The organism is Chryseobacterium herbae (assembly GCF_025154075.1).
In the GTDB taxonomy this organism is placed as follows: Bacteria; Bacteroidota; Bacteroidia; order Flavobacteriales; family Weeksellaceae; genus Chryseobacterium; species Chryseobacterium herbae.
The window spans coordinates 115,343-173,013 of the sequence record NZ_JAOAMU010000009.1; the positions used below are offsets into that span (position 1 = coordinate 115,343).

Genomic DNA, 57,671 nt, shown 5'->3' on the forward strand with positions numbered 1-57,671 from the left:
TTTGCATCATCGCTCAACAATTCTTCATATAACTTTTCTCCTGGCCGTAGACCAGTATATATGATTTTTATATCAATATTAGGTTCAAAACCGGATAGCTTTATCATTCTTCTTGCCAAGTCTAAGATCTTTACAGGCTCTCCCATATCGAAAACAAAGATTTCTCCACCTTGCCCCATTGTTCCCGCCTGAAGAACAAGTTCACAGGCTTCTGGAATTGTCATGAAATATCTTACAATATCAGGATGGGTGATCGTAACAGGACCACCTGCCTCAATTTGTTTTTTGAAATGAGGAATAACAGAACCGTTCGATCCTAATACATTTCCAAATCTAGTCGTAATAAATTTTGTTGTATTTCCATCAACATGCTGTAAAGACTGAACAAATAATTCTGCTGCTCTTTTTGAAGCCCCCATCACGTTGGTAGGATTTACAGCCTTATCTGTGGAGATCATTACAAATCTATTCACTTTATAACGGCTGGATAAAACAGCTATATTTTTTGATCCCAAAACATTGACACGAATGGCCTCATTTGGATTTTCTTCCACCAATGGAACGTGCTTATAGGCCGCAGCATGGTAAACCATTGAAAAATTATAGGTTTGAAACAATGGCTCAACCCTGTGTATATTGGAAACGTCTGCTAAAACAAATTTAAATCTGATATGAGGAAACTTCTCTTTAACTTCAAGTTCAATATCATATAGCGGTGTTTCGGCCTGATCCAAAACAACGATCAGTGAAGGATTAAACTGTGCTACCTGTCTTACGATTTCACTTCCTATAGAACCTGCACCACCAGTTACCAGTATATATTTATTAAAGTGTCTGCTTTTAACTTCTTCACTTTCAATTTTAATAGGCTTTCTGTTGAGAAGATCCTCGATTTGAAGGTTTCGTATTGCACCCCCTAAATCACTGTCTCTTAATTTTTGTACAGAAGGAGCTTTGAATATGTTTAAATCTTTTTCCAAGAATAAATTCACCCACGAATTCATCTCATCCTTAGACATCATTTCTTTAACGATAATAACACCATCAATGATAAGGTCTTCTTTTGTAGCCTCCTCTATTCTTCTTTTTTCATAAATAGGTTTTCCTAATAACGACGCCCTTTTGGAATCGGTTCTTTGAGTAAGAAATCCTACTACCTGATAAGGCAGACTGGGATTATCCAAAATGGCACGAGCTATAGCAATAGACTGCTCATCGATACCAAGTACTAATATTCTCTTTTTTAAAGTACTTCTCCTGTATTCTCTCACAATATGAAAAAACTCTTTAACATATAGTCTAAAGAGAAACAGCCCCATGAAGGATATTATAAAATATAGTATAAGAAAAGGAGTTAATATGAACTTTCCTCCTGTAAACCAGAAATAAATAAGATTAACGAGGCCTACTACTGTCATAGTACAAAAGCAGGAGATCAGAAGCTTGAAAAGGTCAATAAAGGTAGAGTGCCTTATAATCCCTGCATAGGTCTTAAAAAAATACATAAACATAGTGTTTATCAGTATAATAAAAGCAAAAACAACACTTTTATCTTCATGATAAATAAACTCTTTCTGAGTAATTTTTTCAATGGTGTAGGTAGATAGAAATAAAGACATTACCAGAATAATAATATCTATTACAAGTATTATCCATCTGGGAAGATATCTTACATCTGAGAGATTGACAACATTATCACCTCCAAATATTTTTTTTCTAAGAGAGCTGTACATTGTCTGTATTTGTGTTCATATTTAAATGGGACTAAACCCGATTTTTATTAATAATAATTTTAAAGTACGATGCAAAATTAAAATAAAATCTCATCTATTACTTAAATTTAAAAAAACAAATTTAGTGAATTTCATTTTCTAAAACTTCAGAAATTCTGGCTCTATTTTCATCCGTTAAATTGGTCCCTGACGGTAAACAAAGTCCTGCGTCAAAAAGTGTACCAGATAAATTATCTCCGAAAAACTTATATCCTTTATATAGGGGTTGCAAGTGCATTGGCTTCCATAGATATCTGGTTTCTATATTATTCCGTGAAAACTCACTCTTTATTTTTTCTTTTGATAAATTATTTTTCAGGATAATAGTATTGAGCCAATAATTAGAATAAAAGTCACTATTTGGTGCAGAAAAAAGTTCAACACTATCATTATTCTTCACCATACCTTGATAAAAATCATGATTTTTTCTCCGTTGATTGATCTTTTCTTCCAATGTTTCCAACTGCCCTCTTCCGATTCCTGCCGCAATATTATCGATCCTGTAGTTATATCCTACCTCAGAATGACTATAGAATTCTTCCTTGTCTTTAGCCTGGGTAGCTAGAAAAAGCGCTCTGTTTTTAACTGAAATATTTTTTGATATTAAAATTCCTCCTCCTCCGGTAGTAATAATTTTGTTTCCGTTAAAACTTATTACAGATATATCCCCAAAAGTTCCGCACAGCTGGCCTTTATACTTACTTCCAAGAGCTTCCGCACTGTCTTCAATGATAGGGATTTCATATTCTCTTGAGATCCGAAATATCTCTTCTACTTTGAAAGGCATTCCATATAAAGATACAGTGATAATCGCTTTTGGCTTTTTCCCTTGCTGAATACAGTATTTTATGGCCTCTTCCAATGCATCCGGGCACATATTCCAGGTCTCGTTTTCGCTATCAACAAATACAGGAATAGCTTTAAGATAGAGAATTGGGTTGGCTGTAGCTACAAAAGTGAAAGACTGGCAAATAACAAAATCACCTTCTTCAACATCAAGTAGTCGCAATGCCAGATGAATGGCTGCAGTTCCGGAGGACAAGGCTGTAACATGAGAATTGTTTCCTAAATAGTTTTCAAGGCTATTCTCAAATTCATCTATATTGGCGCCGTATTGAGAGATCCAGTTGGTATCGAATGCGTTCTGTATATATTTAAGCTCATTTCCGCCCATATGCGGAGGTGACAGCCAAATCTTTTCTTTTTTCAATTATCTGCTGATGTTTCTTCAAAAGTATCATTTATTTTCTCATATTCAAAACCCCGGCTCATTAAATATTTTATCGTTTTGGATTTTTTCTGATATTCCTGCAAACCTTTCTGTTTTGAGGAATAGTCTTCAAATATTTTTCTAATCATTTTTTCGTAATCGTCTTCGTGTATTTCATCAAAACAGCTATTGATGAGCTTTTCGGTGATCTGTTTCTGCTTCAGGTGCATTTTGATCTTATTCCTGCCCCAGTGCTTGATGTAAAATTTGCCTCTGATATAGCTTCTTGTAAATCGTTCCTCATTCAGATAATTTTCCTTCAGAAGGTACAGGATGATCTCATCTTTAGCCTCCTCGATCAGCAGGAATTCCCGCATTTTCTGTTCAACTTCTGCGTGACAACGGTCCTGATAAACACAATAGTTCACCAGTTTCAGTTTTATTTCATCAAAAGTGAAAGACTTTTTCTCCATAATAGATATGAAAAAGAATGGACAAGATGCCCATTCTTTATTATAATGTTACATTAAATTAATAGTTGAACAGAGCCCTGCCTTCCATCAGTTCATTTACTTTCTTTCTTACAGAACCGATAACTTCTTCATTTTTGATATTGTCTACAACATCAGAAATAAGTCCTGCAATCGTATCCATATCATTTTCTTTAAGCCCTCTTGTAGTGATCGCTGCAGTTCCCAGTCTGATACCGGAAGTCGTGAACGGCGATTTATCATCAAAAGGAACCATGTTTTTGTTACATGTAATATCTGCAAGTACTAACGCTTTTTCCGTTTCTTTTCCGTTTACATTCTTATTTCTAAGATCTACCAGCATTAAGTGATTGTCTGTACCTCCACTTACAATATCGAAACCTCTGTCGATCATCGCTTTTGATAATGCTTTTGCATTAGCTTGAACCTGCTTGGCATACGTTTCAAACTGACCGTCGATAGCTTCAGCGAAAGCAACTGCTTTACCAGCAATAACGTGCTCTAATGGACCACCCTGAATTCCTGGAAATACAGCGCCGTCCAATACCTGGCTCATCATCTTCGTTTCTCCTTTCGGGGTTTTGTGCCCGTATGTATTTTCGAAGTCTTTGCCCATCATGATCATTCCTCCTCTCGGACCTCTTAAAGTCTTGTGCGTAGTGGTAGTTACTACATGGCAATGCTCGAATGGAGAGTTTAATAATCCTTTAGCTACTAAACCGGCCGGGTGAGCAATATCTGCCCAAAGCGTTGCTCCGATTTCGTCTGCAACCTCTCTGAATTTAGCATAATCCAAATCTCTTGAATAGGCAGAGAAACCTGCGATCAGCATTTTTGGTCTTTCTCTTAAAGCCACTTCTCTCATCTGATCGTAATCGATAAGTCCGGTTTCTTTCTGAACCCCATAAGAAACCACCTGATACTGAATTCCGGAGAAGTTCACTCCTGAACCGTGAGTAAGGTGTCCTCCCATTGAAAGGTCCATTCCCATGATTTTATCTCCTGCTTTCAAAACTGCAAGATAAACGGCAGCATTAGCCTGAGATCCGGAATGCGGCTGTACGTTGACATAGTCTACACCGAAAAGTTCCTTTGCTCTGTTGATGGCTAATGTTTCAACCTCATCTACTACTTCACAACCTCCGTAATATCTTTTTCCGGGATATCCTTCAGCATATTTGTTGGTCAGTACACTTCCCATTGCTTTCATCACGTTCTCAGAAACAAAGTTTTCTGACGCAATAAGCTCTAATCCATGGGCTTGTCTTTGTCTTTCTTTTTCAATCAGGTCGAAAATAATGTCCATTTTACTTTTAGTTTTTGAAATTTTTCACCCCAAATGTACGGAATTTCCCTTAAGATTTCTGTATCAGAAAGTATGATTTTAGACCAAAATTTTGGGTTTTAAGTTTGAATCTGCTATTATTCGTAATTCCCTTTACTTCAGTTGGTATTTCTTTTTCAGGTATAAACTCGCCTTAACCAAGACAATCAATACAGGAACTTCCACAAGAGGACCAATAACCCCGACAAACGCCTGCGAGGAATGAATTCCAAAAACAGCAATACTCACCGCAATAGCCAATTCAAAATTATTTCCCGTCGCCGTAAACGCAATGGCAGCGTTTTTATCATAAGGTACTTTAATCAATCTGTTAATCGAAAAGCTAATGAAAAACATCAGTACAAAATAGATGATCAGCGGAATGGCAACTTTGACAACATCCATGGGCAGCTCCAGTATTTTATCTCCTTTCAGGCTAAACATTAAGACAATTGTAAACAGTAAAGCATATAAAGTAACAGGCGAGATCATTGGAATAAATTTCCGGCTGTACCATTCTTTTCCTTTCCATTTTGTGAGAAAATAGCGGCTTAAAAAACCTGCTAAAAAAGGAATTCCCAGATAAATCAAAACACTTTCCGTAACATCCCGGATGGGTACTGAAACATTAAAATTACCGAGTCCTAATTTCTGCGGAAGCACATTAATAAACAGCCATACCAGAAAACTATAGGAAACAATCTGAAAAACACTGTTCAAAGCAATCAGCATAGCGGCATATTCCCGGTTTCCCTGAGCCAGATCATTCCAGACAATCACCATCGCAATACATCTTGCCAACCCTATCAGAATTAGCCCTATCATAAAGTCCGGCTCATTTTTAAGAAAAATAACCGCCAATACAAACATTAAAACAGGTCCTACGATCCAATTTAACAGTAACGAAACGGATATTACTTTTTTATCCCTGAATACTTGAGGTAATAAGGCATAATCCACTTTCGCCAACGGCGGATACATCATCAGGATCAGTCCGGCCGCTAAAGGTATATTGGTAGTACCCGAAGAAAATGAATTGGTTATCACAGAAACGCCGGGAAAAAAATATCCCAAACCAATGCCCGTCAGCATGGCCAGAAAGATCCAAAGGGTCAGATATCTGTCGAGAAGTTTTAATTTAGACTTCATTCTGCATTATTTATTTTTGAAAAAACATAAAACATTTCTGCACCAATCTGCCTGCTTCTTTCTTTGTACGTCTCGGTTTGTGTGGGGTGTCCATCTGAAATTTTCGGATCTTCAAATGTAATGGGAATCCGTTTTTCTGCCCCTGAAATAAAGGGACAGCCTCCATCTGCCTGAGAACAGGTCATCACTGCTGCAAAACCGCTGTCCGTATTAAAAATATCATCATACTTTTTAGAAAATCCAATAAGCGGCAAAGCATTTTCGGAATATTTTATTGCATACACAGGATTTTCACTTTCACTTAGTTTCCAGATATGAAAACCGGTTTCTACTAATGTTTCGGCAATTTTAGGAAATAAAGCCGTGGTTTCCGTCCCTCCGGAATAACAGTGTACATCGGAAATGTTAAAATAAGCAGAGGCAGTTTGCGCCCAGATCTGTGCAAGATGGCTTCTCCGTGAATTGTGAGTACAGATAAAATTAATATCTATTGATTCCCGGTTTCTTTTTTTCTTTTCTATAAAATCGATTAGGGGTTGCAATACCGCTTTTCTTTCGTCAGTGATCTCTAGCAAAAGAATTTCTTCTATCTGTTGTAGCAATTTAGGATACATTTCAACTGTAATTAGATTAATATTAGCAACAACCCGAATCTGGTGTACAGCAGGAGTTTTGATCAGCTTTCAACTCGCTCAGGTTTATCTTTTGTTTTTCCTGAGGAATTCCACATGCATCTTTAGCTAAACACGCAGTCAGTTTATTTTTTAACACGAAGTTTTTACCGTTAAATTCCAGATCATATTTTCCAATGGTCTGGTCCTGATATTCCACTTCAATTTCAAAATCTCCGATCCCTAGCTTTTCTTGGGACAGATTGATGATATGAAGCAGTTTTCCAGGTTTCAGACGGTGTTCAAAATCATCTGCGTCCCACAACTGGAAATTCACTCTTTCTTCTTTTCTGATGGTTCCTCCACAGTCGATAAAGTTTTTAATTACCATCCCTACTTCCGTTACATGGAAATGTTCCGGGACTAATTTTCCGTTCTCCAGCTGGAATTCTACATTGTCCAATGCCGGTAAAATGTTTTTAATGTCTGATAATTTCATAGATTTTTGTTTAAATTGTTATAATGCAATATTACGATAATGAAAGTCAAAAAATTTTTAGCAACAGTTCTGCTTTTTCACCGTGGAAATAATGTTTGAAAAGAAAGCATTTAAAATTTCAAAAGCTTTTTCATCAATACAATAACATACGGAATTTCCTTCAATATTTCCTTTGATCAGACCTGCGTTTTTAAGTTCTTTAAGGTGCTGGGAAACGGTAGGCTGTGCAAGAGGAAGTTCATTCACGATATCCCCGCAGATGCATTCATTGACTTTAAGAAGGTATTCAATGATGGCAATTCTCGCCGGATGCCCTAAAGCTTTTGCAATGACCGCTATTTTGTTCTGCTCGTCCGTAAAGAAATCTGTTTTTGTAGCTCCCATAAGATTTAATTATATCGCAATATTACGATAATAAATTTTTACTGCAAAATATTTTAGTCATTTTTATCAGGTCAGGAGGTTTGAAGATCAATGACTAAGCTTGTTTTCATCAAATTTTAAGGTAACTGTTAAAAATGAATGTCTAATAGTAACTTCCAGCCTCCCTCTTCCAACTTCCAACCTGAACCCAGTTCAGACAAACAAAATCCCTGCAGAAAATTTCTACAGGGACCGCACCAATTTATAATATATGAATATGAAATTCCGAAGATGATAAGAAAGGAAGCCAGAGGATGGAAGAAGGAAGTCACTATACTCTAAAAAAACAACTAAGTCCTTTAGTTTGTCAGAAAATTATCCGTCTAAACAAAACTTCCAACCTCTCTTCCCAACTGGATAAATTAAAATATTTCTTCTGTAAGTTCTTTATTGACTACTGCTCCGGCGAAATTTCCCTGCGCTATAGCATTAGCGACAGATCTCATCATGGTTACATTATCTCCGCATGCAAAAACACCCGGAATATTTGTTTTCTGCATCATGTCAACTTTGATAAAACCCTGTTCTGTAAGTTCACAGCCGAGATCTCCGGAAGCATTGATATTCTGCTCAAATGGTATTTTGGCATATAAAGCCTTTAAAGAAATTTCTTTTCCGGTCTTAAAAATAATTTTCCGGATTTGCCCACCTTCATGTTCAATTTTTTCAACTTCATCTTCTACCAGGATGATATTATTCTCGGCCAGTTTATGTTTTTGCTCTTTGGAAAGAACCGATGGGCCATTCGTCAATAAATAAAGATCTTTCGTTAAGTTGTACACCAGTTTTGAAAAGTCATAAGCCATATCACCATCTGAAAGTATTCCGGTTACTTCATTTCTCACTTCATACCCATGGCAGTAAGGGCAATGCAGCACTGAAATTCCCCAACATTCTGCAAATCCGGGAATATTGGGCATGAGATCTTTCACCCCTGAAGCCAGGATTAGTTTTTTAGCATTGAACTTTTCACCACCATGCGTTTCTGCTTCGAAGCCTTCGTCCGTTTTTTTTACTTTAACTACGGAATCTTCATGAAACTCTATGGTATCATATGCGGCAACCTGTTCGCGGGCAAGATCAGAAATTTCCTTTGGTGTTTTTCCGTCGTGGGTAATAAAATTATGTGAATGCGGAGTTTGTCTGTTGCAGGGTTTTCCACTGTCGATGATCAGAACATTTCTTAATGACCTTCCCAAAGACATTCCGGCCGATAATCCGGCATAACTTCCTCCTATGATGATAACGTCGTAGTTTTTCATGAATGATGAATGATGAATGATGATTGCTGTGAGAAGGTTTACCATAAGCCTGTCTCAACTTCTTTGTTTTTCTCTTTTGCTTTGACAAAGTTAATACAAAATTTAATTAAAGTAACAATGTTGCATTAATATTTTCTATCATGATCATTTGATGAAAGAAAGGATAAAGAAAAACAGCTGATTTTAAACCTGTAAAGAATTTAAAATCAGCTGTCAGTTGATATATGATGGAAAAGTTTTGCTTAAAGAAAGGAAGTTTGAGAATGAAAGAAGGAAGTTATGGAAAACCCGAAAAGAGATTTATATTTTTTATCAAATTTAATTTAACTATCAGAGCTAACATGACGGATAGTAACTTCCAGCCTCCCTCTTCCATCTTCCAGCCATATTCTTTAACACGCTCGAATAGTTTAATTCTTAAACAGTTTAATGGTATAGTCTAAAAGTTCCTGCCCTCCTATTTCTCCATGTCCCGGCATTACGATCTTCACGTCGGGATATTGGGCTTTTATTTTTTCAACGGTTTGAGACCAGGCCTGAACATTAGCATCACCCAGATAGCCTTTCGTAGCATCTACTTCTTTGATCAAACAACCTCCGAACATGGCTTTTTCATCAGGAATATAAGCAACAACATTGTCTTTTGTATGTCCTTCTCCAAAGTATTTCAATACAATTTTATGTTTTCCAGCATTCAGAGTTAAGGTGTCATTGAATCCGTGACCGGGAACGTTGGCGCCCGTTTGTTTTGCCAGCTCTATGGTTTTATTATTGGCATAAGACGGAATATTATTTTTATCAAATTCTTTCAGTCCGCCCAGACAGTCATCATGAAAATGGGTCGCAACAACGGCATTCACCTTTGAATGAAGGTTATTTTTGATCCATGAAATCAATTCTTCAGAGCTTTTATCGTTGGTTGGTGTATCCAGAATTACGGTTTCATTACCATCTTTTACAATCATTCCATTGCATTCCACTTTTCCAAATGAATCCGTATTTAAATAGGATATATGCTGATAAATACCATCCGACAGTTGAATGATAGACAAATTATCAGTTTTGTACATCACTTTAGCTTTCTCCTGTTTTTTCTGAGAAGTACAGCTAAAAGCAAACAGCGCTGAGGATAACAGCAAAATTTTAGACAGTGATTTCATAGGTGTATTACATTACAGCTAAATTAGAAAATATTTCTCCCTCTAAGGGGATAAGCCATAGTTAATTAAGTGTTAATATCACCATTTCGCTGTATCAATTTCACTTTGAATTTTCTTCCTGATATCAATTTTAGCTCCTTCAAAACTAAAGATGGTAGTTCCCTTTTCCCTGGCAAACTTATTGACAATGGAATCAGCCGCTTTACCGCTGTTAAAATAATGACCTGTTTCTTTGAGTTCATCTTCATCTTTGGAAAATTCTTTCACGCGAATCAGATTAGCATACTTTTTACTCAGATCAAACCAATTGATGTAATCTGCATTAAAGGAAACCGCTTTTATATCATTTTTTGAATAATAATTGATGGCTCCTGCCTGTCCGTAATTATCACAGAGAACTAGTGTATTTCCGGATTTTGACAGGTGGGCATATTCTTTATCTACTTTTTCAGCAAGCTCTTTCCAGCCCTGCATATCTGCAAAATCCTGAGGTAGCGGATGATCTTCCCCATCTTCCCAACGGAGCAGTCCCATTTTTTTGTACGGTTCGGGATGACTGATAATGTATTCCGTACTTTTATTGGGAAAAGCGACCTGATACAACGGTAGAAATAGCAAAATAGGAAGTACAATAAAGACCGGTTTAAGAAATTTCTTCCAGCCATTCTCAAAAATAGGAGCCAGAAAAACAGCCCCGAATCCTATTAATACAGGATAAAGACCAATGGCATAATAATCTTTAGCCTTAAAAAATACAAACAGGACGATCGTCACGATATACATCCAAAAGAAAGACCTGAATTTCTCAAACGGCTTATAAAACAGCAAGGCATACAATCCTGCTATGATTACTAAAAATGAGCCTATAAAAAACAAAATCTGGGATTTAAAAAAGTCAAATCTATCGACATGTACCAGCTGTCTTTCTGCGAGTTCTTTCATATGGTGGATCACAGGAAAACCGTTACTATATTGCCACAGCAGATTGGGCAGCATAATCATAAGGGCTAATAATCCGGCACCATAAAGATGGGGCTGGAGAAAGATCTTCCTCTGCTTTGTCAGTAGAACAGCGGGGATAATTCCCAATACGGAAAAGACAATATTGTATTTATTCAGGAAACCTATTCCGAAGATCACAGCGGCTATGTAGAGCCATTTTATTTTTTCGGAATTAAAATACCTGGTCAGTACATAATACATAAGTGTCCAAAGAAGAACTTCCAGAGAAGTCGGCTGAAAAAGCATATTGAGCCGGAGCAGTACTGAAAGCAGAATTCCCGTTGAGGCCAGAATTTTGGCATATAAATTACCCTGAAGTTCTTCAATTATTTTCCAAACCACAACAATCGTCAATGCTCCGAAGAGGGCCGGAAAAAATTTAACCCAAAAGACTGAACCTCCGGCTATTTTAACCAGCCAAGCCAGCCATGAATTAACGGGCGGCACAGAAAGGTATCCCCACGCAAGATGCCTGCCCTGATCAAGGTGTAAGTATTCATCCCGGTGCAGTTCATATTCAGGGCTGATGAGGGAATACTGGAGAATGAATTTTGCGATGATAAAGAAAAAGAGAATCAGGTAGTTTTTCTTCATGGGAGGATGATTTTAAGCTGTTTCAAATTTCTGACGGATTATTTCTGCTTTGACATCGGATACTTTTCGTGTCCAAAATTGAATATATTCACGTTTTTCAGGAAATTCCCGGTCCGTTTTATTTTGGCCGCTGAGGACGTTGTCTTTGTACTCTTCCAAAGTATTTTTTAAGTACTCTTCATAGTCTTTAGAGTTTTGGGGAATGTAACCAATCCCGTCACACCCGCAGCTGTGAAAACACCTTCCAATGATAAAGAGGCCTTCTACAATTTTCCATTCTTTAACAGCGGTTTTTTTTGGGGCTTTAAAATCCCATCCCAGGTCTGCCATCAGATTTCCACATTCGGGACATTTGATTTGCCTTGCGTTGATCTCTTCTACCAGTGCATCCAGTTCTTCTTTTTTAGCTTTTGTAAAAACATCGCCCACTTTTCTTATCGTTCCATCCGGCTGGTGATAGACTTTTTCTTTTTCAATTCTTGAAAGGATATCATACGTATCGGTCTGCTTAAATGATTTTCTGCATTTAAAACAGGTGTAATGGGATTTATATGTTTTTCGGGCATACCTGCACATGTCTTTATTTTAGTATCAAATTTACCAATTCCATTTCAGAGATGAACAGACCTTATCCATAAAAAAATCCTGAGAAAAATTTCCCAGGATTTTACAGTTTAAATATATAGTGATTGTTTACTATTTTTTCTTTTCTTTAAGCTCTTCCTTGTCTTTATCGGAAGGGTTCCATACTTTCACTTCAGAGTCTTTGCTGATTCCTGAAAGGATCTGTACATTGATTCCATCGCTGGCCCCTAATTTCACATATACTTTCTTGAACTTTCCATCCTTCTGCTTTACTTCTACGAAAGGTGTGTCTTTACCGTTTTTCTTTTCGTACTGAACCAGTGATTCATCCAACAGCAATGCGTTTTTCTCAGATTTAAGTACAATTTCTCCGTTGGCAGAGAAACCGGCTCTGATATATTCATTGTTAGGATTCGTTACATCTCCTTCTACCGGAAATTTGATGGTTCCCAAGTTGTCTTTTCCTTTAGGCGCGATCATCGTCAGTTTTCCCGGGAATGTTTTGTTCTGAAGGGCACCGATCACGATTTTCATATCCATTCCCTGCTTCAGCTTTCCAGCCTGAGCTTCATCTATTTCTCCCTGAAAGATCAAATAATTAAGGTCTGCAATAGAACAGATCGTTGTACCTGCATTGAACGAGTTGGCCTCGATTACCTGGCTTCCTACTTTCACAGGAACTTCAAGAACGGTACCTGATGCTTTGGAACGGATCTGTGTTGTGGCCAGCCCCTGAAGTTCAGGAGTCGCTCCGGTTTTTACAATCAGTAATCTTTTTTGAGCCGTCGCCAACTGTTGGTTAGCATTTCTAAGACTCTGCTGTTGTGAAAACAATTGCTGCTGTGAGTTTAAATACTCCTGCTTAGAAATTACACCCTGCTTAAACAGTTTTTCCTGCATAGCATACTGCTTCTGCATATTTTCAACATTCATTTGGGCATTACTGATCTGCAGCTGAGAGTTTACCACTTCCTGCTGAGCGTTGTTCACATCAGCAATGTTAGGAATAATTCTCACGGTAGCGATCAGCTGTCCTGCTACCACTTTATCGCCTTCATCTACCAAAATTTTATCAATGATTCCCGCAATGTTCGGCTTGATCTCAATTTCTTCTTTCGGAACAATTTTTCCTGTCGCCATCACCTTATCTTCCATGTTCTGGTACGATGGTTTTCTGGTCAGGAAAGCTTCACTCTCTTTAGAATTTGATTTCACGAGATACCCGATCCCGAAGAACAATGCCACTGCAAATAAAAGCCCCAGTACAATATAAATGGCTTTTTTCCAAGTGAATTTCTTTTTCATATTTCTAGTTTATTTTTTACTATTAAAAGGAGGAAATTGATTGAAAAGATTTAAATATTTAACGATTTAAACATTAAAAAAATCCGTCCCTATTTTCAAATTTCCAAATTATTTCATTTTCAAATTAACACATCAGCATTACTCCGATCTCAATGCTTCAATAGGTCTGATTTTTACGGCTCTCTGTGCCGGGATCATTCCGATAATAAGGCCCAGGATCACCATTACAGCCATAGCTCCGAATACGTTTCCGTAATTGACCGTCGGATTATAGAAAGGGAATTCATCCTGGTTCTGCGTCACTGCATTTAAAATAATGAGGACAAAGATTCCGCACATGAATCCGAGAATCCCCGAGGACAGCGTAATCACTACACTTTCCAACAGAATCTGGTTTCTTACTTCGGCAGGTTTTGCGCCTAAAGCTCTCCGAATACCGATTTCTTTGGTTCTTTCTTTTACGGTGATCAGAAGGATATTCGAGATGGCGATAACTCCTGCAAGAATGGTCAGCGTTCCTACGATAATGGTGAGAAGCTGCATTCCGGTAAGGAATCCCGTCAGTTTTTTAAATTCTTTTCCTAAGTTGAAACTTCCAAAAGCATTGGTGTCTTCGGGAGATACTTTATTTTGAGTTTTCAGTACCTGCTTTACATCTTCCTCTACTCCGTTTACATTGGCATTGGGCTTACTTACAATCGCAAACATGTCAATCTGTTCTCCGGCATTATACATTTTGGTATACGTGGAAAGGGGAATAAATGCAGTCTGGTCATTTTCAAATCCACCCCCTTTTTTCACCCTGAAAACTCCGATCACGTTAAAAAATATTCCTTTTATATTGACCTGTTTTCCTACCGGATTTTCTTTTTTCTTGGCATCAAAGAAGTTCTTGTAGATCTCTTCTCCAATCACCACTACATTTTTATTTCCCATCACATCGGCATCATTGATATAACGTCCGAAAATAAGTTTCTTCTCTGAAATTTTATTTCCCACCGAGTAATCCCCCGTAAGCGAATAAGTCCCGTTTTTTCCGTTTCTGGACATCGATTCGCCAGGTGTTCCGGTAAAGCTTCCTCTTGCATTTTGGGGTGAGATATAATCGATAGCACTTACTTTTCTTTTCAGCATATCCATATCGGATAAGTTGAGATGAACCTGTCTGCCTTTGGGAAATCCATCATAAGGAATGGAAGTTTTCTGAGCCCAAAGAAAAATAGAATTGGTAGCAAATCCGGAAAATAGTTTATCAAAACCATTCTCCATCCCTTTTGCTGCTCCAAGAAGACTCACATACAAAAACATTCCCCAGCCTACACCAATCATGGTAAGGAACGTACGAAGCTTATTATTCCTCAGTGAATAATAAATTTCCTGCCAAGTATCTTTTTTAAATAATATGTTCACTTCTTTGAGTTATAAGTTTAAAATATAATTGATGATTGATAAATGATAATTGATCATCACATCACTATTCGGTTCTTAACGCCTCTATCGGTTTGATTCTCGAAGCTCTGTACGCCGGAACAAATCCTGCAATAAGCCCTGAAAATACCAAAGCAATAAATGCCATAAAGATGGTCACCCAGCCTACGCTAGGACTTTTGATAAAATATTCTTCGAGACTGTCTCCGATTAAGCTGAGTGCCAGAACGCCTATTCCCACTCCAACAATACCTGAAACTACCGTTATTACGACACTTTCCTGCACAATCAGCGCTACAATACTTCTTGGTTTGGCACCGATAGCCTTACGGACACCGATCTCTTTGGTTCTTTCTTTAACGATATACACCATGATGTTACTGATCCCGATGATCCCCGCCAATAATGTTCCCATCCCGATAAAACCTACAATAATGGTCAGTACGGCCATAAACTGGAAGGTTTCATTCATATTCTTGGCATTATTCCAGACACGGACTCCGTTTTCATCGTCTGGAGCAACATTCTTTCTTGATTTTAATCTGTCTTTAAGTTCGTCACCATATTTAATGGCTTGTTCGGGACTCAACTTTTCATTATAGGCGATATATACCGTCGATACCGTATCAGAGCCTTTTTTCATTTGCTGAAGTGTCGTGATAGGAACTGCAATATGTCTTTCGTCCCAGTCTCCTCCGTCATCAGAAAATACGCCTACCACTTTGAACATGGTTCCATTGATGTTCAGGTCTTTTCCTACCGGACTTCCGTTCTTAATCAGGTCACGCTGAACCATTCTTCCGATTACGGCAACGTTTTGCTTTCTCTGAAGATCCATATCCGTCAGATAACGTCCGTCCAGCATTTTTCTGTTCTCAATGACCTTTTCTCCCGGTTCTGCACCATTTACCTGGTAAGTACCGCTTTCTTTGCCGTATTTCACCATTAAACTTGTGGTGTATCTCGGGCTGGCATCGCCTACTTTGTCTTTATCTGCATTGATCAGGAAGTCGTAGTCGTCATTATTCATGGTGACTGTTCTGTCAGACTGAAGCCCTTTATAAGCCATGGTGGTTTTACCCGTATAGATCGTGATCAGATTCTGTGCATCTCTTGCAAAACCTTCGGTAAAAGCATTCTGAAGCCCCTTTCCTATTCCGAAAAGAACCACAAAAATAAACAGCCCCAAAGCCACTGTAAACCCCGAAAGCACCGTCCGCAATACATTACTGCGAATAGAACTGAATATTTCCTGCCAACGATCTAGGTCAAACATAGTTTTATTTTTTACTTTGTAAAAAGTCAATTAACTGCGTTGTAAATTTTCTTCGAAGTCAATTAACCTTGTTGTCAATGATAGAATTGTTTCTAAAATAAATTTTTATCCTCTATTGACAATTCACAATTATTTTTTACACTTTTTTTCAACATCCCACTTAACAAGATAAATGTTGTTTTTATTAAGTTTCCAATTTTTATTAATTCTTCTTTTTTGATATAATTACAATCTATAACGATATCAAAACACGAATCTAGTTCTATCACCGAACCTCTGGCTATTTCAAAATATCTTTTTCTTTCAATTTCCGACTTTCTGGAACACCCTTCTGTTATATTCAATACAACCGAAGTTGAAGCTCTGCGTATCTGATCTGTAAGATTAAATCTCTCACTATCCGGAATCACAGATAAAATTTATAACATTCAATTCTTAACTGTCTGGCCGATTGATAAACATCAAGTTTATAATGGTTCAGATTCAAAAACATGATTACTTTTTTTCATTTGTATTTGTGTGTTCTTTATTACTTAATTAAAATTGATAATTCACCATTCACCATTGTTTACAAAACAACCTGCTTAATAAACTCATCACTTTCAATGATGCCGTCTTTCAGGATAACGTTTCTTTTCGTTTGTGCAGCTACATCCGGTTCGTGGGTGACAACGATAATGGTTCTCCCTTCGTTATTGATGTCCTGAAGAAGTTTCATAATATCATGCGTTGTTTTGGAATCCAATGCTCCGGTTGGCTCATCTGCCAGAACTACCTTAGGATCTGTGATCAGCGCTCTTGCGATAGCTACCCTCTGTTTCTGTCCACCGGAAAGTTCGTTGGGTAAGTGATCTGCCCATTGAGCAAGACCTACTTTCTCCAGATATTCCATTGCTTTTTTGTTACGTTCTTTTCTGGGAACATTCTGATAGTATAAAGGAAGCGCTACATTTTCCAGAGCCGTTTTATAGCTGATCAGGTTGAAAGACTGAAATATAAAGCCCAGAAACTTACTTCTGTACTCTGCCGCTTTCACCTCAGAAAGATGTTCGATAGGAACGTTGTCCAGCTCATAAGTCCCTGAATCTTTTTCATCCAGAATACCGATGATATTAAGAAGCGTGGACTTTCCGGACCCGGAACTTCCCATAATAGAAACAAACTCGCCTTCGGAAATATTAAGATTAATACCCTTAAGAACGTGCAGCTTGCTTTTCCCCGTATCGTATGATTTATGTAAATCCTGAATTACTAACATTAAGTGATGCTTGTTTTATACCCATATAAGTAGACGATACTTTCAATTTGTTACAAGAACAATAATTTATTCGAATATTTTATTGTTTAATTAATTTCACCTTTGTTTATAGTACATTACATTAAACTGTTTAACTGTAAGTGTGTTTTTTCATTTATTTTTTCTTCACAACCCCTTCTAAGCCATTATTCGTGCTGGTTTCATGTAAATGTGGAAAACTTTTAGAGTTAAAACTCAGCCAATTAGTATTTACCCCTTTCAAAATCAGTTCTTTTTTTCGAACTTTGTCATTAGTTCTTTACAAGAAACCTCCAGTCACCAATGTGAATATGTTTCTCACGTAAATACCAAACATACAAGAAGTTAAGCATTACTTCCACGTTATCCACAGTGATGCTGATTATTTAATTTTAAAGATATTTTAATATGGGAATTTTCGATAAGAGAGTAAGTTACAAGCCATTTGAATACCCTGAGGTTCTTCAGTTTGTAGAGGCGATCAACAAATCGTTCTGGGTGCATTCGGAAGTGGATTTTACTGCAGATGTTCAGGATTTTCATTCGCAGTTAGAGCCGAACGAAAAACACGCTGTGAAAAATGCATTGCTTGCCATTGCACAGATCGAGGTGTCTGTAAAGACATTCTGGGGAAACCTATACAACCACTTACCAAAACCTGAACTGAATGGCCTTGGAGCTACTTTTGCAGAATGTGAATTTCGCCATTCCGAAGCCTATTCCCGTTTGGTAGAGGTATTGGGATATAATGAAGAGTTTACCAACGTCATAGAAATTCCTGCCGTAAAAAAGAGAATCGATTTCCTTTCAAACGTCTTGAAACATGCCAATTCCACTACACCGAAAGAATACGTATCTTCCCTTTTATTATTCAGTATCCTGATCGAAAACGTATCGCTTTTCTCACAATTCGCGATCATCCTTTCTTTCACAAGATTCAAAGGATATATGAAGAACGTTTCCAATATCATCGCATGGACTTCTATCGACGAGCAAATTCACGCTAACGCCGGAATCTACCTGATCAACAAAATCCGTGAGGAACAACCTGATCTGTTAACAGATTCTGACATCGAAGACATCTACACCCTGGTAGATCAGTCTATCGAGTTGGAAGGTGAAATTTTAGACTGGATCTTTGAACTGGGAGAATTAACCGTTTTCTCAAAAGAAGATCTTCTGAACTTCATGAAATACCGTGTAGACGACAGCTTGAAGAAAATCGACATGGAAACCCGTTACAACGTTACTCCTGAGCAATACCGTCCAATGAAATGGTTTGAAGAGGAAGTTTTCGCGAACTCTATGGATGACTTCTTTGCAAAAAGACCGGTGGATTATACAAAACACGATAAGAGTATTACGGCGAACGATTTGTTTTAATATCAATGTGGGTGGGCGCGAGTGAAGCGAGCGTCAAAGCAGATAGTATTAGCAATAATATTCAATTTGCATCATCTTAATAAGTTTTCGTTCCCTGGAATAACACGATAATTCAAAGCACAAAAAATGATTAATGTAATCGTAACCTACACCGTAAACCCTGAATACGTTTCAGAAAACAAAATCCATATTCAAAAGTTTCTGGATGATTTTAAAAATCTGGATCAGGAGGCATTTGAGTATAAGGTTTATGTAAAAGAAGACGGTGTTACTTTTTTACATTATTCAAACTATATCAATGAAGAGGTTCAGCATGAGGTTTTAAATGTACCGTCTTTTAAAGAGTTTCAACGATTAAGAGACGAAAGCGGACTGAACGGCACGCACAAAGTGGAAATTTTACAATCAATATAAAAAGCAACAAAATTCCGAAGCATAAAAACTGCCCCGGAATTCGAAAATATAACATCTATGGAAGAGCAAAATTCAAATATATGGTGGCTCAATGAAGAGTCTGAGCAGATGCTGAACAGAGGATATCTCCTAAAGGGAGAAACTGTGGACGGAGCCATCGACAGAATTACAACGGCAGCTGCAAAAAAATTATACAAACCTGAATTACAGGCTGCTTTCAAAGAAATGATCACCAAAGGATGGATCAGTTTCTCATCTCCCGTATGGGCGAATATGGGAACACAGAGAGGTCTTCCTATTTCTTGTTTCAACGTACACATTCCAGATAGCATTGAAGGCATTACCCACAAAATGGGTGAAGTAATCATGCAGACGAAGATCGGAGGTGGAACCTCAGGATATTTCGGGGAATTGAGAAACAGAGGTACTGCCGTAACAGATAACGGAAAATCTTCAGGAGCGGTTTCGTTCATGAAATTATTCGATACCGCAATGGATGTCGTTTCTCAGGGAGGTGTAAGAAGAGGTGCTTTTGCTGCTTATCTGGATATTGACCATGGTGATATTGAAGAATTCTTATCCATCAAAGATATCGGAAGCCCGATCCAGAACTTATTTACAGGAATTTGTGTTCCTGATTACTGGATGCAGGATATGATCGATGGTGATATGGATAAGCGAAAAATCTGGGCAAGAGTTCTTGAAAGCCGCCAGCAGAAAGGTCTTCCATACATTTTCTTTACCGATAACGTTAACAGAAACAAGCCGCAGGTTTATAAAGATCTTGGAATGCCTGTCAATGCTAGTAACCTTTGCTCTGAAATCATGCTTCCTTCTACCAGAGAAGAATCTTTCATCTGCTGTCTGTCTTCCATGAACCTGGAACTGTATGACGAGTGGAAAGATACAGACGCTGTAAAACTGGCTGTTTACTTCCTCGATGCAGTCTTAACTGAATTCATCGAAAAAACAGAAGGAAACTATTATCTACAAGGAGCCAGAAACTTCGCATTACGCCACAGAGCGCTTGGATTGGGAGTTTTAGGATACCACTCTTATTTACAGAAAAATATGATTCCGTTTGAAAGTTTTGAAGCGACTCAGTTCAATGCAAGAGCTTTCAGACACATCAAAGAGCAGGCAGAAACTGCTTCAAGAGAATTAGCAAACATATACGGTGAACCAGAATTATTGAAAGGATACGGATTGAGAAATACCACAACAATGGCTATTGCTCCTACGACTTCAAGTTCTGCGATCCTGGGACAGACTTCTCCGGGAATCGAGCCGTTTGCGTCCAACTATTACAAAGCAGGTCTTGCGAAAGGAAACTTTATGCGTAAGAACAAATATCTGGCTAAATTACTGGAAGAAAAAGGTTTGGACAACGAAGAAACATGGAGAACGATCATGCTGAACCACGGTTCTGTACAGCATTTGAAAGAGCTTACCGATGAGGAGAAAGCAGTATTCAAAACGTTCAAAGAGATCTCTCCGATGGAAATTATCTCTCAGGCTGCCCAAAGACAGCAGTATATCGACCAGGCTCAGTCTCTGAACTTACAGATCCCATCTACAATGCCGGTAAAAGACGTCAACTATCTTTACATCGAAGCATGGAAAAAAGGAGTAAAAACACTTTATTATCAAAGAAGTTCTTCAGTTTCTAAGGAAATGATGGTTAATTTCGTGAGCTGTTCTGCTTGTGAGGCATAAGACTTAATAAATAATAAACATCAGCATATAGTAAAGCACGCTTTTCAGCGTGCTTTTTTTATTTCAAAAAATTTAACATCAGGAATAAATAACACATATTCTGGGAAATGCTAGCTATAAAGTACTATAAAAAAGCTCATAAACAGATGAATATGAATTTTAACAAAAATTTAACATTTACATTTTAAAAAGTTATTTTCCGTTAATCATTCATGAACATTGAAAATATCAGCCTTCCACTCCCCGACCAGTGAATCAAGTCCCTCTACTAAAGGCTTTCCGTTATTAATATCAATCAATTTTATATACATTTGTTTAAAATCTACTAAACAAATTAACTTTTTAATGAAAATATTATTTTAAAATCAGACTTTTCTTGATATTAAATAATAACAGAAACACAATTGAGACTTCTATTTAATACAGGTAATCTGCTATGATTTTTTAGTGAATATCCTATGTTATTAAAATTAAACATTTACAAGCAAAATAGACCCATAAGTGAAAATAATGCATTTTTTAATTATACTGAGAAATTAAACTTTCTTCACTATACAAAATAAAAAGGGAGAATATAGAAATGTATTAAAATAAACAAAAACACACAAAACACTTGTATACAATTCACTAAATGATGAATTTAAACACAACACAAATTTAGAAATTAAAATTAATCATAAACAAATATCAGTTACAATATAAAATACACAAAAACTTCATATTAAACATTTAATTTTCTATTGGCAAGAAGTTTGTTAATAGTACAAAACACACAAAAAAAATTATTTCGAACATGTACAAAATTATTACTTTAGTTTTGGTAATGGCTTTTTGCTCCATTACTGCACAGGTGGGTATCAACACTTCTTCACCTAATCCAAGCTCCGTTTTAGACGTCACAAGTACTTCCAAAGGAGTTTTACTACCAAGAATCAGCAATCTTTCATTAGTCACCAATCCGGCAACAGGCCTCGTTATTTTTGACACAAACAAAAAATGTATCAGTCAGAATGTAGGTACTCCTGCAGCTCCGGACTGGGTATGTCTTTCTCCGTATGTAGCTAAATTTTTCTACATGCCAAGCGTAGTTTTTGATACTACCACTACCGGAACCGGACAAACGAAAGATCTGTACACCATGTATAAAAACCAGTTTTCGAACGTACCGACTAATGCAAGAAGTGCATCAGCGCCTGCTTCGATTCCGTTTTTTCCCAATGCAACAGATCTGTACTATTATGTAACGGGCTATGATACTTCTGTTTTCAAAATCAACAGCATCAGCAGCACGGGCGTATTGAATTACGATGTTTTATCAAATGCTACTTCAGCGTCTTTCATCAACATCGTATTTGTTGTAAAATAAGCAGCTATGAAAAAGAATTATAAAGGGCTGTCCCTGATGAGCCTGGTTTTCGTACTGCTTACCCATTTCGTGTATGCGCAGACAGATAGTACTGAAGTAGCCAGTATTTACGGGTTTTATTCCTATTCGAGTTCGCTGATGAATGCTTCTTCGGCCTCAGAACTTTCAATACAGGGAAATGCCTCACATACGGCTACCGGAGTACAGCTTACGCCCGCCAGTTCGGGGCAGTTTGGAGGATTGTTTATCAACGGAAGAACTTTCACTTCGGTTAACGGACTTCATGTTGAATTTGAATATGAGATGAAAAATGGAACTGCCTTAGGGGGTACTTTTGGAGATGGTTTATCATTCTTCCTTTATGACGGAGCCGTCACCAGCCCTACCATAGGATCACCTGGTGCCGGAATCGGATATTCTTACAACAGAACAAAGGATACTTATGCCAGCCAGAGAAAAGCAGGTTTATCAGGAGCTTATCTGGGTATTGCACTGGATGAGTTCGGGAATTTTAAATCCAAACGTTTTCAGGGCGACTCCAGAGTGAATGGTATTTCAGGCGTAACATGGAGCCAAGCGGCCAGTCATGTCACTTTAAGAGGGGCAAGAGGGGCTGCGATCAATACAACAGGTCTCGGAGCCGGATTTACAGGATATCCTGTTTTGGTAACCCGTTCTACCTTAAGCAACACGGGAGCTGTGGGTAGAATCCTACAGGCTGACAGAAGCTACTTAGCGACTTCCAATACGCTGGCCTCCGTTTTTGACCTCAGAAACAATGCCGGAGAATTCAGAAAAGTCTATCTTGACCTGATTCCGCATTTTACCAGCCCGACAACAACGGATGGATTTGATATCAAAGTGGATATTCAGACCACTCAAAACGGAACTCCTACAAATATTATCAACTATTATCATTATAAAACTTCAGTGCCTTACACTGAAAATGCGAATCCGCAGACTTCTGATTTTAATACTTCAGATACGGAAGGAACCGCCACTTCTCAAACACTGGACGCAACAGTTCCGGCTGTTCTGAAGTTAGGTTTTGCAGCCGCTACAGGAGCCGCGTTTCAGCAGCATATCATCAGAAATGTGAAATTAACGCTTCCTTATGCAGCCGTGACGAACGATGATGTGACTTCTACCTGTAAGTTTCAGCCTGTGAATATTCCGGTTTTCGCTAATGATATAGCCTATAAGGGAGCTATCAGCATTACAACTCCGCCTACGGCAAGCAATACAAATATCGATTATTCAACCTTCAGTTTTACAAAAAGCAGTGATACAGATCTTACGCTGTACCGCAAAAAAGTAACTCCACAGGGAACATGGACTTATAATAAATCGACTGGTATTGTGACTTTCAATCCTTCAAGCGGATTTACGGGAACAGCTACAATGACGTACACCGCAAAAGGAAGAACGGTAAAAGATTCAAACGGAAAGATCATTGAACCTTATGGTGACACCGCTTACCGCTCGGTTCCGGCAACCATCACTGTCAATCTAAAAACCACAGGATGTATCTATTCCGTGATTTCCAACAGAATGGTAACACAGGGTGTAAAATAAGACACAGAAGAAAACACAAATACCATTATAAAAAAGCAGCAAAAAACCATAGACTTTTCTATGGTTTTTGTTTTATAATACCTGGGTTATCAGATTGTTTGAAGATATTCTGTTTGTGTATATTATTTTTAATGTGATGCAAAAAAACTCTATTGATGCTGTTATTTCTTCGATCGCAAAGCGCGCAAGGTTTTTAAACTATATGAATATTTAAGGCGCAAGAAAATCAGAGGTTTTCAGCAAGGGGAATGATGAGATTGCTTCGTCGCTACGCTCCTCGCAATGACGATGTGATCAATTCTGTTACAATTATAAAAAAAACGACCCGGAAAGAAAATCCGGATCGTTGAAAAAATTATAAGTAAAAAAATGAAAGACTAATGATTAAAAATTATATCTCACTCCCAACTGCGCCTGGAATCTCGATGCAAACTGATCAATGGTATAAGGCAGCCCCGGTGTTTTGAAATTATAGGTAGGATCACCTGCAGAAGGCTGACCGGCCGCTACATTTCCAACTTTCGTAAGCCCTACACTGGCGGTAGAGTTAAAGGTATTGGGTACAAAATATACTTTACCCCAATCTTTATTCAGCAAATTGGTAAGATTGATAATGCTTATTGAAATCTGGATATTATTTTTAGATTTTTCGCTGAGTCTGATCTCATCCATAATTTTGAAATCGGCCTGAATATTCCATGGCGTAACATCACCGTTTCTTTCTGTGAATTTTCCTCTTCTGGAGTTCAGATATTTATTTCCACCCACAAAATTCTCATAATCTGCGATTTGCTGTTGGGCAGTTACCAGGACATTTCCTGCTGCATCTTTTATAGGAACGATATATTTGGCGGCTTCTGCAGCATCTTTAAACACATAAGAAAGTCCTGCGGCCTGACCTGTATTCGCAATCGTGCTGTTTACAAATCCCCAGCTGAAAGGGTTTCCGGATTGAGCGTTAAAGTATACGTTAGCAGATAATCTGTTGGATTTTGAAAGTTCAAGACTGTATCCCAGATTGGCTACTACTCTGTTTTTGATGGCAAAATTGGAGGTTGTAAGCTTAGGATCATTCGGAGTCAGAGACTGATTCATCTGCCAGTTGCTCTCCATTGAATTTCTGATTCCGTTGGTAATGTCTTTTGCATCACCATACGTATAGGCTACGAAGAAATTAAACCCGAAATTATAAGATTTGGAAATCTGCGCCGTCAGGTTGTAACGGTATCCTTCCTTGGTGTTGGACAAAAGATAGGCATTCGAGAAATTGCTGTTGATATTGGTTGTATACACCGGCATTTCGTGATTGGTATCATAGCTGAAATACGTCACATTATCCGTTTTATTCACCTGCTGGAATTTCAGGTCATAAAGTACCTTTGTGTAAATCCCTTCCAGCGTAAGTTTGTATCCCGCCAATGTATAATCAAAGGCTAAAGAGCTTCTCCATACTCGCGGCATTTTAAAATTGTTGTCTATAAGGTCTACCTGAACCTTTGAAGAGTTCTGCCATTTCGGGAAATTACCGCTTACCAGAGGATCTCCATTAGCAGACAGCTGAGCAGCAGTCGGAGCATTATAATCGTAGCTTCCGAAACCTACACCATCATTATAATAAGCATACCCTAACCATGCAAAAGGAATTCTGCCCACAAAAATACCCGAACCTCCTCTTAAAACCATAGACCTGTCTTCCGTAAGATCGAGATTAAATCCTAATCTCGGAGAAATTGTAGGTTTATTGAGATAATCATTCGAAAGTTGGCCTAGCGGCGTATAGGTGTAGGTATTTCCAAAATTCGGATCCTGAGGTGAGTTCTGTACCTTCGTACTTAAATTAGGCTTATTAGGAAGATCTGTGTAATCTACTCTTACGCCCGGTGATAATCTTAACCTCCCCCAATTGATCTCATCCTGAAAATACACGGAGAAAAGATTGACTTTATATTGTGCATAAGGATTGTCAAAGAGTGTTTCTCTGCTTTCTCCGTTAAAAGGATATGTCCCTCTGATTCTTGATGGGTTAGAATTATAGAAATCGGTCAGGTTTTTATAGGAGATCCTTCCGTTCAGGGCATTAACAAAGCCGTAATTGATGTTGTACAGCTCATTATGGGTTCCCAGTAAGAACGTGTGGTGTCCGGCTTTATAGGTAAGATTGTCTGTGATCTCAAAGGTTTTCTGTCTCATATTGAAAACAGTGGCTTCCCGATCATTCCCCAGGAGAAGAGTTCCTCCGTTATAGGAAATTTCCACCTGCGGAAACATGGCATTCCCGGAAGTAGGATCTCTGTAATCATGGATGGAAGAATATCCAACGACTAAATTATTATTCCATTTATCATTAAAACGGCTTTTCAACTCCAATGTTGTGGTGGACGCATTATTTTTCTGAATAAAATCCATGCTCGAAAATCTGAAGTTTGCTCCATCTCGTTCAAGATTCGAGGCCTGTGAAAACACCGTATTGTTTTTAATGGATAAGGTGTGTTTGTCATTGATTTTCCAGTCTAATTTATTAAAAAGCTTGGCACTTTCTGAAAAGTTGTTGTAGCTGTCGAAGCTTCCTACATTAAAGCCGTATTTATTTTTTACAAAATCAGAGATCTGTTGAGCTACAGCGTCATTCACTAAAGCATTGGGATCATTGGCGTTATAAAATACAGGATCTGTTCTTTTGGTATATTCAAGATTTGTGAACAGGAAAACTTTGTCTTTTACCACTGGTAGTCCTACTCTTCCTCCATAAATCATATCCTGAAAAGCGCTCGGCATCTTTGAATTGTCTCCCACTCTGTTGTTTCCGGTAATGGAAGCATTTCTTCCGTATCCATAAATAGATCCTGTCACTTCATTGCTTCCGCTTCGGGTTACTGCGTTAATACTTCCCCCCAGGAAATTCCCAAGTTTTACATCATAAGGTGCAATATACACCTGCACATCCTGAATAGCATCCAGACTTATCGAATTCGAACGGGTGCTGCTTCCCGGCATTCCGGAAGTTCCTGTCTGACCTCCCAAAGACGGACTGAAGCCGATTGCATCGTTATTGATAGATCCGTCGATCGTAACGTTGTTGTATCTGAAATTGGTTCCGTTGAAAGAATTATTGGCACTCTGCGGAATAAGTTTGGTCACATCCTGAATTCCCCTGTTGATATTGGGAAGTCCAGAAATCTGAGCCTGGCTGATTCCAACACCATATTTCGCACCGGTCTTTTTAGAAGTGATCTTCACTTCATCAATCGTTTTTTCACCCCTATTGACTTCAACTACCGGCAAATCATTGTTTCCCAGTGAAAGCTGCACATTGGTATTAGAATAAATAATCTGTTTCCCATCCGATATTTCAATGGAATATGGGCCTCCCGGCTGAAGATTGTCTAAACTGAACTGCCCCTTGCTGTTACTTTTGGTTTCGAAAGCACTGTTTGTAGGAATGTGTACGACCTTCACTGTAACCTCGGAAGAGATTCCTTTGAGCCTTCCAAAAATTTTAGAGCTGGTTTCCTGTGAAAATGCAAAGCCAAAGGATAATAGAGCAAAAGCACAGATTATTTTTTTCTTCATGATTTTATTGTTACAAATTCGGGAGTAAAATTAGACCTCAGAAATATCAAGTGTGGTAACATAGAATTAACATTATGTAAATGAATGTTTAATATTTCCTTAAAAAAAACTTAATACAGCCCTCCTCAAAGTGTGAAGAATTTAGACTCTATTCCTGCACAGATCGGCAAAAAATGCTTAATTTTAAAAAAATAAAATCATTTAATATGAAATTCGGACAAGTAGAAGACCCGTCAAAAATAGATTTTACACTTCCTAAAGACCACGCCAGAACCAAGGAAATTTTAAATCAAAATAAAAAAGGACTGGAAAATATTTCCATAGGATGTGCTAAATGGAATAAAACCGACCTTAAAGGATTTTACCCTAAAGGAACCAAAGACGAATTGACATATTACGCGAAGCAGTTTAATTCTATTGAACTGAACGCTACTTTTTATGGCATGCCCACGCCTGAGCAGGTGGAAGTCTGGAAAGAAAAAACACCGGAAAATTTTAAATTCTTCCCAAAAATCACCAATACGGTCTCCCACTTCAGAAGACTGATTGATGTGACTGAACCGGTAACCAACTTTGCATCAGCAGTGATGAATTTTGATAATAAACTGGGAATGGCTTTCCTTCAACTTCATGATAATTTTAAACCTAAAGATTATGACAGACTGGAGAAATTTGTCAAAGACTGGCCTAAAGAAGTTCCATTAGCCATTGAGCTCCGCAACACCGAATGGTTCACCGATGAGGAAATTTTCAATACGACTTGTGAGCTTTTTGAAGCCAACAATATCACCAACATCATCGTAGATACTGCCGGAAGAAGAGATATGCTTCATATGCGTCTTACCACTCCCAATGCATTCATCCGCTATGTAGGTGCCAATGCAGAAAGTGATTATGAAAGACTGGATGACTGGATGAAACACCTGACCAAGTGGAAAAAAGAAGGACTACAAAATGTGTATTTTTTTGTTCATCAGAATATTGAAAAAGCATCCCCACTTCTTTCTGCCTATTTCATTAAAAAGATGAATGAGGACTGGAAAACGGATCTTCCTATTCCACAAATGGCGACTGATAATAATGGAACGTTGTTTTAGATGTTAGATTTCAGATTTCAGACTTCAGACATCAGATTTTAGATATTAGTACTGGTGGCTTCGGGAGCCTCAGCCACCAGGTATTTGTCGTTCTTTTAATATTTCCGGATTTACAATTTCCAACTCTCCAACCCGTATCCCGTACCGCGTACCACGAAATTCCCAACTCTAAAACCCTCAAACCCTCCGACTCTAAAACCCTTACCACGACACTCTAAAACACTCTGACTCCTGAATGCGTATCCCGCAACTTTTCAGCCGGACCTGCAAAAAGATGCTCAAAAATCTGTTTTTGTGGAAAAAAAATAGTAATTTAGGATGTACTGCTGTTCATATAGGGCACAGTATTTTTAAAATACAAAATGTCATGGAAAAAGAAATTTGCACGATAAGCATCACGAGCACCTGGCTCGGCGATGACTATACGTTTTACGAAGATCATAGAATAAAAAGAGTCTACGATAACCACAGCCTGAGCGCCCACCGCACCGAATGGCTCGAACCGCCTCAGATCAGCAAGCAGAATAAAGACAAGCTGGTTAAAAACTGTCCTGAAGAATTTAAGGAACAGGTGATGCAGATTCTGGACTACCCTTAATACAATTCATGGGCAATGAGTAATAAGCAATGAGTAATATTATCAATTGTTTTATATATTACTCATTGCCCATTATTTATTGCTTATTTTTTCTCAATAGAAGTACGAGGTTTAGAAACAGAAGTAAGAAATCTAAGGATACCCAGATTCCCAGCTTTGCATTTTCATAATTGTATGCGTCTACCTCTTTTTTTGCTGCTTCGGAAAGTTTTACACTTTGATTGATGTAATTCTGTACTTCTACAATCTGGTCAATATTTTTGTTGGGAACGGCATGCTGAGAAAAATAGACCATATTCTTTTTTCCTAAATAACCTATGATCCAATATTCATCAGACTTATCCATTTTAAGGTATTCGATTCTGTAATATTCCGGACGTATTTTTCCGATATGCTTCGGTTCCAGATTTCCGTTTTTAGCGCTGTCTACTTTGATGAGATAAAAGTCCAGTGTCTGAGGAAGTTTATTCACTACCTGCAAGCCTACTGAATTGTCTACAAAACTGACTGCACTCTTTTTAATGAACCAGTACGTAAAAGTTGAGATTGAAAAAACCAAAGTGAGGATTCGGAACAATTTTGCCCATTTTGCCACCCTTCCTGATTTTACTTTATACAAAATCAAAGAAAGCACACTGGCCCAGAAGATAACAAAAATGATAAATACCATACTGCAAAGATACTGATTTAAGATTTTTCGGGAGGAAGGTTAATCAACATTCCATTCTTTGAAAAACTGATCAAGAAATCCAAGCATATAATCATGTCTTTGCTGAGCAATCTCCTTCCCTTTCTCAGTATTCATCAGATCCTTCAAAAGCAGAAGTTTTTCGTAGAAATGATTGATGGTGGTACCGTTGGATTTTTTATACTCGTCTTTAGACATATTCAGGCTGGGCTGGATTTCCGGATCATACATCGGATTGTTTTTAAAACCTCCGAAATTAAATGTTCTCCCGATTCCTATAGCTCCTATGGCATCGATACGATCGGCATCCTGTACAATTTTAAGCTCAATCGGCAGTTCAGCCGGAGCCTCGCCTCTGTTTTTAAACGAAATATTTTTAATGATAAATAAAACCTTTTCTATCACCTCTTCCGAAACCTGCTGTCCTTCCAGGAATTCTCTTGCTATTTTGGGAGCAATGGTTTCGTCCCCGTTATGGAACTTTGGATCTGCAATATCATGCAGCAAAGCGGAAAGTTCTACCACTTCCTGATTACAGTTTTCTGTTTCTGCTATTTTTTTGGAAAGCTTCCATACTCTTTCGATGTGGTACCAGTCATGTCCTGCTTCAGCGCCTTCTAATTTTTCTTTTACAAATGCTACGGTGTTTTCGATCGTACTTTTCATTAAGCTTTCAATTCGTTTAAAATAATATTCCAGAGTTTTTTATTATAACTTCTAAAAAAATTGACGTGTCCGATTTCTTTTTTGTCGGATTCAGATGTTTTTACCAGCCTGTAAGAAGGCTTAAGGTTGGGATATGTATTATTCAAAAGACTTAATACTCCTTTTTCAGTCAGCCACACATCATCCTCTGCCCGGATTACAAATACTTTTTGCGTCAGATTTTTAGAATAGTCATCAATTTTCTCCAACAGTCTGTTGGTTGATTTCTTGTTTAAAATTAAGGTTCTCCAGTCATATGCGCAATTTTTTGGAAGACTTTCTCCAAGCCCAAACCAATTGGCGGGAAAATATCCTAATAATCCGGTAGTTAAAGGCTGAACAATTCCAAACCCAAGATAAGCTTCTATTTTTGTCTTGAGTTTCAGGTTTCCGACGAATGCATTCTGGGTTCCCACGAAAATGAATTCGTCAAACATTTCAGAATCTTCATTCATTCCCAGAATCAATGCGCCGACAGAATGTCCCAGACAGTACTTCTTATAGTCTGAAAATTCATTTTTTATATATTCCGTGAGGGTTTTGTAGTCTTCGGAACCCCAGATCCTCATAGAAGCCTTAAAACCCTTCATGTTCTCAGGTTTTGAAAGACCGATTCCTCTGTAATCATAAGTGATGACCGTGAACCCCTGTTCTGAAAAGTACTGGGCAAATGAGAAATACACCTGCTGCTTCACTCCCGTCGCCGAGTTGATCAGCAGCAGTTTTCCATTGCTTTTTTCAGGTCTGAAAAGATGAACTGCCAGCGATGCATGATCTTTTGTAATGAGTTCCAGTTTTTCCATAGGGTAAAAAGAAAAAATCCACTATAAAAGTGGAGATTTTACTTATATTTTTATGTTAAGTTTCAGACTTTCGATATGTGGTAAATAGCTTTAGGAGTAGAAATCGGACATTCTCGGAAGACCGGTCTGTGAACCTTTCCCTCCGGAAACCCTTGAAGAAACTTCATTCCCGAATTTCACACACTCCTCTACAGAGTTTCCATGGCAGAGTGCTACGGCAAATCCTGAAGTAAAAGCATCTCCCATTCCCATTTTATAAACCGTCTCATCTTTGTCATTTCTAAAGTACTTCATTTCCGTACCGTCAAAATAGATGGTAGAATTGGTATCGTCTCTTACAAATACTTTGTTGAAATATTTCTTAAGAATCTCTTCTCTTTTATCCTCTCCGAAAACCGTGTGAAGCTCGCTGCTTTTTGCTACAATGAAGTCTACGTTTTCAATAATTCCTTCACTGATTCTCATAGCCGGTGAGGCATAAAGCCCTACTTTTTTACCGTATTTCTTGGCTTTTCTGATTGTATATTCCACCACTTCCATGGCGACTTCAAGCTGAACCAAAATAAGGTCTACAGTCTGGAAATACCGGTCTGCTTCTTCTATATGCTGTATGCTGAGACGTTTATTGGCCGCCGGAACCACAACAATTGCTGCATTTCCGTGGCTGGTAGTGACATAAGCAGTACCCGTAGATTCGGCATCCGTTTCATGAACGAAACCTACATTCACGTTTTCACCTACCAGATTTCTCATGATCTGCTGTCCCAAAGGATCCATTCCCACACATCCGATAAAATAAACGCTGGCTCCCAATCTTGCAGTTCCTACCGCCTGATTGGCTCCTTTTCCTCCAAAATAGCTATCTGAATTCACGGCTAAAACCGTTTCATTCGGCTGTGGAATTTTTTCGGTCTCTAAAACGAGATCGATGGAAGAGCTGCCTACAACAATAATTTTGGGTTGTTCTGATGAGAATTTCATTGGTGTTTTATGTTAGCTTAATATACTATATTCAGAAAACTAAGTTTCAAAAATAACTAATTTAATTAACTTATCTCAATAAATTCTGTAATTATCTTCACAGGCTTTTGATCTTTATCATATGCAATATAACTTGCATAAAAACCTTCACCGTATCCTGTTTCAAAGGCGAAAATAGTTCCGGGATGTTCATCCGCCGGTTTCAGGAATGCATACTGATCTATAGCTCCTTTTTCGTCAAAGAAATATTCATGGAAAAATTCTTCATAGATTCCCATGAAATCTGCTCCTTTGCTGTGGTAAAGTCTCTTTTCCAGTTCGTTCAGACTGCTTTGGGTATCTACATCCATAAGACATCCCATCCCGCTTTCTACAGGATAGCCGAAAATTTCTTCTTCTCCAAGATCTTTCACGTCCTGTCCTGCAGTCACCGCCATTTTCCATTCTGCAATTTCCGCAGTGCTGAAAATAACTTCTGCATACGCGACACAGTTGCTTTCTCTTTCTTTATGCAGTAAAACAGAAAAATCTCCTTTCGGAAATTCTGTAGTGAAAGCCTGCATATCATTCGTGATCAAAGGATCACAAGCCACGAGCTTTCCACTTGAAAGATAGAGTTTCCCCACTTCGAAGCTTTCCAGTAAAGGGCTTTCTACGAAGTTTTTTGAGAATAGTTTTTTTATGTTGTCTATGTGTGTCATTTAATTTTCGTTGTTTAAACTGTCAGGCTGAGCGGAGTCGAAGCCTTTTTTATCTTGCTCAAAATTATCAGAATGACTTTTATTTTGACAGACCGATAATTCTTTCAACTTCTCCCAATTATCATTAATAATGGCTTCTTTTTTCTTTCGACTCCAGCCTTTTACCTGTTTTTCAAATAAAATAGCCTGAATAATGTCATTAAATTCACAAAAGAAGACTAGTTGAACCGGTCTTCTTTTGTGAGTATAGCTTTCAGGAAATTTTCCAGACTGATGCTGAGCCAATCTAGCTTCAATATCACTGGTAACTCCTGTATAATAAGAGCCGTCGGAACATTTTAAAATATACACAAAATATTGTTTCATTCTAAGATATCAGGCTTCGACTCCGCTCAGCCTGACATTCCGACAAACTTACTGTCTATCTTTTAAATTTACAAACTTTTCAGCTTCTCTTCTAAAATAGCAATTTTATCCTGAGCATCTTTCTGTTTCTGACGCTCTACTTCTACAACTTCAGGCTTGGCGTTGGCTACAAATTTTTCATTGGAAAGCTTTTTGTCCACAGAGATCAGGAATCCTTTTAAATAAGCGACTTCTTCTTCTGTCTTCTTTTTCTCTTCTCCTAAATCTAAATTTTCGCTTAAAGGAATAGAAACCTCAGTTGCACCTACCAGAAATGTAAAACTTGGCTTGTCTGTTTTTTCTCCGAAGTGAATTGCAGTCACGTTAGCCAGTTTTCTAACCACTGCTTCATTTTCAAACTTTGAAGCACTTGTATAAACCTCAACTGCTTCTCTAGGAGAAATTCCTTTGGTCTGACGGTAGTTTCTGATTCCGGAAATGATTTCTTCAGCCGTTTCGAAGTTTTTAATGATTTCCTCATTAAATGCTCCGACTTTCTTCTGCTGAGCGACAATTAATGCTTCTTCAATGCTTCTCTCAGAGATCAATTGCCAGATTTCTTCAGACTGGAACGGCATGAACGGATGCAGGAGTTTCATCAATTCTTCAAAGAAATATATTGTCTTGTTATAAACTTCTTTAGAAATTCCTTCACCATAATTCGGCTTAATTGCTTCCAGATATAAACCACAAAAATCGTCTTTAACTAATTTTTGAAGTAAATGTAAAGCATCAGAAATTCTGAATTTTTCAAACTGCTGCTCAATCTCACCGATTGTTTTATTTAATTTATGCTCAAACCACTCGATTGCATTTTTATCTGAATCATTCAATGGTTTATCTTCTTTGTTCCAACCCTGAGTTAAACGGAATGCACTCCAGATTTTCGTCATAAAGTTTCTTCCCTGAAGCATCAGATCTTCATCAAAAAGAAGGTCATTTCCTGCTGCAGAACTCAATAAGATTCCTACACGAACTCCGTCTGCACCATATTTATCCATCAATTCAAGCGGATCCGGAGAGTTTCCTAAAGATTTTGACATCTTTCTTCTCTGCTTGTCTCTTACAATACCTGTAAAATACACATTTTTGAACGGAACTTCTTTTCTGTATTCCAATCCGGCCATGACCATTCTGGCTACCCAGAAGAAAATAATATCGGGACCTGTTACCAGATCAGATGTTGGATAATAATAGTTAATATCTTTATTTTCAGGATCAAGCAGACCATCAAATACAGACATTGGCCATAACCATGCTGAGAACCAGGTATCAAGAGCATCTTCGTCTTGTTTCAAGTTGTCAGTTGTCAGTTGCTCATTGCCGGTTTTTTGCTTCGCCAATACTAAAGCGTCTTCGATGTTTTCTGCAACTACAAAATCATTTTCTCCATCTCCATAGTAGAATGCCGGAATCTGCTGTCCCCACCAAAGCTGACGGGAAATATTCCAGTCACGGATGTTTTCCATCCAGTGCTTATAGGTATTTTTGAATTTCTCAGGGTAAAATTTAACCTCATCATTCATAACAACCTCCAATGCAGGCTTAGCCATTTCAGACATTTTCAGGAACCACTGAACTGAAACTTTAGGCTCAATAACAGCCCCTGTTCTTTCTGAAGTTCCTACTTTATTTACATAATCTTCTGCTTTCAGTAAAAGATCTTTTTCCTGTAATTCTTTTGCGATCTGCTTTCTTACCTCAAATCTGTTCTGACCTGCATAATGCAGACCATGCTCATTAAGGTTTCCGTCATCATCCAAAGCATCGATCATTTTCAACTGATGCTTCTGTCCGATCTCGTAGTCATTAGTATCATGAGCAGGCGTAATTTTCAACGCTCCGGTTCCGAATTCAATGTCTACATATTCGTCTTCAATGATAGGAATTACTCTGTTAACGATCGGTACGATAACATTTTTACCTTTCAGATGAGCATATCTTTCGTCGTTAGGGTTGATACATACGGCAGTATCCCCAAAAATAGTCTCGGGACGTGTAGTAGCGACAGAAAGAAATTCTTCTGTCCCTTCTATTTTATATTTAAGGAAATATAATTTTCCGTTTTGTTCTTTAAATATGACCTCTTCATCAGAGATATTGGTCTTTGCTTCAGGGTCCCAGTTAACCATTCTGTAGCCTCTGTAGATGAGTCCTTTATTATATAGGTCTACGAAACTCTTGATTACCTGCTGAGACAATTTTTCTTCCAGAGTGAAACGGGTTCTGTCCCAGTCGCATGAACATCCCAGTTTTTTCAGCTGCTCAAGGATAGTTCCTCCATATTTGTCGGTCCATTCCCATGCATGTTTTAAGAATTCTTCACGGGTAATATCTGATTTATTGACCCCTTCAGACTTCAGTTTAGCAACAACTTTGGCTTCAGTGGCAATTGAAGCATGATCTGTGCCCGGAATCCAGCAGGCATTAAAGCCCTGCATCCTTGCACGGCGGACGAGAACATCTTGAATGGTATTGTTCAGCATATGTCCCATGTGTAATATCCCCGTTACGTTTGGCGGAGGAATTACCACGGTATATGGTGGTTTCTCATTAGGCTCCGAATGGAAAAATTTGTTCTCCATCCAGAAGTTGTACCATTTCTGTTCAGTTTCCTGTGGATTGTACTTTTCTGAAATCTGCATAAAATTCTATTTCTTTTGCTTACAATTTGCAAAAATAGTCTAAAGAAAAAAAATTTTAAGTATGAATTAAAATAATTTTTAACTTTGTTTCTCAAAATTTATCTAACAAACATATTAACATTCAAGAATATGAAAAAATTAATTGCAGGAATTGCATTATTTGGGACATTTGCATTAGCTTCTGCACAGACTATTACATTTGATAAAACTACTTTTGACTACGGTACTATCAAACCAAGTGCGGACGGTACAAGATTCTTTACAGTAACGAACACAGGTGACAAGCCTTTGATCCTTTCCAACGTAAAGCCTTCTTGCGGATGTACAACTCCGGAATTCAGCCAGGATCCGATCATGCCAGGGAAATCTGCTAAGATCAAAGTGGGATATAACACGACTCTTAACGGACCTTTCAACAAAATGATCGAGGTTTTCTCTAACGACCCTGCTAACAGCAGAAGTGTAATCTACATCAAAGGTAACGTAGATGCTACCGCTCCTGAACCGAAGCCATTGACAGCTGAAGAACAGAAAGCAGCCGCTAAAGCTGAAAAGAAAGCAGCTAAACTTGCTAAAAAAGCAGCAGCAAAGTAAATCTCTACTAAAAAATAAAGGAACCGTCTCCATTGGAGGCGGTTTTTTTATTACATTTAAATAAGATATTAGAAACTAGAGGTTAGAAGTTAGATGTCAGACATCAGACGTCAGATTTAGAAGCTTGAAATTAGATGTTAATTAGAAGCTCCCCCTTAATTTTTAAATCTTTAAATTTTTCAATCATTAAATATTAAATAAAAAAATATGGACACCAATTTCTCAGATGATTTCCTGGTAAAAGGAAAATTTTCAATAAAAAAAAGCTCAACAGAATATAAAGGAAAGCTGACCAAAGAAGAAGGCGGACAGCTTTTAATCAAGGAAAAAGAAAAACTCCGTGAGCTGCAGGAGAAGCTATATGCAGATGGGAGTAAATCTCTGCTTGTCATCCTTCAGGCTATGGATGCTGCGGGAAAAGACAGTCTGATAGAGCACGTTTTCGGGGGAGTAAATCCGCAGGGTTGTAATGTGACCAGCTTTAAAACACCCAGTTCAAAAGAATATTCCCATGACTTTTTGTGGCGACATTATCTGGCGCTTCCACAGAAAGGAATGATCGGTATCTTCAACAGATCCCATTATGAAAGTGTTCTGGTATGCAAAGTTCATCCTGAATACAATCTTAGTGAGAAAACCTGGTCTTCTGTAAAGGATTTCGATGGTAAATTCTGGGAAAACAGGTATGAAAGTATCCGAAATTTTGAACAGCACCTTGCCCACAACGGAACCACTATTGTAAAAATATTTCTGAATGTTTCCAAAGACGAGCAGAAGAAAAGATTATTGGACAGAATCAACGAACAGGAGAAGAACTGGAAGTTTTCTGCAGCTGATCTTCCAGAGAGAGCTCTTTTCCCACAATATATGGAGGCTTATGAAACGGTTATTAACGAAACTTCAAAAGATCACGCTCCATGGTATGTGCTTCCGGCAGATAATAAATGGTTCGCAAGAGTAGCCGCGATCCAGATCATTATCGACACTTTGGAAAAGATGGATCTTAAGTACCCTCAGGTGGGTGAAAAGGAAAAAAACGAGCTTCTGGAAGCCAAAAAAACACTCGAGAGTGAATAAAACAGAAGCGTAAAATATTACATCATAGCTAAGTAGGTATAAATAAATTTAACCAAGAAGACACCGAAAAGTGAATAATTTATTGTTCATGTGGTTTTTTTTTATACATTTATCAAAAATTAATTTTTTACCCCAAATTATTAAACTTTAGCTATGAAAAAACTTTTATTATTACCGGCAATCGCTGTAATATGCCTTATCTCCTGTACCAGTGAAGGAACTACTCTCAATACTGCACAGAGCATGAAGACTCCACAAATGGAGAATTTCGATAAAGCTTTCAAAAGTCTTAATGACCCACAGAACAGACCTACCGAAGAGGAAAAAAACAGAAATACCTCTGAACTGAGCGACCGAAGAAAGGCTCTTCTTGTTCCTGCATCCAAGGAACTGATCCTTTCTTCCGGCGTTACAGAAGCTGAACTCACCAGAAAAACAGGTGGCGACATAAGCCAGATTATTGTTTGGGCTACCAACATCTACATGCAGAAAAGTGACGAGATCCGTAAGAACCTAAAATCTGAGAAATAAATCATGAAAAAGTTTTTACTGTTACTCGGTATATGTTCCGTTTCTTCGGCATATGCTCAGGGAGGAATGCTGATCATTCAGAATTTCACTACCAATTATGATTTCCATGGAAATCTTTATGCCAATAACAATGCAGGAGGAGGATGCTATCCAATTGTCACCTCCAAGACTCCTGATCCTATTGTAGTCCCGGCAGGCGCTACTGCAAAATATGAAAATTACAGGGACCAATACTCTTCCTCCGGTTTTCCGGTTTCTACCTGGAATGTTTATTTGGGAGCAGGATCTCCTGTCTCGCCAAGACCATGGAACCATCCCAGTCTGATGCCTGGCGGTGTGATTTCCAATAACACCAAATGGTCAATGTCCAAATTCCAGATGTATCATGCGGGAACTTCTGTCCCTGAGACTTACTTTAATGGAGATATAGGAGGAAATACACTTCCCTGCAATACTGCTCCTGATGTGATTAACACAGCCTGGGGAAATGCCAAGTGGTTCACCATCACTGCCGGCACAGACGTTTATACTTATCTAGTCATACAATAAACCACTTACCTTATATTACTATGAAAAAGATACCATTACTTTTATCCGCTCTGGCAGGCGTTCTTGCTTTTGCCCAAACTTCTCCTCTCGTTATTCAGAACTACAGTGCTTATAATGCAGAGGGCAGACTTCGTACCAGTCCAATAAGTGCACCGGGTCCTTATATGTACGCAGCACCCAATATTCCTTACGGATCTTATACGATACCTGCAGGAGGATTTACACAGTATAATACATTCAGTACATCAGGGACAGCTGCTTATCCGATCACATCATGGTACGTTACAGACCCTACTAATCCGGCGAACAACGGAACATATGCCTATACTCATCCTTTTATTGCCAGTGTAATGAATCCTTCCAATGTATGGGCAGGATTTCATTTCGTGCTTAAAGATCCGGTAACCCAAAACGGAGTTGATACTTACCAGATGGGAGATCCCGCTGTTGACCCTTGGTTTGTGAATACCGCAACCGGAAGTGTTTCAAGTGCTGACTGGTTTACCATAACCACGCCTAGCGGCCCGACCACTTATCTGCAGATCTTTTAAATAACCGGCAGCTGTTCTGCAGCTGCCTATTTATTAAAAAACCATGGACACGGAAAGCAGCCGTTTTTGCTTTCTGCGGGATTTTCTATGCCAAAATTCGATATCATTTTAATATTTATTCTAATACAATTTAATTATGAAAAAACTTTTTTTATCGGCTGTAGTAGCCGTTTTAACATTAGGATCGTGCAGCAATGAAAGCGCTGCCGTAAACACTGTGGAAACTATGAAAACGCCACAGATGGAAAAATTTGACAAAGCTTTTAAAAGTCTGGGTGATCCTCAGAACAGACCTACGGAAGAGGAGAAAAAAAGAAACACTTCGGAACTGAGCGACAGAAGAAAAGCACTTCTTGTTCCGGCATCCAAAGAGCTTATCCTGTCAACAGGAGTGAAAGAAGTCGAAATCACAAGAAAAACCGGCGGTGATATGAGCCAGATTATTGTCTGGGCTACTCAAATTTATATGCAGAAAAGTGACGATATCCGTAAAAACCTAAAATCTGATAAGTAATTATGAAAAAGCTTTTAACCATTATGGGATTACTGTCTGTATCTGTGGCCTATGCTCAGGGAGGACCGATTATCATTAATAATTATACGGCTGCTGATTTCCACACAAGACTTACTGCGGCCAATCTTACTACGCCGGGATGTTATTTTTATGTCACCCTGGATAATACTGAACTGGTCATTCCGAGTGGAAGTTCTGTAAGTTATAGCGGGTTCAATATTCCGGGTACGATCTGGAAGGTATCTACATCCCCTTCACCTGCTACTCCAAGACCGGGAAGCCATCCTAGCCTTACCTTAGGCGGAGTGATCTCCAGCAATACCAAATGGGTGATGTCACAATTCCAGTTTCACCAGTCAGGAACGGCTTTATCATCAGGGGGTGTAGGTGACACATCCTATACCTGCAATCCGGTTCCGAGCTCTATGTTTACTACAGAGGGATCTGTAGAATGGTTTACTATAACGAGTGGCGGAACGGTGTATACTTATGTTCAGGCGCTTTAATATTTTTTTTAAACCGGTGGCAATATGAACCAGATCATTATCTGGGCCACTCAGATCTATAAACATTAACCTAATTACATATGAAAAAACTAAGCATTATTCTAGGTATTCTGATGGGAATAGGTATTTCTGCTCAGTCTTCCACACTGGTCATCAATAATTACAGCAGTTATGATGCTGCGGGAAGATTTATGACGGTTGGATCGGCAAGCTCCGGGCCATCACAGCCTTATATGTATGCTCTTGCTAACACTCCCTACAGCATATATACCATTCCTGCAGGAGGCTTCACGAAGTATGATAAATTTGACAATACAGGTGGACCGAATCCGATTCCGATTCCCGGATGGTATTATATTGATCCTTTAAACAGTGCCAATACGGGAAACTATGTCTACAATCATCCTATCATCTCAGCCGTGACTGCCATCGACGAATGGATGGGATTTGCTTTCAACCTTACGGACAGCACGGGATATACTTATGATACTTTTGAGGTAGGAGATCCTGTACTTTCTGGAGGTTTTCTGAACGCAAGTCAAAACGGACCCAATACCGGTTCTTCCGCAGATTGGTTTACGATCTCAACATCCGGAGGGGTGGTTACTTATTTCCAGATCTATTAATTCACCGATTATAATATCAATAACCTTAATACCATAAAAACTGATCATTTAAAAAAAATCTAACTATGAAAAAACAACTGTTATCCGCTGCCTTTGCCATTTTAACTTTGGTATCATGCAGCAATGAAAGCTCTGCCGTGAATACTGTGGAAAGTATGAAAACGCCACAGATGGAAAAATTTGACAAAGCGTTCAAAAGTCTCGGTGATCCTCAAAACAGACCTACGGAAGAGGAGAAAAAAAGAAATACTTCTGAACTGAGCGACAGGAGAAAAGCGCTTCTTGTTCCGGCCTCTAAAGAACTGATTCTTTCTACAGGCGTTACAGAAGCTGAGCTTACTAGAAAAACCGGTGACGATATGAGCCAGATCATTGTCTGGGCGACTCAGATCTACATGCAAAAGAGCGATGAGATTAGAAAAAACATTAAATCCTAAAATTAAGCATCATGAAAAAATTACTAACTGTATTAGGCTTAGCTGCTTTTTCTCTTGGATATTCTCAGGGCGGAACGCTTATTGTGAACAATTATACTCCTTATGATTATTACGGAGCCCTCATTGCCAATAATTTTGCAGGAGGATGCTACCCTCAAGTAAGTCCCAAAACGCCTAACGGTATGATTACCGTTCCTGCCAATGCCAATATGAGTACCGGAACTGAGCTGAGGTTCGACAACTACAGAGACCAATACACCTCATCGCTGTACCCGATATACGAATGGCATGTTAACGTTTCAGCGACCAACGGACAACCACGGTTGTGGAATCACCCTGCAGTAGGGCCTGCTTCTCCCGTTGGTCTCAATACAAGATGGGGGTCTACAAAATTTCAAATGTTTTTCGCAGGTACTATGAATAATGTTCCGGAATACCACGCCAATTTAAGTGTCGCAGGAAACCCATGTAATGGAGCTTCTGACTTTTTTACCACGCCATCCGGAGGTAACAGTGCGGAAATGTTTGTGATCTCAAGCGGGGGAATCAACTACACTTATATCAATCTTTATTAATCTGATTTACTTATGAAAAAATATTTTTTATCGGCTGTTGTAGCCGTTTTAACCTTAGCATCGTGCAGCAATGAAGGAACTGCCGTGAATACTGTGGAAAGTATGAAAACACCACAGATGGAAAAATTTGATAAAGCTTTTAAAAGCCTTGGCGATCCTCAGAACAGACCTACTGAAGAGGAGAAGAAAAGAAACACTTCGGAACTGAGTGACAGAAGGAAAGCTCTTCTTGTTCCGGCCTCCAAAGAACTAATCCTTTCCACCGGTATTACAGAAGCTGAACTTACCCGAAAAACAGGGGACGATATGAGCCAGATCATTGTCTGGGCTACCCAGATCTATATGCAGAAGAGCGATGAAATCAGAAAAAACATTAAATCTTAAAATTAATCATCATGAAAAAATTACTAACTGTACTAGGCCTAGCCGCTTTTTCTCTGGGATATTCCCAAGGAGGAACTCTTATTTTGAATAACTATTCTCAATATGATTTTGTGGGATTCATCGTTGCCAACAATCTTGCCGGTGGATGCTACCCTTATGTAAGCTCCAACAATCCCGATATGGTGAGAGTTCCTGCCGATTCTCATATGGGTAACGGAAATGAGCTGAAATACACCAACTACAAAGACCAATACACTTCTTCATTATATCCAATGACATCATGGCATGTAAGTACATCCAGCGCACTCGGGGTGGTGAGAGCATGGAATCATCCTTCTATAATGCCCGGCGGAGTCATATCTAACAACACCAGATGGGCTACTACAAAATTCGTCATGTATTATCCGGGAACTACAACCTTAGCACCCGACAACTTCAATGGTGCTATAACAATTGCCGGAAATACCTGCTACACGGCCTCTGATAATATGACTTCTTCTACAGGAAATAACAGTGCAGAAATATTTACCCTTGCGAGCGGAGGCACTACATTTACCTATATCCAACTTTATTAATTTGATTAACTATGAAAAAGATTTTAGCCATAATAGCTACAGCAGTCGCATCTTTTGCCTACTCACAGGGCACGATGATCGTTAATAATTATTCGAAATTTGATTATCATGGATTTCTTATCACCTCCAATTTTACAACTGCATGTTATCCGCGTGTTGGAAATGATGGTGAAATTGTAGTCCCTGCGGATTCTCATATGGGTAATGGTAAGGAACTGATGTATAAAGACTTCAACGGTCAGTTCTCATCTTCTTTATATCCTACTGCCAACTGGGCTGTGACATTAAGTCCCACCAATTCTTCTATCATGGCCTGGAATGATCCCAATCTTTTGCCGGGTGGCACTATTTCAACTACGACTAAATGGTTTGCCACCAAATTTGATATGATGGAAGCTGGGACCACGATATCAGTACCGGATTTTCATACCAATATGAATATAGCAACCCCCTGCAACCCCGTTGCTCATGACAATTACGTTACTCCTTCGGGAAGTAACAGTGCGGAAATCTTTACTATAGGAAACGTAACCTATCTGCAGCTTTACTAAAACACAGGGTTTCGAATGCTTAAACCAATAATAAAATCATGAAAAAAATATTCACTATTCTTACCTTATCATTACTGTCATCAGCCTATGCGCAGCACAGTCTTATGATCGTCAATAACTATTCCACCACCTTCGACTTTCAGGGAAAAATAGGTGCTCACAATTTTGCAGGGAGCTGCTATCCTTATGTGACTTCAAGTACTCCGACAGCGATCACAGTACCGGCAGATTCGCATTCGGGTAATGGTAAAGAACTGGCTTACAAAAACTTCAGAGATCAGTTTACAGGTTCTCTGTATCCTACCAGCAACTGGACCTTGCAGGTTTCTCCCACCAATTCTTCGGTAAGATCATGGAATTATCCGAGTATAGCACCCGGTAGTGTTATTTCTGAGAATGTTAAATGGGCTTCTTCGCAGTTTCAGATGTATTATGCGGGAACTTCTACTCCGGAACCGGGTTTCAGCGGACAGATCGGGGAATCTCCTGATCCATGCACAGGTGCCCCGGGATATATTTCTACCCCATACGGAGATGCGGAGTGGTTCAACATTACGATAGCGAATATTACTTATTCTTATTTACAAATTTATTAATCAAAAAATCAAACCTAAATTCTAATTAATTATGAAAAAACTTTTTATATCAGCCGCTTTTGCTACCCTATCCTTAGTATCATGTAATAATGAGGGAAGCGCAGTAAATACTGTAGAAAATATGAAGACTCCACAGATGGAAAAATTTGACAAAGCTTTTAAGAGCCTTGGGAATCCTCAAAACAAACCTACGGAAGAGGAGAAAAAAAGAAATACTTCTGAACTGAGCGACAGAAGAAAAGCGCTTCTGGTTCCGGCATCTAAAGAACTGATCCTTTCCACAGGCGTTACAGAGGCTGAACTGACTAGAAAAACAGGTGACGACATGAGCCAGATCATTGTTTGGGCGACCCAGATTTATATGAAGAAAAGCGAGGAGATCAGAAAAAATATTAAATCTGATCAATAATCAACCCTATGAAAAAAATAGCAGCTTTATTATTGGGCTTAACGGGAATACTTTCTTCTGCACAGACTTCATCTTTTGTATTTAACAACTACAATATTTATGATGCGGTCGGAAGACTGATGACCTGCAGCCCTACCCCGGGAGCGATTCGTTATATGTATGCTTCGCCGAACGGGAATTATGGCTCGTATACCATGCCGGCGGGAATTTCTTCCTCCTATGCCTCATTTGGAACTACAGGTCTGGCCCCTTTTCCTATGAATATGAATCAATGGAATATCACGGATCCTACCAATACAGCGAATAATGTATCCTATCCGTACAACCATAGCTACATCACCTCTACGATGTCTTCTATCAACGAGTGGGCGTCATTTCACTTTTTCCTGAAGGACAGTGCGGGAAATACGATAGATTCTTATCTGGTAGGAGCTCCGAATGTTGCCATTAATGCAGGCGTTACTGCCAATGCCTATCAGATAGGCACCAATAGTGGTATAGAATCCGAGTGGTTTACCATTTCGACATCTACCGGAAAGGTTACTTATTTCAGTATTTATTAAAAGACCGGAGGCTGGAAGTTGCCATTGGACATATCATTTCTGACAGTTGGGTAAAATTGGATGAAATGAATTTTTAAAGGAAAAAGAAAAAAAGGTTTGTGGTTATTTTCTTTTCTTTTGGAACTCAATGGTATTCTTCCGGCCTCAGGCTTTCTTACCTTATAAAAAAGAAAAGCGGAGAAAATTCTCCGCTTTTTATAAGCAATGCGTTGTTTACATAAAATCGCGAGAAGATCTGTAAGCCGGATTTTGTTCTTCCGAAGAAGTGCCTGTTATTTATCTGCGTCTTACATTGCTGCAAAACTTGAGCTGATTACCCCTCGGCTTTCAGGACGAGCCGCCCCTAATTTCCATTACTGAAAAGAACCGATATACTTATCATTGCACCGCAAAGAGTTTACCTGGTTTCACTACAGCCGAACTGTACCTGCTTTCTGTTGCACTTGTCCTACCCTCGCGGGTGACGGATGTTATCCGCTTTGCTGCTCTATGGTGTCCGGACTTTCCTACCCCTGCCGAAACAGGAATCAACAAGCCGATTTTCTCGCGGTTGCAAAGATACGGATTATTTGTGATGATTTGATGATGTGATAATGTGTTGATGAGAGGATAAGACGATGTGTTGATGCGATGATTTGTTGATAGGGACAATGATGAAGGTACCAAATCAATGTGGGGAGTTGTTGAGGAGGTGAATGTTTTTAGGTTTTGGCTGAAGCCAGGGTGTTTTTCTTCTTTTGTTAAATGGGCTAAAGCCCATTCCTATTGAATATTAAATTGATCATTACATTCAGAAAACTCTAATCATCATAAAATCAACAAATTACCACATCGCCATATTATCAAATCATCACATCGCCACATCAACAAATCAACAAATCGCCACATCAACAAATTATCACATCATCATATCAACAAATCACCGCAATATTATTATCTTCGTGCCATTATATATCTATGACTTCCAGAGAAAAAGAATTTGCGCAGCTTATCAAGGATAATCAGGGCCTGATTATCAAAGTTTCGCGTCTGTATACCAATTCTCTTGAAGATGAAGAGGACCTGTTTCAGGAGATCGTACTGCAGCTTTGGAGAAGCTACGATTCTTTTAAAGGGAACTCTAAAATTTCTACGTGGATGTACCGTGTAGCCCTTAATACAGCCATTACTCTTTTCAGAAAAAAAAGCAAAAGCCTTCCTACCAACGAGCTGGATATCAACCACAGAGATTTTGTGGAAGATGATGACGATAAGCAGCAGCAGATCTCGCTTCTGTATACCGTGATCAAAACCCTGCCCAATGTAGAAAGAGCGATTGTCATGATGTATCTTGACGACCTGCCTTATAAGGATATTGCAGAAAACCTTGGGATCACCGAGGTCAATGCCCGTGTGAAAATGAACAGATTAAAGAAAACCCTTAAAGAACAGATGGAAAAATATGCCTGATTTTGATTTAGACAGCTTTAAGAAAACATGGCAGGAGCAGCCTGTTCAACCGAAATACGACAGCACTGAGATTCTTCAGATGCTGAACAGAAAGTCACGCAATTATGTAAAGTATATTTTCTGGATCAGCGTATTCGAATTTTTATTCTTTTCTGTTCTGGGATTATTTTATTTCTTTCAGGGTGATGAATCAGACAGTTTCCGTAAGATATTAGAAAAACTGGGAGCTCAGGAAGCCCCTGAAATAGAAACTAATTTTGACCATGCGTATCTAGCGATCAAAATTATCAGCTTACTGATCACGGCTTATTTTGTCCTGAAATTTTATCAGAAGTACCGCAAAATAAAGATTGAGGAAAACCTTAAAGGCCTGATCATACGAATCATTAAATTCAAAAAGACAGTCAACGCTTTTATCCTGATCAGCATTGCGCTTCTGGTTGCGTTTATGTTTGTCTTTACCGCGTTTATTTTTTATGTATTGAATTCCCAGAATGTACAGCCTTCCAATTCGAACCTGATCATCGTTATTATCGGGATCATTGTCAGTACGGTGCTTTGTGTACTTCTGATCTGGCTTTATTACAGACTTGTATATGGAATCATCATCAGAAAACTGGACAGAAATTTAAAACAGCTTAAAGACATAGATTCTCAGGAAAATTAGTGCAAACAGGCATCAATTCAAGATTTTTCATTATTTTTATTCCACCAAATCTTAAACTATGCCATTATCTTATGTCTATGGAGCTTCCTCTGTTCCATTACTGGGACAAACGATCGGAGGAAATCTTAAAAAGACTGTTGAAAAATACCCCAATCAGGAAGCCTTAGTCTGTGTTCATCAGGATTACAGGGCCACATACCAGGAATTTTATAATCAGACGACTGCTGTTGCAAAAGCCTTAATTTTCTTAGGTGCCAAAGCCGGAGACAGGATCGGAATCTGGTCTTCAAACCGCTATGAATGGGTCTTGCTTCAATATGCAACCGCCCGGATCGGAACCATATTGGTGAATATCAATCCTGCTTACAGAACACATGAACTTACTTACGTCATTAATCAATCCGGTATTCGTTCTATATTTTCTTCGTTAAGCTTTAAAACAAGCAATTATAAGGAAATGGTAGAATATGCCAAGGAAGTCTGCCCCTGTCTCGAACATGAAATTTTCTTTGATGACAACTGGGAAGATTTTCTGAACAATGGACAGGATATTTCAGACGATACACTTCACAGCTTTGAAGAACATGTACAATTTGATGATCCCGTCAACATTCAGTATACTTCAGGAACTACAGGCTTTCCAAAAGGTGTTACCCTTTCCCATCACAATATTTTAAATAACGGATATTTCATCGGTGTACGCTTAAAGTACTCTCAGAACGACCGCGTCTGTATTCCGGTACCTTTTTACCATTGTTTTGGAATGGTGATCGGGAATATATGCTGTACGGCTCACGGTGCCTGTATGGTGATTCCGAATGACAGTTTTAATCCGGATATGACGCTAAAAACTGTTTCTGATGAAAAATGCACTTCTTTATATGGTGTTCCGACGATGTTCATCGCCGAACTGGCTGCCAAGGATTTTGAAACCTATGATTTTTCAAATCTAAGAACGGGGGTCATGGCCGGTTCAGTATGTCCGCCGGAGATCATGAAAAAGGTGGAAAACCTTATGAACATTAAAGAAATGAGTATCTGCTACGGAATGACGGAAACTTCTCCTGTTTCTACCCAGACTTTGATAGGAACACCCCTAGAAAAGCAGGTGAGTACTGTAGGAACTGTTCAGGATCATCTTGAGATCAAGATTATTGATGAAAACGGAAAGACGGTGGAACGCGGCGAGCACGGCGAACTCTGCACCAGAGGTTATTCTGTGATGTTGAAATACTGGAATGATCCGGAAAATACGAAAAAAGTACTGGATGATGCTCGATGGATGCACACCGGCGATCTGGCCGTAATGGATGATGACGGCTACATTACGATCTCCGGAAGGATCAAAGACCTGATCATCCGTGGCGGTGAAAATATTTCGCCCAAAGAGATTGAAGACTTTTTATATACCTATCCGAATATCCTGGATGTACAGATCATTGGAATTCCGAGTGAAAAATACGGCGAAGAAGTGATGGCCTGGGTAAAAGTGAGACAAGGTTTTGATGTATCGGAAACCGAGCTTCTGGACTACTGCAAGGGAAGAATTGCTCATTATAAAGTTCCTAAATACTGGAAATTTGTGGATGAATTCCCGATGACGATCTCAGGAAAAATACGGAAAGTGGAAATGCGCGAAATTTCTATCAAAGAGCTGGAACTGGACAAATTGAAGCAGCGTTCTTAATTTTTTTGTTTTTTGACGCAAAGTTTTACTTAAAACAACGTTGATTTTAAGGAAGATAAAGAGTTCGACTGTGTCGCTGATGAAGCTTATGGATAAAACGACTGCTTATTCATATCAATGAAATTGATCCCTCTTCGCTCACTTGAAATATTCAATATCATAATAAGTCTTTGCGTTAAAAAATAAAGCCTCTCGTAGATTGAGCAAATCAGACTGATTTTATTTTTATATAAATTGTTAATACTCACTAATAATACTGACAGATTTCATCTTTAAAAATAGAAAAGCCCGGAAATTCCGGGCTTTTACTTTTATGGATAACTTTTTAAAGTTCTTTTCTTAATCTTGCTACCGGAATATTCAGCTGTTCACGGTATTTAGCGATTGTTCTTCTTGCAATATTGTAGCCCTGTTCTTTCAGAATTACTACCAGTGCATCATCGGTAAGCGGTTTTCTTTTATTCTCTTTCCCGATCACTTCCTGAAGATGAGTTTTAATCTCTTTGGTAGAAACTTCTTCACCATCATCATTGGTAAGACTGTCTGAGAAAAGGTCTTTCAGATAAAGGATTCCGTTTGATGTATCGGCATATTTGCTTTTTACCACTCTTGAAATCGTAGAAATATCAAATCCTGTGATATCTGCAACATCTTTCAGAATCATAGGCCTCAGGGATTTTTCATCACCCGTGATAAAATAATCCTTCTGGAATTTCACGATAGCCGTAATGGTTTGCAACAGGGTATTCTGACGTTGGTTAATAGCGTCAATATACCATTTTGCAGCATCTAATTTCTGTTTGATAAACAATGCCGCCTGTTTGTGCTCAGAAGAGTTTTTATCGTGAGAATACGTGGTCAAAATGTCCTTATATTCTTCAGAAACTCTTAAAGTCGGAGCATTTTTGCTGTTAAGCATTGGGATCACGATACCGTCTTTTACCTGAATCACAAAATCCGGAATAATTTCCTGGTTGATGGTAATGGTCTGTGTATCAAAGTTCCCTCCTACTTTTGGAGAAAGTTTTGAAATTTCTTCCAGGGCATCTTTAAGATCTTCTTCTTCAATATCATACTTCTGAATGATCTTGTTGTAATGCTTATTGGTAAGAGCGTCGAATTGATGTCTTAAGATATTGGCTGCCAGAGAAACTGCTTTATCAGAACTTACTTTCTTTTCGATCTGAAGCAACAGACACTCCTGAAGACCTCTTGCACCCACTCCCGGCGGATCAAGCTTCTGGATGTAGTTTTCCAGAATGTCATCAACTTTTTCTTTTGTAGTATAAATTCCCTGTGAGAAAGCAAGATCATCTACGATCGCTTTGATTTCTCTTCTCAGATAACCGTCAGTATCAAGGTTTCCGATCACATATTCTGCAATCTTCTCATCTTCGTCACTGATGTTCACCAGGTGAATCTGCTCCAGCAGATAGTCGTATAATGACTGTCCTTCGGTCAGAAGACTTTCGTTATCGAACTCTTCATCGTCCGGAGAATAGTTGCTGGATGCTGTTTTATAGTTGGGTTCGTCATCGTAGATATACTCGTTGACGTCAAAATCTGTTTCAATGCTGGCCGTTCCTTCATCCTGATAAGCATCTTCAAGAGAAGAGAATTCATCTTCTTTCGGATCTTCCTTTACAATTTCCAAAGCAGGATTCTCTTCTAGCTCCCTTTCCAGCTCCTCTTCAAATTCCAGAGTGTGAAGCTGGATAAGCTTCATCAGCTGGATCTGCTGAGGTGCCAGCTTCTGTCCTAACTTGAGTTGTAAGTGTTGTTTAAGCATATTAGTCTTTGTGTTTTAACATAACATATTCTACGAATTTAATAAATTAATTCGACAAAAAACACATTTAGCATGATTTTTGCATTATACTTCTTAACATAATAAACTATTAGAAAATAAAAAAGCCTTAATTTTTACATTAAGGCTTTTTTTATTGATCTAGAATTCAGCGCTTTTCGGTGTTCTAGGGAAAGGAATCACGTCTCTGATATTGGTCATTCCCGTTACGAAAAGAACCAGTCTTTCCAATCCTAAACCGAAGCCTGCATGCGGCACAGAGCCGAACTTTCGGGTATCAAGGTACCACCAAAGCTCTTCTGCATCTACGTGCATATCTTCCATTTTTTGTTTTAATACATCTAATCTTGCTTCTCTTTCAGATCCTCCGATGATCTCCCCGATACCAGGGAAAAGAACGTCCATTGCTGCAACGGTCTTATTGTCATCGTTCAGTTTCATATAGAAAGCTTTGATCTCTTTTGGATAGTCGAACAATACTACCGGGCATTCAAAATGCTTTTCAACCAGGTATCTTTCATGCTCAGACTGAAGATCAGCACCCCAGCTTTCAACCGGATACTGGAATTTTCCTTTTTTATTTTCTTTAGAGTTCAATAAGATCTCGATTGCTTCTGTATAGCTTACACGTTTGAAACGTTTAGCGATAACGTTTTGAAGTTTTTCGATAAGACCTTCTTTTGCTCTGTCTTTTTCAGGTTTTCCTTTTTGTTCTTCTTCAAAACGGGTGTTCAGGAATTCAAGATCATCTTTACAGTTGTCAAGAACGTACTGGATCACATATTTTAAGAAATCTTCCGCAAGGTCGATGTTGTCTTCAAGGTTGTTGAATGCCACTTCCGGCTCTATCATCCAGAACTCTGCAAGGTGTCTTGTCGTGTTTGAATTTTCTGCACGGAAAGTAGGTCCGAACGTATAAATTCTTCCTAATCCCATTGCTGCAGTTTCTCCTTCAAGCTGTCCTGAAACCGTAAGGTTCGTTTTTTTACCGAAGAAATCCTGTGCAAAATCAATTTCACCTTCTTCCGTTCTTGGCATATTGTTCAGGTCAAAGTTGGTTACTCCAAACATTTCACCTGCGCCTTCTGCATCTGCACCCGTAATCACCGGTGTGTTGATATAGAAAAACTGGTTTTGGTTAAAGAATGAATGCACGGCAAAGCTCACCGCGTGACGTACTCTGAAAACAGCTCCAAATACGTTGGTTCTGAATCTTAAGTGTGCCTGCTCACGAAGTTTTTCTAAGCTGTGTTTTTTAGGCTGAAGAATCGTGTTCTGAAGTTCTTCCGTGAAGTTATCTCCTAAGATGATGATTTTTTTAGCAATAATTTCTACTGCCTGTCCAGCTCCCTGGCTTTCCACCACTTCTCCGATTACTTTCAGGGAAGAAGCTGTACTGATCTTCTTAAGGATCTCTTCATCAAAATTTTCAAAATCAACAACTATCTGCAAATTATTAATCGTAGATCCATCATTAAGGGCAATAAAGCGATTGGCACGGAATGATCTTACCCATCCGTAAACTGTAATGTCATGATGTAATACTTTCTTGTAATCCTGTAGGATTTCTTTAATCGTCTGCTTTTTCATTTGTTGATTATAAATTTTCGTATAAAATTAACGTCTGCAAAGTTACAAAAAAACAGCGCAACTTGATGATTACGCTGTATTTTTAAAAAATCATTTATTAAAATATTGAATCTAAAACTATGCTGTAAATATTATTTGAAGTGAATTCGTGAGTTTGGAAGCTGGAGGCTGGAAGTTACTATATGTTGGTGATCCGAATCCATGTCAAGATTTTGAACCTTGGCAAGGATAGAGTCGGGATAGTTTATCAGGATGCAAAAGGCAATAAGACCGTATTACAGTTCTGCTTTTAAACTTCCAGCTTCCCTCTCTTCAAAAACTCAATCTCTAATTGAAAAACACCGTTTTCTTCCTCTCTTTTCCGTTTCTGATTTTCCAGGCGTGATAAGAACTCGGTACGTCGTATTGCCATTTCGGAAGCAGTAAGACAATTAAAATCACGTCGATATGAGAAACAAATCCCAATCCGACTGTGAGATAAAATGCCCATCCTGTTTGCTGAAACCCGATCAGATAGGTAAAGGCAATCAGCAGACTCAAACCCCACATTTTTGACAGAAATGCGTGAGTACAGGTTTCTTTTCCAAATTTCCAGATACTGACAACGTAGCAAAGTGCTTCCATGACGAAGATTAAAAGAATTCCGCGCCATTCATTTTTAATCAGTTCAGGATTCAGGAAATAGGCCGCAAATCCTAAGGAAAGCCAGAAAATCAAATCGGTCTGGCTGTCCAGTCTTCTTAACTTTTCTGATGAAACACCGACTTTTCGGGCAATGATTCCATCGAAAATGTCCGTTAATAAGCCGAAATACATTAATCCTAAAATTAAAGATCCTGCTTCTGTGCCTTTAAAATAAGCTAATAACACTATAATAGGAGCCAAAATGAATCTTGCTGCAATTAAAATATAGGGTAACTTTTTCATGACTTTTTATTTTTAAAATTCCAATTGATCAGGGGAAGTTTTCTTTTTTCATTCTCGTTCCAAAAACCAATCTGTATTCCCCGTGAATCTTTACACACATTGATTAAAGCCACCTGAAGACCTCTGCATTTCTGACTTACGTTCGCAAGAGGAGAAATGACCACACCTTTCGTTGTATGATGAAAATTGTACAATGGTGATATTGCCATTCCATTGGTAACTGATGGCGCACTGATATTGCTGGATAAACTTAATTCTAAACCATTCGTAACAGTAGGTTCCATATTGACTATGGAAAGCTGCATTCCGTTAATCTTATTCATTTTATCCGGTAAAGGTTCCGAACCAATATCCTTAATTCCCCAATTATCGATAGAGGTAATGTTAACAAGGAACAAGACAGGAAAGAAAATTCCTAAACCATTAAATCCCAATCCCACTCCATTGACCTTCTTAGGCTGTATGTCCTGATCAATTTCATCATAATATTTAATAAGCACTCCATTCACATTTTTAGTTGCCTTCGAAGGTGAAAAAGCAATAAACTTTGGCTTATCCAAATTATTATTTAAACTGTCCTGAGCGTTGATGATACATACTATAAAAAGGCTGATCATCATTAAAAATTTTGTTTTCATAATTTTTCATTTTAAAATCCAATTTTCATTTTTCCGTAAGCATTATCGTCACCTGTTAATCTTAATGTTAAACCTATAGTAAAACCTTTAATTGGCATTTTTTCTTTTTGATAGGGTAAAGAATAGCCAATGCCTAAATCCAGAATATTAAGAAATGAAATCCCACCCAAAATATAGGCGTTGAAAAATGAACTTCCTGCTTTAATAAAGTAGCCGGATCCGGTATTATAATTCATATGCAAATCAGGTAAAAGCCGTAATTCCTCATGATGATAAACTGCACCCAAACCTGTTCCCAGGAAAAGCTTGTCATCTTTTTCAGAGCTGTTCAGCAGCCACTCTAATCCTATTCTTATTTGATTCCGATGAGCATAAGAATAGTCTGCATAATAAATTGGCTGCCATTTCTGAGCAAAAAAAAATCCGCAGTATAGTATACCTATCAATAAGGTAATTTTGTTTTTCATCTCTCTAATTTTCACCAAAAGTAATTGTGAAAATCACATTTCCGAATGCGAAAAAAAATTAAAATAAAGAAGTACATTTGTGAAAATCACAAAAGCATGTATCAGGAACTTTTACTTAAGGAAATCCGAAAGAAAATAGGAGACAAATCTTTGAACGATGAAATCGCCAATATTCTCAATATAAGTTATGATGCGTCCCACAGAAGAACTTCCATGAAAGCAAAGTTCAGTTTTGAAGAAGCTCTGGAACTGGCGAAATATTATCAGATTTCCCTCAATCAATTTATCACTTCAGACCTGCAGCTGGTGGTTCAGAAAACTTCAGCTGTGAATAATACAGAAGATTTACAGTCGTTTTTTCAGAATAATCTCAGCATTTTTGAAAATCTTCCGCTGTCTGAAGAGATGACGGTTTATTATTCTGCGAAGGATATTCCTTTTTTCTATACGCTTTCGGATACATTGCTTTCCCGTTTTAAAATTTATGTCTGGATGAATCTGCTTAATGCGAAACAGGTTTTTATTCCTTTTCTGCAGTTTTCACCGCCTTATTTTGAATCCAACACTCAGGAACTGAAGAAAAAATATGAAGCACAAAATATCGTAGAATTGTGGAATGACAGGACTATTTCCAGCATTTTGCAGCAGATTTTATTCTATTATGAAACCGGACTTTTACAGAAAAAAGAAGCTGGAATTATCCTGAAAGAGCTCAAAGAGCTTATTGAATACATCGAGCAGAAGACGGAAAACAATCCCAAGTTTCATTTGTATGAAAACGAGCTGATGCATCTGTCCAATGACATTTTTTTTCATCATCCGCAAAAGTCATTGTTTGCATTACCGGTGAATATGTTTGGGTATATTTTGATTAATGACGAAAAAACCTGTGGTGAAGCACGGAATTATTTTGAACATCAGATTAAAAATTCAAAATCACTGAACACTTCCGGAAACCGGGATAGAAAAATATTTTTCAATAAAATGTATGAACAGATTGAAAATTTAAAACAAAAACTATAATATGAAAAACCTCCATAATGGTGAATTTTTCGGACAGACCAATGAAACGCTGCGTTTCGATGGATTAACCATTACGGATACGGAATACACGCATCCCTACGTCGACTGGCATTATCATGAAAATGCTTATTTCACTTTTCTGCTGCAGGGAAATATGACGGAAGGAAATAAAAAGGAAACTTATGACTGTCCGGCCGGGACTCTGCTTTATCATCATTGGGAAGACGCCCATTACAATATCAAACCGGATATTTTTACCAGAGGATTTCATCTTGAACTTACGGAAGATTGGTTTGAAAAATTTGATGTTTCCAAAGACTCCATCGAAGGCAGCTTTAATCTGAAAGATCCGGCCATAAAACTCTTAATGCACAGGATTTTCAGAGAAACTAAACTGAATGATCCTTCTTTTGAGCTGTCTGTTCATGAGCATCTCCTTAATATTTTCAATCAGTTAACAGAGAAGAGCGGGAATTCTGACAGAAAGCCAACTTGGGTGAGTAAGATTGATGAAATACTTCACGAAAATTTCACAGAAAAATTAAGTCTGACGGGGCTTTCAAAGGCCTTAGATGTTCATCCAGTCCATTTAAGCAGAGACTTTCAGAAACATTTTCACTGTACTTTAGGGACGTACATCAGAAAACTGAAGATCAATAAATCTCTGACACTTCTCAATACCTTTCCGTCTTTAGCTGAAGTGGCCCTGGAATGTGGTTTTGCAGATCAAAGTCATTTTATCAGGTCATTCAGAGAATACACGGGGATTACTCCTTTGCAATACAGAAGTCTTCTGAAGAAATAATAATGTTAATTTTATTCTATTTTTTCTGAAAACCGATTTATACTTTTGTCCAGATAAAATATTAAAATGAAATCTATTCTACTGTTTGTCTTATTTCTTAGTTTCGGTCTTTCTTTAGGCCAGTCCAAAAATCTTACAGATCCTGATCCGATCACCAATCCTCTTCATAAAAAGTATGTTAATACCATTGTTTTCATGGATAAAGCGATCGCTCCGGACCAATTAAAAGAATCTGATTTTCTCAAAACGATGGAATTTCAGGAAGATAAGGATCTGAGTATCCGTATTTTTATGGACAATGCTCTGGTTAATTATTTACATCAGATCGACCCTTCTCTAACCTCCGAGGAGCTTCTGAAAAAAGGAAATTATCAATTCAATTTCTTCGTTGACGGAAAACTGATCTACACCGAAAATCTGAATACAGGAGCGGGAATTGCTGAAGACAAAAAGACGAAAACTACGCTGAGAATTCCTCTGTCAAGCTCAAAAAATGAAGATTCGTGGGGAAGGTATTTGTGGATGAGATTCTATCTTGGCAATGGCGGAATTGATGCACTGGAAGAGGGAAAACATGTTTTGAAAATTGAAATCAAACCTTATTTAAAAACGTCATCATTGAAAGTTGGGAATACGATTGCAGCAGGCGAGATTAACTTAACAATTCCCCGAAAAAATATTCCGGAACAGCAAGTTGCCATTCAAAAAATACAGCCCAACAGCGGATGGAAAGTGTCTGATGAAAAATTGGATCAGGAAAAAATAAAACTTTTAAATACAAAAATTGCTGAAAACAGGTTCAGAGAGATCACCAGTATTGTGGTCATCAAAAATGGAAAGCTTCTTTTGGAGGAATATTTCAACCAATCCGGAAGAGATTCTTTGCAGGATACCCGTTCGGTTGGGAAGTCTTTTGCTTCGGCTTTGATGGGTATCGCGATAAAAGACGGTTATTTTAAAAGTGAAAATCAGATGCTGAAAGATTTTTACGATCTGAAAAAATTCAAAAACTATTCGTCCCGAAAGGATAGTGTTACCATTAAAAGTCTCCTCACCATGAGCTCCGGATTTGACGGTAATGATCAGGATGAAAATTCGCCGGGAAATGAGGAAAATATGTATCCTACTGAAAACTGGGTGAATTTTACACTGGATTTGCCGACAACAGAAAATAAACCTGGAAAAGTCTGGAATTATTTCACCTCAGGTGTTGTGGTGACGGGAGATGTTTTAGACAAAAATGTTCCAAAAGGTCTGGAAAATTATGCTGATAAGAAGTTATTTCAACCTCTTGGAATTACCAACTATAAATGGCAGTTTACGCCACAGCAGAAGCCTTCCCTGGCTGGTGGATTACGCATGAAATCACTGGATTTTGCCAAATTCGGACAGCTTTACAAAAATAATGGAATATGGAACGGACAGAACATCATCGACAAAAACTGGGTAAAGAAATCTTTCACCAATTATTTCAGCAATGATACTGATTCTGAAGGCTATGGCTACTTATTCTGGAGGAAAATCTATAAAGTAGGAAACCGGAATTTTGAAGCGTACCA

59 protein-coding genes and 1 other RNA gene (2 of these 60 running past the window's edge) are annotated in these 57,671 nt (G+C 38.4%); 29 read left to right on the forward strand and 31 right to left on the reverse strand.

Annotated elements, in window-relative coordinates; genetic code table 11:
- From N0B48_RS22445 to N0B48_RS22525, 17 genes are all read right to left on the reverse strand, one after another.
- Positions 1 to 1,733 carry the 5' portion of a polysaccharide biosynthesis protein gene (locus N0B48_RS22445; RefSeq protein WP_259841695.1) on the reverse strand. It extends 196 nt beyond the left edge of the window, so 1,733 of the gene's 1,929 nt are visible here — the first part of the coding sequence; the start codon lies at positions 1,731 to 1,733; its stop codon lies off the left edge, out of view.
- A 121-nt stretch (positions 1,734 to 1,854) separates the two neighbouring features.
- Positions 1,855 to 2,982, reverse strand: coding sequence for a DegT/DnrJ/EryC1/StrS family aminotransferase (locus N0B48_RS22450; protein WP_259841696.1), 1,128 nt, complete (start codon positions 2,980 to 2,982; stop codon positions 1,855 to 1,857).
- Positions 2,979 to 3,455 (reverse strand): regulatory protein RecX, encoded by a 477-nt coding sequence (locus N0B48_RS22455; protein ID WP_259841697.1) that lies wholly within the window; start codon positions 3,453 to 3,455, stop codon positions 2,979 to 2,981. Before N0B48_RS22455 ends, N0B48_RS22450 begins: the two co-directional genes overlap by 4 nt.
- A 58-nt stretch (positions 3,456 to 3,513) precedes the next feature.
- Entirely contained in the window at positions 3,514 to 4,779 is a 1,266-nt protein-coding gene (gene glyA / locus N0B48_RS22460) for a serine hydroxymethyltransferase (protein WP_259841698.1), read from the reverse strand.
- A 132-nt stretch (positions 4,780 to 4,911) separates the two neighbouring features.
- On the reverse strand, positions 4,912 to 5,946 hold the full coding sequence (arsB, locus tag N0B48_RS22465) for an ACR3 family arsenite efflux transporter (RefSeq protein ID WP_259841699.1): 1,035 nt from the start codon (positions 5,944 to 5,946) through the stop codon (positions 4,912 to 4,914).
- Positions 5,943 to 6,560 carry a low molecular weight phosphatase family protein gene (locus tag N0B48_RS22470; protein WP_259841700.1) on the reverse strand — a complete coding sequence of 206 codons (618 nt, stop codon included), beginning with the start codon at positions 6,558 to 6,560 and terminating at the stop codon, positions 5,943 to 5,945. Before N0B48_RS22470 ends, arsB begins: the two co-directional genes overlap by 4 nt.
- Positions 6,561 to 6,582: 22 nt before the next feature.
- Positions 6,583 to 7,056, reverse strand: coding sequence for a DUF6428 family protein (locus tag N0B48_RS22475; protein WP_259841701.1), 474 nt, complete (start codon positions 7,054 to 7,056; stop codon positions 6,583 to 6,585).
- A 57-nt stretch (positions 7,057 to 7,113) separates the two neighbouring features.
- A complete protein-coding gene (locus N0B48_RS22480; RefSeq protein ID WP_034729278.1) occupies positions 7,114 to 7,440 on the reverse strand; it encodes an ArsR/SmtB family transcription factor in 327 nt (108 codons plus the stop codon).
- 401 nt (positions 7,441 to 7,841) lie between these two features.
- The gene (locus tag N0B48_RS22485; protein ID WP_259841704.1) at positions 7,842 to 8,741 is read right to left on the reverse strand and encodes an NAD(P)/FAD-dependent oxidoreductase; all 900 of its coding nucleotides are present in this window, start codon (positions 8,739 to 8,741) and stop codon (positions 7,842 to 7,844) included.
- A 410-nt stretch (positions 8,742 to 9,151) separates the two neighbouring features.
- Positions 9,152 to 9,901, reverse strand: a complete 750-nt coding sequence (bla, locus tag N0B48_RS22490; RefSeq protein ID WP_259841705.1) for a subclass B1 metallo-beta-lactamase — start codon at positions 9,899 to 9,901, stop codon at positions 9,152 to 9,154.
- Positions 9,902 to 9,979: 78 nt separating this feature from the next.
- Complete coding sequence (locus N0B48_RS22495) at positions 9,980 to 11,497, reverse strand: glycosyltransferase family 39 protein (protein ID WP_259841706.1); 1,518 nt, start codon at positions 11,495 to 11,497, stop codon at positions 9,980 to 9,982.
- A gap of 12 nt (positions 11,498 to 11,509) precedes the next feature.
- Positions 11,510 to 12,073: a hypothetical protein gene (locus N0B48_RS22500; protein ID WP_259841707.1), complete on the reverse strand. Its 564-nt coding sequence runs from the start codon at positions 12,071 to 12,073 to the stop codon at positions 11,510 to 11,512.
- Between the two features lie 120 nt (positions 12,074 to 12,193).
- Entirely contained in the window at positions 12,194 to 13,387 is a 1,194-nt protein-coding gene (locus N0B48_RS22505) for an efflux RND transporter periplasmic adaptor subunit (protein ID WP_259841708.1), read from the reverse strand.
- A gap of 138 nt (positions 13,388 to 13,525) precedes the next feature.
- Positions 13,526 to 14,797, reverse strand: coding sequence for an ABC transporter permease (locus N0B48_RS22510; protein ID WP_223606148.1), 1,272 nt, complete (start codon positions 14,795 to 14,797; stop codon positions 13,526 to 13,528).
- A 64-nt stretch (positions 14,798 to 14,861) separates the two neighbouring features.
- On the reverse strand, positions 14,862 to 16,091 hold the full coding sequence (locus N0B48_RS22515; protein ID WP_259841709.1) for an ABC transporter permease: 1,230 nt from the start codon (positions 16,089 to 16,091) through the stop codon (positions 14,862 to 14,864).
- A gap of 92 nt (positions 16,092 to 16,183) precedes the next feature.
- Positions 16,184 to 16,501, reverse strand: a complete 318-nt coding sequence (locus N0B48_RS22520) for a four helix bundle protein (protein WP_259841710.1) — start codon at positions 16,499 to 16,501, stop codon at positions 16,184 to 16,186.
- A gap of 158 nt (positions 16,502 to 16,659) precedes the next feature.
- A complete protein-coding gene (locus N0B48_RS22525) occupies positions 16,660 to 17,349 on the reverse strand; it encodes an ABC transporter ATP-binding protein (protein ID WP_223606150.1) in 690 nt (229 codons plus the stop codon).
- 426 nt (positions 17,350 to 17,775) lie between these two features.
- Here N0B48_RS22525 and N0B48_RS22530 point away from each other — a divergent pair, with 426 nt between their 5' ends.
- From N0B48_RS22530 to N0B48_RS22550, 5 genes are all read left to right on the forward strand, one after another.
- Positions 17,776 to 18,750: a ribonucleotide-diphosphate reductase subunit beta gene (locus tag N0B48_RS22530; protein ID WP_259841713.1), complete on the forward strand. Its 975-nt coding sequence runs from the start codon at positions 17,776 to 17,778 to the stop codon at positions 18,748 to 18,750.
- Positions 18,751 to 18,876: 126 nt separating this feature from the next.
- Positions 18,877 to 19,164, forward strand: coding sequence for a hypothetical protein (locus tag N0B48_RS22535; RefSeq protein WP_259841715.1), 288 nt, complete (start codon positions 18,877 to 18,879; stop codon positions 19,162 to 19,164).
- 48 nt (positions 19,165 to 19,212) lie between these two features.
- The gene (locus N0B48_RS22540) at positions 19,213 to 20,880 is read left to right on the forward strand and encodes a ribonucleoside-diphosphate reductase subunit alpha (RefSeq protein ID WP_223606731.1); all 1,668 of its coding nucleotides are present in this window, start codon (positions 19,213 to 19,215) and stop codon (positions 20,878 to 20,880) included.
- 793 nt (positions 20,881 to 21,673) lie between these two features.
- The gene (locus tag N0B48_RS22545; RefSeq protein WP_259841717.1) at positions 21,674 to 22,246 is read left to right on the forward strand and encodes a phage tail-like protein; all 573 of its coding nucleotides are present in this window, start codon (positions 21,674 to 21,676) and stop codon (positions 22,244 to 22,246) included.
- A 6-nt stretch (positions 22,247 to 22,252) separates the two neighbouring features.
- Positions 22,253 to 23,821: a hypothetical protein gene (locus N0B48_RS22550; protein WP_259841718.1), complete on the forward strand. Its 1,569-nt coding sequence runs from the start codon at positions 22,253 to 22,255 to the stop codon at positions 23,819 to 23,821.
- A gap of 384 nt (positions 23,822 to 24,205) precedes the next feature.
- Here the strand turns inward: N0B48_RS22550 and N0B48_RS22555 are convergent, their stop codons facing one another.
- Positions 24,206 to 27,391: a TonB-dependent receptor gene (locus N0B48_RS22555; RefSeq protein WP_259841721.1), complete on the reverse strand. Its 3,186-nt coding sequence runs from the start codon at positions 27,389 to 27,391 to the stop codon at positions 24,206 to 24,208.
- 206 nt (positions 27,392 to 27,597) lie between these two features.
- On the opposite strand from N0B48_RS22555, the gene N0B48_RS22560 reads away from it, so the two are divergent.
- Both N0B48_RS22560 and N0B48_RS22565 read left to right on the forward strand, forming a co-directional pair.
- A complete protein-coding gene (locus N0B48_RS22560) occupies positions 27,598 to 28,488 on the forward strand; it encodes a DUF72 domain-containing protein (protein WP_259841723.1) in 891 nt (296 codons plus the stop codon).
- A 367-nt stretch (positions 28,489 to 28,855) separates the two neighbouring features.
- Entirely contained in the window at positions 28,856 to 29,086 is a 231-nt protein-coding gene (locus tag N0B48_RS22565) for a hypothetical protein (protein ID WP_259841725.1), read from the forward strand.
- A 76-nt stretch (positions 29,087 to 29,162) separates the two neighbouring features.
- Here the strand turns inward: N0B48_RS22565 and N0B48_RS22570 are convergent, their stop codons facing one another.
- The 7 genes from N0B48_RS22570 to N0B48_RS22600 form a co-directional block, all read right to left on the reverse strand.
- Positions 29,163 to 29,756 (reverse strand): hypothetical protein, encoded by a 594-nt coding sequence (locus tag N0B48_RS22570; RefSeq protein ID WP_259841727.1) that lies wholly within the window; start codon positions 29,754 to 29,756, stop codon positions 29,163 to 29,165.
- 39 nt (positions 29,757 to 29,795) lie between these two features.
- Positions 29,796 to 30,440 (reverse strand): HD domain-containing protein, encoded by a 645-nt coding sequence (locus tag N0B48_RS22575; protein ID WP_259841729.1) that lies wholly within the window; start codon positions 30,438 to 30,440, stop codon positions 29,796 to 29,798.
- Entirely contained in the window at positions 30,440 to 31,282 is an 843-nt protein-coding gene (locus N0B48_RS22580; protein WP_259841731.1) for an alpha/beta hydrolase family protein, read from the reverse strand. Before N0B48_RS22580 ends, N0B48_RS22575 begins: the two co-directional genes overlap by 1 nt.
- A gap of 90 nt (positions 31,283 to 31,372) precedes the next feature.
- Complete coding sequence (locus N0B48_RS22585) at positions 31,373 to 32,263, reverse strand: ribokinase (RefSeq protein ID WP_223606159.1); 891 nt, start codon at positions 32,261 to 32,263, stop codon at positions 31,373 to 31,375.
- Between the two features lie 65 nt (positions 32,264 to 32,328).
- Positions 32,329 to 32,964, reverse strand: a complete 636-nt coding sequence (locus N0B48_RS22590; protein WP_259841733.1) for a DUF4241 domain-containing protein — start codon at positions 32,962 to 32,964, stop codon at positions 32,329 to 32,331.
- Positions 32,965 to 33,330: a GIY-YIG nuclease family protein gene (locus tag N0B48_RS22595; protein WP_072921790.1), complete on the reverse strand. Its 366-nt coding sequence runs from the start codon at positions 33,328 to 33,330 to the stop codon at positions 32,965 to 32,967.
- A 68-nt stretch (positions 33,331 to 33,398) separates the two neighbouring features.
- Complete coding sequence (locus N0B48_RS22600) at positions 33,399 to 36,014, reverse strand: valine--tRNA ligase (protein WP_259841736.1); 2,616 nt, start codon at positions 36,012 to 36,014, stop codon at positions 33,399 to 33,401.
- Between the two features lie 129 nt (positions 36,015 to 36,143).
- Between N0B48_RS22600 and N0B48_RS22605 the strand changes: the two genes are divergently transcribed.
- From N0B48_RS22605 to N0B48_RS22680, 16 genes are all read left to right on the forward strand, one after another.
- Entirely contained in the window at positions 36,144 to 36,608 is a 465-nt protein-coding gene (locus N0B48_RS22605) for a DUF1573 domain-containing protein (RefSeq protein WP_259841738.1), read from the forward strand.
- A 207-nt stretch (positions 36,609 to 36,815) separates the two neighbouring features.
- Positions 36,816 to 37,685 carry a polyphosphate kinase 2 family protein gene (locus N0B48_RS22610; RefSeq protein WP_259841740.1) on the forward strand — a complete coding sequence of 290 codons (870 nt, stop codon included), beginning with the start codon at positions 36,816 to 36,818 and terminating at the stop codon, positions 37,683 to 37,685.
- A 153-nt stretch (positions 37,686 to 37,838) separates the two neighbouring features.
- On the forward strand, positions 37,839 to 38,216 hold the full coding sequence (locus N0B48_RS22615) for a hypothetical protein (RefSeq protein ID WP_259841742.1): 378 nt from the start codon (positions 37,839 to 37,841) through the stop codon (positions 38,214 to 38,216).
- A gap of 3 nt (positions 38,217 to 38,219) precedes the next feature.
- Positions 38,220 to 38,765 (forward strand): hypothetical protein, encoded by a 546-nt coding sequence (locus tag N0B48_RS22620; protein WP_259841744.1) that lies wholly within the window; start codon positions 38,220 to 38,222, stop codon positions 38,763 to 38,765.
- A 20-nt stretch (positions 38,766 to 38,785) separates the two neighbouring features.
- Complete coding sequence (locus N0B48_RS22625) at positions 38,786 to 39,316, forward strand: hypothetical protein (RefSeq protein WP_259841746.1); 531 nt, start codon at positions 38,786 to 38,788, stop codon at positions 39,314 to 39,316.
- A 136-nt stretch (positions 39,317 to 39,452) separates the two neighbouring features.
- Positions 39,453 to 39,830 carry a hypothetical protein gene (locus N0B48_RS22630; RefSeq protein ID WP_259841748.1) on the forward strand — a complete coding sequence of 126 codons (378 nt, stop codon included), beginning with the start codon at positions 39,453 to 39,455 and terminating at the stop codon, positions 39,828 to 39,830.
- A gap of 2 nt (positions 39,831 to 39,832) precedes the next feature.
- Positions 39,833 to 40,336: a hypothetical protein gene (locus tag N0B48_RS22635; RefSeq protein ID WP_259841750.1), complete on the forward strand. Its 504-nt coding sequence runs from the start codon at positions 39,833 to 39,835 to the stop codon at positions 40,334 to 40,336.
- Between the two features lie 80 nt (positions 40,337 to 40,416).
- A complete protein-coding gene (locus N0B48_RS22640; RefSeq protein WP_259841751.1) occupies positions 40,417 to 40,962 on the forward strand; it encodes a hypothetical protein in 546 nt (181 codons plus the stop codon).
- A gap of 65 nt (positions 40,963 to 41,027) precedes the next feature.
- On the forward strand, positions 41,028 to 41,399 hold the full coding sequence (locus N0B48_RS22645; protein WP_259841752.1) for a hypothetical protein: 372 nt from the start codon (positions 41,028 to 41,030) through the stop codon (positions 41,397 to 41,399).
- Positions 41,400 to 41,410: 11 nt separating this feature from the next.
- A complete protein-coding gene (locus N0B48_RS22650) occupies positions 41,411 to 41,974 on the forward strand; it encodes a hypothetical protein (protein ID WP_259841753.1) in 564 nt (187 codons plus the stop codon).
- Positions 41,975 to 41,986: 12 nt separating this feature from the next.
- Complete coding sequence (locus tag N0B48_RS22655) at positions 41,987 to 42,358, forward strand: hypothetical protein (RefSeq protein ID WP_259841754.1); 372 nt, start codon at positions 41,987 to 41,989, stop codon at positions 42,356 to 42,358.
- 11 nt (positions 42,359 to 42,369) lie between these two features.
- Positions 42,370 to 42,933 (forward strand): hypothetical protein, encoded by a 564-nt coding sequence (locus tag N0B48_RS22660; protein ID WP_259841755.1) that lies wholly within the window; start codon positions 42,370 to 42,372, stop codon positions 42,931 to 42,933.
- A gap of 11 nt (positions 42,934 to 42,944) precedes the next feature.
- Positions 42,945 to 43,484 carry a hypothetical protein gene (locus N0B48_RS22665; protein ID WP_259841757.1) on the forward strand — a complete coding sequence of 180 codons (540 nt, stop codon included), beginning with the start codon at positions 42,945 to 42,947 and terminating at the stop codon, positions 43,482 to 43,484.
- 38 nt (positions 43,485 to 43,522) lie between these two features.
- Positions 43,523 to 44,080 carry a hypothetical protein gene (locus N0B48_RS22670; protein ID WP_259841758.1) on the forward strand — a complete coding sequence of 186 codons (558 nt, stop codon included), beginning with the start codon at positions 43,523 to 43,525 and terminating at the stop codon, positions 44,078 to 44,080.
- Between the two features lie 31 nt (positions 44,081 to 44,111).
- Complete coding sequence (locus N0B48_RS22675) at positions 44,112 to 44,489, forward strand: hypothetical protein (protein WP_259841764.1); 378 nt, start codon at positions 44,112 to 44,114, stop codon at positions 44,487 to 44,489.
- A gap of 8 nt (positions 44,490 to 44,497) precedes the next feature.
- Positions 44,498 to 45,052, forward strand: coding sequence for a hypothetical protein (locus N0B48_RS22680; RefSeq protein WP_259841766.1), 555 nt, complete (start codon positions 44,498 to 44,500; stop codon positions 45,050 to 45,052).
- A 222-nt stretch (positions 45,053 to 45,274) separates the two neighbouring features.
- Here N0B48_RS22680 and rnpB read toward each other — a convergent pair.
- Positions 45,275 to 45,599, reverse strand: an RNA gene (rnpB, locus tag N0B48_RS22685) — RNase P RNA component class A.
- Positions 45,600 to 46,009: 410 nt separating this feature from the next.
- Here rnpB and N0B48_RS22690 point away from each other — a divergent pair.
- Genes N0B48_RS22690 through N0B48_RS22700 form a run of 3 tightly spaced genes read left to right on the forward strand, consistent with a single transcriptional unit; the run spans position 46,010 to position 48,855 of the window.
- Positions 46,010 to 46,501, forward strand: a complete 492-nt coding sequence (locus N0B48_RS22690; RefSeq protein WP_034729370.1) for an RNA polymerase sigma factor — start codon at positions 46,010 to 46,012, stop codon at positions 46,499 to 46,501.
- Positions 46,494 to 47,168, forward strand: coding sequence for a DUF8845 family protein (locus N0B48_RS22695; protein WP_259841768.1), 675 nt, complete (start codon positions 46,494 to 46,496; stop codon positions 47,166 to 47,168). The genes N0B48_RS22690 and N0B48_RS22695 overlap by 8 nt, the downstream gene beginning before the upstream one ends.
- Before the next feature lie 58 nt (positions 47,169 to 47,226).
- Positions 47,227 to 48,855 carry an AMP-binding protein gene (locus tag N0B48_RS22700; protein WP_259841770.1) on the forward strand — a complete coding sequence of 543 codons (1,629 nt, stop codon included), beginning with the start codon at positions 47,227 to 47,229 and terminating at the stop codon, positions 48,853 to 48,855.
- A 325-nt stretch (positions 48,856 to 49,180) separates the two neighbouring features.
- Here N0B48_RS22700 and rpoN read toward each other — a convergent pair whose 3' ends face one another.
- The 5 genes from rpoN to N0B48_RS22725 all read right to left on the reverse strand — a co-directional run bounded on the left by rpoN (position 49,181) and on the right by N0B48_RS22725 (position 54,284).
- A complete protein-coding gene (gene rpoN / locus N0B48_RS22705; protein ID WP_259841772.1) occupies positions 49,181 to 50,644 on the reverse strand; it encodes an RNA polymerase factor sigma-54 in 1,464 nt (487 codons plus the stop codon).
- A 159-nt stretch (positions 50,645 to 50,803) separates the two neighbouring features.
- The gene (asnS, locus tag N0B48_RS22710; RefSeq protein ID WP_259841774.1) at positions 50,804 to 52,252 is read right to left on the reverse strand and encodes an asparagine--tRNA ligase; all 1,449 of its coding nucleotides are present in this window, start codon (positions 52,250 to 52,252) and stop codon (positions 50,804 to 50,806) included.
- A gap of 327 nt (positions 52,253 to 52,579) precedes the next feature.
- Entirely contained in the window at positions 52,580 to 53,179 is a 600-nt protein-coding gene (locus N0B48_RS22715; RefSeq protein ID WP_259841776.1) for a CDP-alcohol phosphatidyltransferase family protein, read from the reverse strand.
- Positions 53,176 to 53,817 carry a hypothetical protein gene (locus N0B48_RS22720; protein ID WP_259841778.1) on the reverse strand — a complete coding sequence of 214 codons (642 nt, stop codon included), beginning with the start codon at positions 53,815 to 53,817 and terminating at the stop codon, positions 53,176 to 53,178. Before N0B48_RS22720 ends, N0B48_RS22715 begins: the two co-directional genes overlap by 4 nt.
- Positions 53,818 to 53,828: 11 nt before the next feature.
- Positions 53,829 to 54,284, reverse strand: a complete 456-nt coding sequence (locus N0B48_RS22725; RefSeq protein WP_259841780.1) for a hypothetical protein — start codon at positions 54,282 to 54,284, stop codon at positions 53,829 to 53,831.
- 45 nt (positions 54,285 to 54,329) lie between these two features.
- Here N0B48_RS22725 and N0B48_RS22730 point away from each other — a divergent pair, with 45 nt between their 5' ends.
- From N0B48_RS22730 to N0B48_RS22740, 3 genes are all read left to right on the forward strand, one after another.
- Complete coding sequence (locus N0B48_RS22730) at positions 54,330 to 55,307, forward strand: XRE family transcriptional regulator (RefSeq protein WP_259841782.1); 978 nt, start codon at positions 54,330 to 54,332, stop codon at positions 55,305 to 55,307.
- 1 nt (position 55,308) lies between these two features.
- Positions 55,309 to 56,112, forward strand: a complete 804-nt coding sequence (locus tag N0B48_RS22735) for a helix-turn-helix transcriptional regulator (protein ID WP_259841783.1) — start codon at positions 55,309 to 55,311, stop codon at positions 56,110 to 56,112.
- A gap of 66 nt (positions 56,113 to 56,178) precedes the next feature.
- Positions 56,179 to 57,671: the 5' portion of a serine hydrolase domain-containing protein gene (locus N0B48_RS22740; protein WP_259841784.1), read on the forward strand. It continues 154 nt past the right edge of the window; the window shows 1,493 of its 1,647 coding nt (coding positions 1-1,493); it begins with the start codon at positions 56,179 to 56,181; its stop codon lies off the right edge, out of view.

Bases quoted from the DNA above. Each gene is read 5' to 3' on its own strand.
- N0B48_RS22455 (WP_259841697.1), bottom strand. From the start codon at position 3,455: ATGGAGAAAAAGTCTTTCACTTTTGATGAAATAAAACTGAAACTGGTG.
- glyA (WP_259841698.1), bottom strand. From the start codon at position 4,779: ATGGACATTATTTTCGACCTGATTGAAAAAGAAAGACAAAGACAAGCC.
- arsB (WP_259841699.1), bottom strand. From the start codon at position 5,946: ATGAAGTCTAAATTAAAACTTCTCGACAGATATCTGACCCTTTGGATC.
- N0B48_RS22470 (WP_259841700.1), bottom strand. From the start codon at position 6,560: ATGTATCCTAAATTGCTACAACAGATAGAAGAAATTCTTTTGCTAGAG.
- N0B48_RS22475 (WP_259841701.1), bottom strand. From the start codon at position 7,056: ATGAAATTATCAGACATTAAAAACATTTTACCGGCATTGGACAATGTA.
- N0B48_RS22480 (WP_034729278.1), bottom strand. From the start codon at position 7,440: ATGGGAGCTACAAAAACAGATTTCTTTACGGACGAGCAGAACAAAATA.
- N0B48_RS22485 (WP_259841704.1), bottom strand. From the start codon at position 8,741: ATGAAAAACTACGACGTTATCATCATAGGAGGAAGTTATGCCGGATTA.
- bla (WP_259841705.1), bottom strand. From the start codon at position 9,901: ATGAAATCACTGTCTAAAATTTTGCTGTTATCCTCAGCGCTGTTTGCT.
- N0B48_RS22495 (WP_259841706.1), bottom strand. From the start codon at position 11,497: ATGAAGAAAAACTACCTGATTCTCTTTTTCTTTATCATCGCAAAATTC.
- N0B48_RS22500 (WP_259841707.1), bottom strand. From the start codon at position 12,073: ATGTGCAGGTATGCCCGAAAAACATATAAATCCCATTACACCTGTTTT.
- N0B48_RS22505 (WP_259841708.1), bottom strand. From the start codon at position 13,387: ATGAAAAAGAAATTCACTTGGAAAAAAGCCATTTATATTGTACTGGGG.
- N0B48_RS22515 (WP_259841709.1), bottom strand. From the start codon at position 16,091: ATGTTTGACCTAGATCGTTGGCAGGAAATATTCAGTTCTATTCGCAGT.
- N0B48_RS22525 (WP_223606150.1), bottom strand. From the start codon at position 17,349: ATGTTAGTAATTCAGGATTTACATAAATCATACGATACGGGGAAAAGC.
- N0B48_RS22530 (WP_259841713.1), top strand. From the start codon at position 17,776: ATGGGAATTTTCGATAAGAGAGTAAGTTACAAGCCATTTGAATACCCT.
- N0B48_RS22535 (WP_259841715.1), top strand. From the start codon at position 18,877: ATGATTAATGTAATCGTAACCTACACCGTAAACCCTGAATACGTTTCA.
- N0B48_RS22545 (WP_259841717.1), top strand. From the start codon at position 21,674: ATGTACAAAATTATTACTTTAGTTTTGGTAATGGCTTTTTGCTCCATT.
- N0B48_RS22550 (WP_259841718.1), top strand. From the start codon at position 22,253: ATGAAAAAGAATTATAAAGGGCTGTCCCTGATGAGCCTGGTTTTCGTA.
- N0B48_RS22555 (WP_259841721.1), bottom strand. From the start codon at position 27,391: ATGAAGAAAAAAATAATCTGTGCTTTTGCTCTATTATCCTTTGGCTTT.
- N0B48_RS22560 (WP_259841723.1), top strand. From the start codon at position 27,598: ATGAAATTCGGACAAGTAGAAGACCCGTCAAAAATAGATTTTACACTT.
- N0B48_RS22565 (WP_259841725.1), top strand. From the start codon at position 28,856: ATGGAAAAAGAAATTTGCACGATAAGCATCACGAGCACCTGGCTCGGC.
- N0B48_RS22570 (WP_259841727.1), bottom strand. From the start codon at position 29,756: ATGGTATTTATCATTTTTGTTATCTTCTGGGCCAGTGTGCTTTCTTTG.
- N0B48_RS22575 (WP_259841729.1), bottom strand. From the start codon at position 30,440: ATGAAAAGTACGATCGAAAACACCGTAGCATTTGTAAAAGAAAAATTA.
- N0B48_RS22580 (WP_259841731.1), bottom strand. From the start codon at position 31,282: ATGGAAAAACTGGAACTCATTACAAAAGATCATGCATCGCTGGCAGTT.
- N0B48_RS22585 (WP_223606159.1), bottom strand. From the start codon at position 32,263: ATGAAATTCTCATCAGAACAACCCAAAATTATTGTTGTAGGCAGCTCT.
- N0B48_RS22590 (WP_259841733.1), bottom strand. From the start codon at position 32,964: ATGACACACATAGACAACATAAAAAAACTATTCTCAAAAAACTTCGTA.
- N0B48_RS22595 (WP_072921790.1), bottom strand. From the start codon at position 33,330: ATGAAACAATATTTTGTGTATATTTTAAAATGTTCCGACGGCTCTTAT.
- N0B48_RS22600 (WP_259841736.1), bottom strand. From the start codon at position 36,014: ATGCAGATTTCAGAAAAGTACAATCCACAGGAAACTGAACAGAAATGG.
- N0B48_RS22605 (WP_259841738.1), top strand. From the start codon at position 36,144: ATGAAAAAATTAATTGCAGGAATTGCATTATTTGGGACATTTGCATTA.
- N0B48_RS22610 (WP_259841740.1), top strand. From the start codon at position 36,816: ATGGACACCAATTTCTCAGATGATTTCCTGGTAAAAGGAAAATTTTCA.
- N0B48_RS22615 (WP_259841742.1), top strand. From the start codon at position 37,839: ATGAAAAAACTTTTATTATTACCGGCAATCGCTGTAATATGCCTTATC.
- N0B48_RS22620 (WP_259841744.1), top strand. From the start codon at position 38,220: ATGAAAAAGTTTTTACTGTTACTCGGTATATGTTCCGTTTCTTCGGCA.
- N0B48_RS22625 (WP_259841746.1), top strand. From the start codon at position 38,786: ATGAAAAAGATACCATTACTTTTATCCGCTCTGGCAGGCGTTCTTGCT.
- N0B48_RS22630 (WP_259841748.1), top strand. From the start codon at position 39,453: ATGAAAAAACTTTTTTTATCGGCTGTAGTAGCCGTTTTAACATTAGGA.
- N0B48_RS22635 (WP_259841750.1), top strand. From the start codon at position 39,833: ATGAAAAAGCTTTTAACCATTATGGGATTACTGTCTGTATCTGTGGCC.
- N0B48_RS22640 (WP_259841751.1), top strand. From the start codon at position 40,417: ATGAAAAAACTAAGCATTATTCTAGGTATTCTGATGGGAATAGGTATT.
- N0B48_RS22645 (WP_259841752.1), top strand. From the start codon at position 41,028: ATGAAAAAACAACTGTTATCCGCTGCCTTTGCCATTTTAACTTTGGTA.
- N0B48_RS22650 (WP_259841753.1), top strand. From the start codon at position 41,411: ATGAAAAAATTACTAACTGTATTAGGCTTAGCTGCTTTTTCTCTTGGA.
- N0B48_RS22655 (WP_259841754.1), top strand. From the start codon at position 41,987: ATGAAAAAATATTTTTTATCGGCTGTTGTAGCCGTTTTAACCTTAGCA.
- N0B48_RS22660 (WP_259841755.1), top strand. From the start codon at position 42,370: ATGAAAAAATTACTAACTGTACTAGGCCTAGCCGCTTTTTCTCTGGGA.
- N0B48_RS22665 (WP_259841757.1), top strand. From the start codon at position 42,945: ATGAAAAAGATTTTAGCCATAATAGCTACAGCAGTCGCATCTTTTGCC.
- N0B48_RS22670 (WP_259841758.1), top strand. From the start codon at position 43,523: ATGAAAAAAATATTCACTATTCTTACCTTATCATTACTGTCATCAGCC.
- N0B48_RS22675 (WP_259841764.1), top strand. From the start codon at position 44,112: ATGAAAAAACTTTTTATATCAGCCGCTTTTGCTACCCTATCCTTAGTA.
- N0B48_RS22680 (WP_259841766.1), top strand. From the start codon at position 44,498: ATGAAAAAAATAGCAGCTTTATTATTGGGCTTAACGGGAATACTTTCT.
- N0B48_RS22690 (WP_034729370.1), top strand. From the start codon at position 46,010: ATGACTTCCAGAGAAAAAGAATTTGCGCAGCTTATCAAGGATAATCAG.
- N0B48_RS22695 (WP_259841768.1), top strand. From the start codon at position 46,494: ATGCCTGATTTTGATTTAGACAGCTTTAAGAAAACATGGCAGGAGCAG.
- N0B48_RS22700 (WP_259841770.1), top strand. From the start codon at position 47,227: ATGCCATTATCTTATGTCTATGGAGCTTCCTCTGTTCCATTACTGGGA.
- rpoN (WP_259841772.1), bottom strand. From the start codon at position 50,644: ATGCTTAAACAACACTTACAACTCAAGTTAGGACAGAAGCTGGCACCT.
- asnS (WP_259841774.1), bottom strand. From the start codon at position 52,252: ATGAAAAAGCAGACGATTAAAGAAATCCTACAGGATTACAAGAAAGTA.
- N0B48_RS22715 (WP_259841776.1), bottom strand. From the start codon at position 53,179: ATGAAAAAGTTACCCTATATTTTAATTGCAGCAAGATTCATTTTGGCT.
- N0B48_RS22720 (WP_259841778.1), bottom strand. From the start codon at position 53,817: ATGAAAACAAAATTTTTAATGATGATCAGCCTTTTTATAGTATGTATC.
- N0B48_RS22725 (WP_259841780.1), bottom strand. From the start codon at position 54,284: ATGAAAAACAAAATTACCTTATTGATAGGTATACTATACTGCGGATTT.
- N0B48_RS22730 (WP_259841782.1), top strand. From the start codon at position 54,330: ATGCGAAAAAAAATTAAAATAAAGAAGTACATTTGTGAAAATCACAAA.
- N0B48_RS22735 (WP_259841783.1), top strand. From the start codon at position 55,309: ATGAAAAACCTCCATAATGGTGAATTTTTCGGACAGACCAATGAAACG.